The organism is Xanthomonas sp. CFBP 8443 (genome assembly GCF_025666195.1).
Taxonomy (GTDB): domain Bacteria; phylum Pseudomonadota; class Gammaproteobacteria; order Xanthomonadales; family Xanthomonadaceae; genus Xanthomonas_A.
In genome coordinates this window covers 3714031-3771701 of the sequence record NZ_CP102592.1, presented here as the reverse complement: position 1 = coordinate 3771701, position 57671 = coordinate 3714031, and the positions used below count along the sequence as shown (strand labels likewise).

General features: G+C 68.3%; 38 protein-coding genes and 3 pseudogenes (2 of these 41 only partly in view). 25 read left to right on the top strand and 16 right to left on the bottom strand.

The window, feature by feature from the left end:
* A protein-coding gene (gene hrpA / locus NUG20_RS15770; RefSeq protein ID WP_263395379.1) for an ATP-dependent RNA helicase HrpA crosses the window boundary here: on the top strand, positions 1–1341 show its end. 2847 nt of this gene lie to the left of the window's left edge; 1341 of the gene's 4188 nt are visible here — the last part of the coding sequence; its start codon lies beyond the left edge, outside the window; the stop codon is at positions 1339–1341.
* 100 nt (positions 1342–1441) lie between these two features.
* On the opposite strand, the gene NUG20_RS15765 is transcribed toward hrpA, so the two are convergent.
* The 7 genes from NUG20_RS15765 to pqqA form a co-directional block, all read right to left on the bottom strand.
* A complete protein-coding gene (locus tag NUG20_RS15765) occupies positions 1442–3217 on the bottom strand; it encodes a chloride channel protein (RefSeq protein ID WP_263398505.1) in 1776 nt (591 codons plus the stop codon).
* A 16-nt stretch (positions 3218–3233) separates the two neighbouring features.
* Positions 3234–3746, bottom strand: coding sequence for a hypothetical protein (locus NUG20_RS15760; RefSeq protein WP_263395378.1), 513 nt, complete (start codon positions 3744–3746; stop codon positions 3234–3236).
* 152 nt (positions 3747–3898) lie between these two features.
* On the bottom strand, positions 3899–5020 hold the full coding sequence (gene pqqE / locus NUG20_RS15755) for a pyrroloquinoline quinone biosynthesis protein PqqE (protein WP_263395377.1): 1122 nt from the start codon (positions 5018–5020) through the stop codon (positions 3899–3901).
* Entirely contained in the window at positions 5017–5295 is a 279-nt protein-coding gene (gene pqqD / locus NUG20_RS15750; protein ID WP_263395376.1) for a pyrroloquinoline quinone biosynthesis peptide chaperone PqqD, read from the bottom strand. The genes pqqE and pqqD overlap by 4 nt, the downstream gene beginning before the upstream one ends.
* Entirely contained in the window at positions 5292–6038 is a 747-nt protein-coding gene (gene pqqC / locus NUG20_RS15745) for a pyrroloquinoline-quinone synthase PqqC (protein ID WP_263395375.1), read from the bottom strand. The genes pqqD and pqqC overlap by 4 nt, the downstream gene beginning before the upstream one ends.
* Before the next feature lie 25 nt (positions 6039–6063).
* Positions 6064–6963 carry a pyrroloquinoline quinone biosynthesis protein PqqB gene (pqqB, locus tag NUG20_RS15740; RefSeq protein ID WP_263395374.1) on the bottom strand — a complete coding sequence of 300 codons (900 nt, stop codon included), beginning with the start codon at positions 6961–6963 and terminating at the stop codon, positions 6064–6066.
* Positions 6964–7024: 61 nt separating this feature from the next.
* Entirely contained in the window at positions 7025–7105 is an 81-nt protein-coding gene (pqqA, locus tag NUG20_RS15735; protein ID WP_263398504.1) for a pyrroloquinoline quinone precursor peptide PqqA, read from the bottom strand.
* 269 nt (positions 7106–7374) lie between these two features.
* Between pqqA and NUG20_RS15730 the strand changes: the two genes are divergently transcribed.
* Positions 7375–9531 carry a RelA/SpoT family protein gene (locus NUG20_RS15730; RefSeq protein ID WP_263395373.1) on the top strand — a complete coding sequence of 719 codons (2157 nt, stop codon included), beginning with the start codon at positions 7375–7377 and terminating at the stop codon, positions 9529–9531.
* Positions 9532–9761: 230 nt separating this feature from the next.
* Complete coding sequence (locus NUG20_RS15725; protein ID WP_263398503.1) at positions 9762–11174, top strand: hypothetical protein; 1413 nt, start codon at positions 9762–9764, stop codon at positions 11172–11174.
* Between the two features lie 939 nt (positions 11175–12113).
* On the opposite strand, the gene NUG20_RS15720 is transcribed toward NUG20_RS15725, so the two are convergent.
* Positions 12114–14210: a glycosyltransferase gene (locus NUG20_RS15720; RefSeq protein ID WP_263395372.1), complete on the bottom strand. Its 2097-nt coding sequence runs from the start codon at positions 14208–14210 to the stop codon at positions 12114–12116.
* A 93-nt stretch (positions 14211–14303) separates the two neighbouring features.
* On the opposite strand from NUG20_RS15720, the gene mrcB reads away from it, so the two are divergent.
* The 5 genes from mrcB (at position 14304) to NUG20_RS15695 (ending at position 21239) form a co-directional block, all read left to right on the top strand.
* Positions 14304–16748: a penicillin-binding protein 1B gene (mrcB, locus tag NUG20_RS15715; RefSeq protein ID WP_263395371.1), complete on the top strand. Its 2445-nt coding sequence runs from the start codon at positions 14304–14306 to the stop codon at positions 16746–16748.
* Positions 16749–16764: 16 nt separating this feature from the next.
* A complete protein-coding gene (locus NUG20_RS15710; protein WP_263395370.1) occupies positions 16765–17283 on the top strand; it encodes a tetratricopeptide repeat protein in 519 nt (172 codons plus the stop codon).
* 179 nt (positions 17284–17462) lie between these two features.
* Complete coding sequence (locus NUG20_RS15705; protein WP_263395369.1) at positions 17463–19490, top strand: DNA repair helicase YoaA; 2028 nt, start codon at positions 17463–17465, stop codon at positions 19488–19490.
* A 133-nt stretch (positions 19491–19623) separates the two neighbouring features.
* Positions 19624–20325, top strand: a complete 702-nt coding sequence (tsaB, locus tag NUG20_RS15700) for a tRNA (adenosine(37)-N6)-threonylcarbamoyltransferase complex dimerization subunit type 1 TsaB (RefSeq protein ID WP_263395368.1) — start codon at positions 19624–19626, stop codon at positions 20323–20325.
* The gene (locus NUG20_RS15695; protein ID WP_263395367.1) at positions 20322–21239 is read left to right on the top strand and encodes an ADP-ribosylglycohydrolase family protein; all 918 of its coding nucleotides are present in this window, start codon (positions 20322–20324) and stop codon (positions 21237–21239) included. The genes tsaB and NUG20_RS15695 overlap by 4 nt, the downstream gene beginning before the upstream one ends.
* Positions 21240–21296: 57 nt before the next feature.
* Here the strand turns inward: NUG20_RS15695 and NUG20_RS15690 are convergent, their stop codons facing one another.
* From NUG20_RS15690 to gshB, 3 genes are all read right to left on the bottom strand, one after another.
* The gene (locus NUG20_RS15690) at positions 21297–24287 is read right to left on the bottom strand and encodes a TonB-dependent receptor (protein ID WP_263395366.1); all 2991 of its coding nucleotides are present in this window, start codon (positions 24285–24287) and stop codon (positions 21297–21299) included.
* Positions 24288–25248: 961 nt separating this feature from the next.
* A complete protein-coding gene (locus NUG20_RS15685) occupies positions 25249–26130 on the bottom strand; it encodes an energy transducer TonB family protein (protein WP_263395365.1) in 882 nt (293 codons plus the stop codon).
* Positions 26127–27077, bottom strand: coding sequence for a glutathione synthase (gene gshB / locus NUG20_RS15680; RefSeq protein ID WP_263395364.1), 951 nt, complete (start codon positions 27075–27077; stop codon positions 26127–26129). The genes NUG20_RS15685 and gshB overlap by 4 nt, the downstream gene beginning before the upstream one ends.
* 245 nt (positions 27078–27322) lie before the next feature.
* On the opposite strand from gshB, the gene pilG reads away from it, so the two are divergent.
* The 15 genes and pseudogenes from pilG (at position 27323) to NUG20_RS15605 (ending at position 51001) form a co-directional block, all read left to right on the top strand.
* A complete protein-coding gene (gene pilG, locus NUG20_RS15675; protein ID WP_003472648.1) occupies positions 27323–27724 on the top strand; it encodes a twitching motility response regulator PilG in 402 nt (133 codons plus the stop codon).
* 17 nt (positions 27725–27741) lie between these two features.
* On the top strand, positions 27742–28104 hold the full coding sequence (locus tag NUG20_RS15670; protein ID WP_263395363.1) for a response regulator: 363 nt from the start codon (positions 27742–27744) through the stop codon (positions 28102–28104).
* Between the two features lies 1 nt (position 28105).
* Positions 28106–28636: a chemotaxis protein CheW gene (locus tag NUG20_RS15665; RefSeq protein ID WP_263395362.1), complete on the top strand. Its 531-nt coding sequence runs from the start codon at positions 28106–28108 to the stop codon at positions 28634–28636.
* Between the two features lie 40 nt (positions 28637–28676).
* Positions 28677–30713, top strand: coding sequence for a methyl-accepting chemotaxis protein (locus NUG20_RS15660; protein WP_263395361.1), 2037 nt, complete (start codon positions 28677–28679; stop codon positions 30711–30713).
* Between the two features lie 111 nt (positions 30714–30824).
* Entirely contained in the window at positions 30825–38078 is a 7254-nt protein-coding gene (locus NUG20_RS15655; RefSeq protein WP_263395360.1) for an Hpt domain-containing protein, read from the top strand.
* Entirely contained in the window at positions 38065–39429 is a 1365-nt protein-coding gene (locus NUG20_RS15650; protein ID WP_263395359.1) for a chemotaxis protein CheB, read from the top strand. The genes NUG20_RS15655 and NUG20_RS15650 overlap by 14 nt, the downstream gene beginning before the upstream one ends.
* Before the next feature lie 44 nt (positions 39430–39473).
* Positions 39474–39953: a chemotaxis protein CheW gene (locus tag NUG20_RS15645; protein WP_263395358.1), complete on the top strand. Its 480-nt coding sequence runs from the start codon at positions 39474–39476 to the stop codon at positions 39951–39953.
* Positions 39954–40397: 444 nt separating this feature from the next.
* Positions 40398–45068, top strand: a complete 4671-nt coding sequence (locus NUG20_RS15640; RefSeq protein WP_263395357.1) for a DUF4329 domain-containing protein — start codon at positions 40398–40400, stop codon at positions 45066–45068.
* Positions 45059–45445, top strand: coding sequence for a hypothetical protein (locus NUG20_RS15635; RefSeq protein ID WP_263395356.1), 387 nt, complete (start codon positions 45059–45061; stop codon positions 45443–45445). The genes NUG20_RS15640 and NUG20_RS15635 overlap by 10 nt, the downstream gene beginning before the upstream one ends.
* 537 nt (positions 45446–45982) lie before the next feature.
* Positions 45983–47357, top strand: a pseudogene (locus NUG20_RS15630) (RHS repeat-associated core domain-containing protein); the annotation flags it as partial.
* Positions 47308–47835: a tetratricopeptide repeat protein gene (locus tag NUG20_RS15625; RefSeq protein ID WP_263395355.1), complete on the top strand. Its 528-nt coding sequence runs from the start codon at positions 47308–47310 to the stop codon at positions 47833–47835. The pseudogene NUG20_RS15630 and the gene NUG20_RS15625, both read left to right, overlap by 50 nt.
* A gap of 128 nt (positions 47836–47963) precedes the next feature.
* Positions 47964–48252: pseudogene (locus tag NUG20_RS15620) on the top strand (N(4)-(beta-N-acetylglucosaminyl)-L-asparaginase); the annotation flags it as partial.
* Positions 48253–48299: 47 nt separating this feature from the next.
* The gene (locus NUG20_RS15615; protein ID WP_263395354.1) at positions 48300–48875 is read left to right on the top strand and encodes a HEAT repeat domain-containing protein; all 576 of its coding nucleotides are present in this window, start codon (positions 48300–48302) and stop codon (positions 48873–48875) included.
* A gap of 342 nt (positions 48876–49217) precedes the next feature.
* Complete coding sequence (locus NUG20_RS15610; protein ID WP_263395353.1) at positions 49218–50267, top strand: glycosylasparaginase; 1050 nt, start codon at positions 49218–49220, stop codon at positions 50265–50267.
* A 14-nt stretch (positions 50268–50281) separates the two neighbouring features.
* On the top strand, positions 50282–51001 hold the full coding sequence (locus NUG20_RS15605) for a copper homeostasis protein CutC (protein ID WP_263398502.1): 720 nt from the start codon (positions 50282–50284) through the stop codon (positions 50999–51001).
* Positions 51002–51781: 780 nt separating this feature from the next.
* Here the strand turns inward: NUG20_RS15605 and NUG20_RS15600 are convergent.
* Positions 51782–52873 carry a sialidase family protein gene (locus NUG20_RS15600; RefSeq protein ID WP_263395352.1) on the bottom strand — a complete coding sequence of 364 codons (1092 nt, stop codon included), beginning with the start codon at positions 52871–52873 and terminating at the stop codon, positions 51782–51784.
* Here NUG20_RS15600 and NUG20_RS15595 point away from each other — a divergent pair.
* The gene (locus NUG20_RS15595; RefSeq protein ID WP_263395351.1) at positions 52872–53150 is read left to right on the top strand and encodes a hypothetical protein; all 279 of its coding nucleotides are present in this window, start codon (positions 52872–52874) and stop codon (positions 53148–53150) included. The two genes, NUG20_RS15600 and NUG20_RS15595, sit on opposite strands and share 2 nt — an antisense overlap.
* Positions 53151–53158: 8 nt before the next feature.
* Positions 53159–53326, top strand: a pseudogene (locus NUG20_RS15590) (CysB family transcriptional regulator); the annotation flags it as partial.
* 166 nt (positions 53327–53492) lie between these two features.
* Here NUG20_RS15590 and NUG20_RS15585 read toward each other — a convergent pair.
* From NUG20_RS15585 to NUG20_RS15570, 4 genes are all read right to left on the bottom strand, one after another.
* A complete protein-coding gene (locus NUG20_RS15585) occupies positions 53493–53900 on the bottom strand; it encodes a DUF2251 domain-containing protein (protein WP_263395350.1) in 408 nt (135 codons plus the stop codon).
* Between the two features lie 57 nt (positions 53901–53957).
* The gene (locus NUG20_RS15580; protein ID WP_263395349.1) at positions 53958–56687 is read right to left on the bottom strand and encodes a hypothetical protein; all 2730 of its coding nucleotides are present in this window, start codon (positions 56685–56687) and stop codon (positions 53958–53960) included.
* Entirely contained in the window at positions 56684–57118 is a 435-nt protein-coding gene (locus NUG20_RS15575; RefSeq protein WP_263395348.1) for a hypothetical protein, read from the bottom strand. The genes NUG20_RS15580 and NUG20_RS15575 overlap by 4 nt, the downstream gene beginning before the upstream one ends.
* 150 nt (positions 57119–57268) lie before the next feature.
* Positions 57269–57671, bottom strand: partial view of a hypothetical protein gene (locus NUG20_RS15570; RefSeq protein ID WP_263395347.1) — the 3' portion only. It continues 95 nt past the right edge of the window; the window shows 403 of its 498 coding nt (coding positions 96–498); its start codon lies off the right edge, out of view; it ends in the stop codon at positions 57269–57271.

The window sequence follows — 57671 nt, the reverse complement described above, 5'->3', positions numbered from 1 at the left end:
CCGAAGTACTTCGCGCTGGGCGACGCGCGGCTGGCGCTGCACTATAAATTCGAGCCCGGCGCGGCCGACGACGGCGTGACCCTGGAGGTGCCGCTGCACCTGCTCAACGCGCTGGATGCGGCGCGGCTGTCGTGGCTGGCGCCGGGTTTCGTCGCCGACAAGGCCGCGGCGCTGATTCGTAGCCTGCCCAAGGCGCTGCGCCGCAACTACGTGCCCGCGCCGGATTTCGCCCGCGCCTTCTACGAGGCGTTCCCGCAGCCCAGCGCCGACGACATCCGCGGCGAGCTGGCGCGTTTCCTGCAGCGCGCCACCGGCGCGGCGCTGAGTGCGTTGGACTTCGACGAGACCACGCTGGAACCGCATCTGCGCATGAACCTGCGGCTGCGCGACGACGCCGGCAAAGTGCTGGCCGAAGCGCGCGACCTGGAGGCGCTGCGCGCGCGCTTCGGCGACCGCGCCGGGCAGGCGTTCGCGGCCCGCGCCGGACGCGAAATGGCCGCCGACGGGCTGCGCGAATTCCCGTCCGCGCCGATCCCGCTGCAGGTGCCGGGCGAAGCCGGCGTGCCGGCGTATCCGGCGCTGGTCGACGAAGGCGAGGCCGCGGCGCTGCGCATCTTCGCCGACCGCGCGCAGGCCGAGGCCGAACATCCGCGCGGCGTGCGCCGGCTGCTGGAGATCGCGCTGGCGGACAAGGTCAAGCAGGCACGCAAGCAACTGCCGGTGTCGCCGAAGACCGGGCTGCTGTATGCGGCGATCGAGTCGCAGGAGCGGCTGCGCGGCGATTTGGTCGATGCGGCGTTGAATGCATTGCTCGAAGATGGCCTGGACGCGATCCGCGACCCCGGCAGCTTCGCCCAGCGCCGCGATGCCGCCGGCAAGCAGCTGTTCGGCGAGGCGATGGAGCGGCTGAAACTGGCCGAGGCGATCATGGGCGCGGCGGCGGAACTGAAGCCGCAGCTGGAATCGCCGCTGATGGGCTGGGCCAGCGGCAACCTCGACGACCTGCGCGCGCAGCTGGCGGCGCTGGTGCATCCGGGCTTCCTGCGCGAGACGCCGGCGACGGCGCTGGCGCAGTTCCCGCGCTACCTGCGCGCGATGATCCTGCGCGCCGAACGCGCCAAGCGCGACCCGGCGCGCGACCAGGCGCGGATGCTGGAATTGAAGCCGTTCGTCGACGCGCTGGCTGCCGCCGCCGCGGCCGGGCGCAGCGGCGATCCGCAATGGCAGGCGCTGCGCTGGGACCTGGAGGAATTGCGCGTGTCGCTGTTCGCGCAGGAGCTGGGCGCCAAGGCCGGGATCTCGGCGAAGAAGCTGGCGCAGCGGGTGGCTCAGTTGCGGTGATTCGGGATTGGGGATTCGTAAAAGCGCAAAGCGCGCGATCAGACATCCGTAATCGCTTTTACGAATCCCCAATCCCCAATCCCAAATCCCGGCCTCTCACTCAATCATCCACCCGCTCGCCCATCAGCTCGCGCTGGCGCTTGTCCAGCTCCTCGGCGTAGCGCTTGCGCACGAAGCCTTCGGTCAGCACGCCGAGGATCTGGCCGTGTTCGTCGACCACCGCAAGTTCGTCGCTCTGGGTCAGGTCGAACTGGCGCATCGCGGTGACCACGTCGGTGTCGGCGCGCAGCGCCACATCGCGGTTGCCGGCGTAGTCGGCGATCGCCGCGTCGGCATCGACGCCGTCGGCGTAGGCCGCGGCCAGCGTCACCAGGCCGGCGTAGTGGCCGTGTTCGTCCTCCAGCACCACGCGCGTGCCCGAGCCGAGCGGGAAGCGGCGGCGGAACTCGGCCACCGAGGTGGCGGCGGCGAGCGGGTGCACGTCCTTGCGCATCATCCGCCCGGCGCTCAGGTGCTTGACCCAGCCCACGTCGCGCGCGCTCTTGATGGTCTCGCCGCGCAGGTGCAGGCGCCAGGTCGAGAACGAATAGCCGAACACCTGGCGCACGATGGTGTTGGCCACCAGCACCGCCACCATCACCGCGCTGGCCAGCACGAAATCGTGGGTGCCTTCGAGCACCAGCATCGCCATCGTCATCGGCGCGCCGACCACGGCTGCGGCCAATGCGGCCATGCCGGCCAGCGAGGCGGCGGTGCCGTCGACCAGGGCCATGCCGCTGCCCAGGTTCAACAGGCCGGCGAACAGGCCGCCGACCAGCGAGCCCATGAACAGCGAGGCGAAGAACAGGCCGCCGCGGAAGCCGAAGCCGAGCGAGATGCCAGAGGCCAGGCACTTGAGCAGCAACAGCATGCCCAGCCATTGCAGCGAGGTCGGGCTGGTCAGGTCCAGGTGCAGCGCGCCGTGCCCGGAGGAGAGCACCTGTGGGGTGATCAGCGCCAGCGGGATCAGCATCAGGCCGCCGGCTACCGGCCGCGCCCAGCGCGGCAGCGGGCTGCGGTTGACTGCCTGCTCGATCGCCGTGACCAGGCGCATCACCGCCACCGCCAGCAGCGCGCAGATCACGCCGAGCAGCGCGTACAGCGCGTAGTCGCGCGCTTCCAGCGCGGACGCCGCCGAGGCCGGCAGCAGGTACGGCTGCACGCCGGCGGCCTGGGCCACGAACACCGCGCCCAGCGACGCCACCGCGACCGGCGCCAGCGCCGATGGCGAGTACGCGCCGATCACGATCTCGAATGCATAGAACGCGCCGGCCAGCGGCGCGCCGAACGCGGCGGCGATGGCCGCGCCGGCGCCGGCGCCGACCAGGGTGCGGATGTCGGCGCGACGCAGGCGCAGGATCCGCCCCAGGTGCGAGCCGCTGCCCGCGCCCATCTGCGTGTACGCCGCTTCCAGCCCGACCGAAGCGCCGCAGCCGTTGGACAGCAGGGTCTGCGCGGACACGATCAGGTTGTCGCGCATCGACATGCGCCCGCCGTACAGTGCGTTGGCTTCGACCGCATCGATCAGCTGGCGCTTGCGCGCGCGTGCGGCCATGCCGAGCAGGCCGACCAGCAGTCCGCCCAGCGGCAACACCAGCAACTGGCCCAGGCTCAGTTCGGGCAGCGCGCTGAGCCGGGCGTCGGCGTCCAGGCCGTACAACCAGGCCTGCGCGTGGTGCGCCAGGCCGCTCTGCAACAGGGTCAGCAGGCCGGCGATCAGGCCGACCAGCAGCGCCAGCGCGATGAACCAGACGTCGCTGGCGCGGAAGCGCCGGCGCAGCGCGTCGGCCAGGCTGTGCGAGGCGTCGGCCAGGCCCAGCCGCGGGTGCTGGCGCACGTTCACGGCACGCGCCTTACTTGACGCGCCGGACCTTGGCCTGGGTGTTGTAGGTGTCGACCTGCATGTACCACACGCCGGCGATGCCGGGCTTGATCCGCACCTTGGGCGCGCTGCGGTGCACGCTGCTCAGGCTGGCCGATTCGGTCTGCTCCCATTCCTGGCCGTTGGCCAGCACATAGCGGCGGCCCTTGGAGAAGCCGGTGAAGTCGCCGACCAGGGTGCTGACGATCGGCTCCTGGCTGCCGAAGTCGAAGAAGCCGCGGTTCTTCACGATCACTTCCTGGCGGCCTTCTTCCTTGGCCTTCTCCAGCGCCACCGCGGTTTCCTTGGCGACCTTGCCCTGCAGCCAATCGTTCAGCGCGGCCAGTTCCTGTGGCGACAGTTTGTCCAGGCCGGCGGCCTTGAACTCCTGCGCCGACATCTGCGTCTGCAGGTCGCCGGCGACGGTGCGTTGGGCGGCGGCGGGAGCGGCGGACACGGCGAGCGCCGCGCACAGGACCAGGGGAGTGAGGCGCGCAAGCAGCATGGCGGGATCCGGGCAGTGGGATGCGGGCTAGTGTAGTCGCAAGCCGCGCCGCCGGTGCCGGGTGGGTGGCGGCGCGCCGTCGTGCCGGGTTGCGCGCCATCCACGCCGTCGCGGATCGCGGTTGGCGCGGGCGGCGGGCAGGGCCCCAGCGCTCAGCCGGTGCTGGGCTCGGTGGCGGCGTGCGGTCGCGCCGGGCGCCGGTACACGAAGGCCGGCGCCGCGTCGGCCGCCTCGCGCTGGGCCAGCGCCTGCAGGTCGGCATGCTCGGGCGCGCGCTCGCAGACCGGGTCCAGCGTCGCCGCGTCGCCGCTCAGCGCCAGCGCCTGGCAACGGCAGCCGCCCCAGTCGATCTCGCGCTTCGGACAGCCCTGGCAGACCTCCGGCATCCAGGCGGTGCCGCGGAAGCGCACGAACGCCTCGCCGTCCTGCCAGATCGCTGCCAGCGGCCGTTCGCGCAGGTTCTCGAACACCATGTCCGGCAGGGTCTCGGCGGCGTGGCAGGGCAGCACGTCGCCGCGCGGGGAGATGTTGACGAAGCGCTGGCCCCAGCCGCCCATGCACGCCTTGGGCCGGTGCGCGTAGTAGTCGGGGGTGACGAAATCGATCGTCAGGCGCTCGCGCAGGCGCTCGCGCGCCGCGGTCACCGCGACCACGGTGGCGTCGATCTGCGCGCGGCTGGGCATCAGTGCGGCGCGGTTGCGCAGGCCCCAGCCGTAGTACTGGGTGTGCGCCACTTCCAGGCGCTCGGCGCCCAGTTCCAGCGCCAGTTCGATCATCGCCGGCACCCGTTCGGCGTTGTGGCGGTGGATCACCGCGTTGATCGTCAGCGGCAGGCCGAGCGCGGTGACCGCGGCGGCGAACGCGCGCTTCTTGGCCAGGCTGTCGCGGTAGCCGGCGATGCGGTCGGCGCCGGCGGCATCGGCGTCCTGCACGCTCAGTTGCACGTGCTCCAGCCCGGCGTCGGCGAGTTGCGCCAGCATCGGCGCGCCGCCGGCCACGCCGGAGGTGATCAGGTTGCTGTACAGGCCCAGCGCGCGCGCATGCGCGACCAGGTCGGGCAGGTCCTTGCGCAGCATCGGCTCGCCGCCAGAGAAATGCGCCTGCAGCACGCCCATCGCCGCGGCCTGGTCCAGCGCCGAGCGCCAGCCGGCGGTGTCCATCTCCTCGCGCAGCGCGGCCAGCGCGATCGGGTTGGAGCAGTACGGGCAGGCCAGCGGGCAGCGGTGGGTCAGCTCCAGCAGCAGCGACAGCGGCGGCGGCACGGTCGCGTTCATGCGCGCAGCAGGCGTTTGTCGTGCAGCTGCGCGGCCAGCTCGAGCACGTCGCGCTCGACCTCGGCCGGGTCAGCGTCGAATTCCGCGGCCAGTTCGGCCGCGATCGCCGCGAGGCTGCGTACGCCGTCGCAGCGCGACACGATCGCATGCGCGATCTCGTCCAGTTCGATCACCCGTTCCGGCGCCAGCAGCACCCACTGCGCGCGGGCGCGATCGTGCTGCAGGCGCACGCCGGCGGCCAGCCGCGGGCAGCTGGCCGGCGCCAGCGTGCTCATGCCACCGCCTGCGCCGGCGCGGCGGCGAACGCCTCCGGCCAAGCCACGCCGGGTTGCACATAGGCGAAATGCAGCGCGTCCAGCTGCGACCACAGCACGCCGCACTTGAAGCGCAGCGCGTCCTGCACCAGTTGCTGCTTCTCGACCGTGTCGGCGTGGCGCTTGACGTAGTCCAGGGCGAAGTCCGAATCGCGCGGCGCCTCGTGCAGGCGGTGCTCGAAATACGCCAGCGCCTCGCGCGAGACGAAATCGTAGTGCTGCAGCATGCCGGCGACGCGGCGGCCGATGATGCCCGGCGCGAACAGTTCGGTCAGCGACGAGGCGATCGCCTCGAGCAGGCTCTTCTCGCGCACGAAGTGCAGGTAGGCCTGCACCGCGAAGCGGGTGCCGGGCAGCAGGGCGCGGCCGGACTGCACCAGTTCGCGGTCCAGGCCCAGCGCGTCGGTCAGGTGCAGCCAGCGCGCGATGCCGCCTTCGCCGTCGGCGCTGCCGTCGTGGTCGACGATGCGCTGGCGCCAGATCCGGCGCAGCGCCGGATCGTCCATCCGCGCCAGGATCGCCGCGTCCTTCAGCGGGATGCAGCGCTGGTATTCGTAGCGGTTCAGCGCCCAGGCCTGGACCTGGCCGCGGTCGAGCCGGCCGCTGTGCAGCAGCGCGTGGAACGGGTGCTGGTCGTGGTACAGGCGCGCGCCGATCGCGCGCAGCTCCGCTTCCAACTGGTCGGGGCTGAGCAAGGCGCTCACGGATGGATGCTCACAGGTGGATGGCTCACAGCGCGATGTCCATGCCGTCGTGGGCGACGTCCCAGCCGTGCGCGGCCACCGCTGCGCGTTCGGCCGAGCCGGCGTCGAGGATCGGGTTGGTGGTGTTGATGTGGATGAAGACCTTGCGCGTTACGTCCAGGTCGGCGAACGCGCGCAGGGTGCCGGCCTCGCCGTCGATGCTGAGATGGCCCATGCGCTGGCCGGTCTTGGCGCTGACCCCGAGCTGCACCAGTTCGTCGTCGCGCCACAGGGTGCCGTCGAAGAACACCAGTTCGGCGCCGCGCAGGCGCGCGCGCAGCGCGTCGGTCATCGCCGCGCAGCCGGGGATGTAGTGCAGGCGATGGTGGCCGTCGTCGATGGTCAGGCCCAGGGTTTCCTCGTCGGAGCCGGCCAGGTCGCCGCTGTGGCGGCTCTCCATGAACAACGGCACCTTGCCCGGCACCGCGAACGGGGTCACCTGCAGGCCGAGCAGCGACAGCGGCGTGTCCAGGGCGAAGGCATGGCGCTGCACGTAGGCCGGGTGCAGCGCGTCGAAGATCGGATTCTGCGCCAGCAGGTCGAGCACGCGGCCGCTGGCATGCAGGTCGAAGCGCTGGCTCTCGCGCATCGACAGCAGGCCGGCGATATGGTCGATCTCGCCGCTGGTCAGCAGCACGGCCTCGATCGGGGAATGGCGCAGGTCGCGTTGCGGCCACAGTGCCGGGGTCGCCAGCAGTTGCTGGCGGAAATCGGGGGAGGCGTTGATCAACAGCCAGCGCTGGTTGTCGGCGCTGACCGCGATGCTGGCCTGGGTGCGACGTTGGGCACCCGCAAGCTGTTGCCATGCCCGCAGGCTCGCGGGCGTATGGCAGTTCCATTGCGGGTGCCCCCCGCCGGCCGCCGATCCCAATACGATGAGGTGCATCCGGTCTCCGTCTACGGCGCCTGGCCGGTCACATCGTTTCGGGAAAGGGGCTAACGCGCGATCAAAGCTCGCCGGATGCGTAGCAGTTGATCTCCGCGCCGACGCAGATCTCGCGGATCACTGGCTTGTTCCACTGCTTCATGGGCATTCCTCTTCAGAGTGGGACGACAGGGCGACGACGGCGGCATCCGCCTGCGGCGGGGCGACGGCGTCGACTTCGAGAATAGGCCTGCCCCTCGCCGTGGATGTGAAAATTCCGGTAAGGCAGGCCAAGTCGCAAGCGCATCACACTGAGCTTGCGGTGCGTATGCGCAACGGACGCCACGGCGGCCGGCAGCGCCGCGTGCAATTGTGGGAAAGCGCGCAAGCGCGCTAGTGTAGGCGGCACTGTTTCGCCACGAATGCCCGTCCTTGAACCACTCTTCCCATCCCGGCCTGGAGGCGCTGCTGCAGCGCCCGGCGGCGGCTGTCCTGGCGCCCGCGCTGCGCGAGGCGCTGCTGCAGGCCTGGCACGCGCAGCCGGAGCAGGTCGCACGCGCGCCGTGGCCGGTGCTGGCCGACACCCTGGACGCGCTGGCGCTGCTGTCCGCCGACGAGGCGGCGCTGCTGGCCGCGTTGTTGTTCGATCTGCCCGGCTTGCGTGCGCACCTGGCGCAGTTGCCGGTGGCGCCGCCGGCGCGGGCGCAGGCGGTGGCCGGCCTGCTCGACGGGCAGGATGCGGCCGACCAGGTGTGGGCGCTGCATGCCGGGCGCGAGGCCGGGCGCAACAGCGAGGGCCTGCGCCGGCTGCTGCTGTCGATCGTGCAGGACCTGCGCGTGGTGCCGATCCTGCTGGCGCGGCAGCTGGCGAAGATGCGCGATGCCGACAAGCTGCCCGAGGCGCAGCGCCGCGCGCTGGCGCAGCTGACCCGCGACATCCACGCACCGCTGGCCAACCGGCTGGGCATCTGGCAGCTGAAATGGGAACTGGAGGACCTGGCGTTCCGCCACCTGGAGCCGGACACCTATCGGCGCATCGCGCGCGAAGTGGACGAGAGCCGGGTGGCGCGCGAGCGCTACATCGAGGCGGTCAAGAAGCTCCTGTCCAAGGCGCTGGGCGAGCAGGGCCTGCGCGCGGAAATCAGCGGCCGGCCCAAGCACATCTACAGCATCTGGCGGAAGATGCAGAAGAAGCGGCTGGCCTTCGACCAACTGTACGACCTGCGCGCGGTGCGGGTGATGGTCGACGACGTCGCCGCCTGCTACGCCGCGCTGGGCGTGGTGCATGCGTTGTGGGCGCCAGTGCCCAGCGAGTTCGACGACTACATCGCCCGGCCCAAGGCCAACGACTACCGCTCGCTGCACACCGCGGTGGTCGGTCCGGAAGGGCGCACGATCGAGGTGCAGATCCGCACCCACGACATGCATGCGCAGGCCGAGCTGGGCGTGGCCGCGCATTGGAAATACAAGGAAGGCGGCAAGGGCGCGGAGAAGGCCTTCGACCGCAAGATCACCTGGATGCGGCAGCTGCTGGAGCAGTCGCAGGACGGCGAGCAGGGCGGGCTGGCCGGCGCGCTCGATGCCGAACTGGTCGAGGACCGGGTCTACGCGCTGACCCCGATGGGCGAGGTGATCGACCTGCCGCAGGGCGCCACGCCGCTGGATTTCGCCTACCACGTGCACACCATGGTCGGGCATCGCTGCCGCGGCGCCAAGGTCAACAACCGCATCGTGCCGCTGACCCACAAGCTGCGCAGCGGCGACCGCGTGGAGATCCTCACCGGCAAGGAGGCCGAGCCGCGCCGCGACTGGCTGCTGCCGGCCAACGGCTACCTGGCCAGCGGCCGCTCGCGCGACAAGGTGCGCGCCTGGTTCCACAAGCTCGACCGCGCGCGCAACGTGCAGGCCGGCAAGGACCTGCTCGAGCGCGAGCTCAAGCGCCTGGGCCTGCAGCATGCCGACCTGCTGCCGGCGGCGAAGAAATTCCATGCCGACAGCATCGAAGAGCTGTACATCCAGGTCGCGCTGGGCGACGTCGGCCCCAGCCAGGTCGGCCGCGCCCTGCACGAGGCCGAGCGCGCCGCGGCGCAGCCGGCGGCGCCGGCGCTGCCGCGACCGACCGCACGCCGCAGCGGACTGGCCAAGTCCAAGTTCACCGTGCAGGGCGTGGGCAACCTGCTGGTGCAGCTGGCGCGCTGCTGCCAGCCGGTGGCCGGCGAACCGATCGCCGGCTACCTGACCCGCACCCGTGGCGTCACCGTGCATCGTGTCGATTGCGCCGCCTTCGCCCGGCTCGCCGCCGGCAGCCCGCAGCGGGTGCTGCCGGTGGAGTGGGGCCAGGCCGGCGGCGGCTACGAGGTCGACGTGCTGGTGCGGGCGATGGACCGACGCTGGCTGCTCAAGGACATCACCAACCTGATCGCGCAGGAGGACGCCCACGTGCTGGAGATCAACAGCGACAACGTGCGCGACAGCGGCCGCGCGCAGCTGCGCCTGCGGCTGAAGGTGGGCGACTACGGCCAGCTGTCGACCCTGCTCGGCAAGCTCGACGCGCTGCCCGGCGTGGACGAGGCACGGCGCCTGGGTTGAGGGCGGGCGGCGAGCAGGGGCGACTGGGCCCGGTGCCGGATCCGCAATGCCGTGTTGGCGCGCAGGACTCACCGCAACAGGCCTTCGTCATGCGCGCGCGTTAAGCTTGCGCGGTGAGCAAGCCGCCAGATCAGATCAAGGACGAACGCCGGCGCCCGCAGCGACGGGTGCCGCTGTGGCGCGATCGCCGTGTCTGGCGTTGGGCGCTGGCGGCGCTGCTGCTGGTGGCGATGACCCTGGTGGTGTTCCGCCGCCCGCTGGCCGATCTGCTGTGGCCGGAGACGCGCATCCAGCAGCTGCTCGACCAGGGCCATGCCGCGTTGCGCGCCGGCCGCCTCAGCGTGGCCGACGGCAGCGGCGCGCGCGAGCGGTTCGAGGCCGCGCTGGCGCTGGATGGCGATCGCCTGCAGGCGCGTGCCGGGTTGGCCGCGACCGGCCGCGCCGCGCTCGGCCAGGCGCGTGCGGCACTGGCGGCGGGACGCTATGCGCAGGTGCGCTCGGCGCTGGCGCTGGCGCGCGCGCTGCAGGTGCCGCGCGCCGAGGCCGACCGCATCGAGGCCGCGCTGCGCCAGCGCGAGGCCGCGCATGCCGGACTCGACCAACTGCTGCAACGCGCGGCGCAGGCGCGCGGCGAGGGGCGCCTGGACGGCGCGCCCGATGCGGCGCTGCCGCTGTACCGGCAGGTGCTGGAGTTCGCGCCGGAACGCACCGAAGCGCTGGAAGGTCGTGAGGATGCGTTGTCGGAGCTGCTGCAACGGGCGCAGGCGGCGCTGGCGCGTGGTGACGTGCCGGCGGCCGCGACGCTGGTCGCCAGCGCGCGCGACTACGACCCCGGGCATGTCGATCTACCCGCGGCGCAGGCGGCGCTGAACCGGGCACTGGAAGCGCTGCAGCGCGAGGCCGAACTGGCCTTGCGCCGGCAGCGCCTGGACGCGGCGGCGCGCGCCTTCGCCAAGCTGCGCGCCGCCGCGCCGGACGCTGCCGGCGTGGGCGACGGCGAGGAACGCGTGGCCGCCGCATACGCGGCGCAGGCCATGCGTGCCGCCGCCGATTTCCGTTTTGCCGAGGCCGAGCGGGCCTTGCAGAAGGGGCAGGCGTTGGCGCCCGACAGCCGCGCGCTCGCCGATGCGCGGCAGGCGTTGGCGCGCGCACGGCAGAGCCAGGCCACGCTGCAGTCGCGGCTCTCGCCAGCCGAGCGCGCACGCCGCCTGCAGGCGTTGCTGGCGGCGTTGCAGGCCGCCGAAGCGCGCGGCGACTGGCTGACCCCACCTGGCGCCAGCGCCTACGACACGCTGCTGGCGGCGCAGGTGCTGGCGCCGCGCGATGCGCGCGTGCGCAGCGCCGAGCAGCGCGTGCTGGCGGCGCTGCGGCAGTGCTTCGACGACGAACTGCGCGGCAACCGGGTGCTGGCGGCGAGCGCGTGCTACGACGCGTGGCGGGCGCTGGCGCCGGGCGGCAACGGCGTGGCCGCGGCGCGGCGACGGCTGGCGCAGCGCTGGCTCGCGGTCGGCGACGAACGCTTGAGCGCTGGCGATGCCGAGTTCGCACGCGAGGCACTGCGCCGCGCCCGCGCGATCGATCCGGGTACGCCGGAGCTGGCGGCATTCGCACAGCGCTTGCGGAGTTTGTCGCCTGGGCGCTGAGCGTCTTGCGCAGAGAATCCGATTGCTGCAGGAGGGATGTTGGACCCTTGGGATTCGTTCCGATGGTTGGCGAAGCGCACCGTTCCGCCGCTGTTTCGCCCCGGGCGATGGTGCGAGACCGCCCGGAATCGCTTCTGCTGGCTGCTGGTACGTTGCAGGCTCAAGTCAGGGCAGTGGCCGATGCCGTGGTAGTTCCGAACTTCGCTCGTCGCGACTGAAGTCGCTCCCACAAGAGGGGCTCGCGGCCAGCGTGCTGGGTGCACTGTAGGAGGGGCTCAAGTCAGGGCAGTGGCCGACGCCGTGGCAGTTCCGAACTTCGCTCGTCGCGACTGAAGTCGCTCCCACAAGAGGGGCTCGCGGCCAGCGTGCTGGGTGCACTGCAGGAGGGGCTCAGCCCCGGCAGTGGTCGACGCCGTGGCAGTTCCGAACTTCGCTCGTCGCGACTGAAGCCGCTCCCACAAGAGGCTCGCGGCCAGCGCGCTGGGTGCACTGCAGGAGGGGCTCAAGTCAGGGCAGTGGCCGACGCCGTGGCAGTTCCGAACTTCGCTCGTCGCGACTGAAGTCGCTCCCACAAGAGGCTCGCGGCCAACGCGCTGGGTGCACCTGTAAGAGGGGCTCAGCCCCGGCAGTGGTCGCAGCTGTCGTAGTTTCCGGCTTCGTTCGTCGCGGCTGAAGCCGCTCCTGCACGGGCTTGCGGCGAGCTTGCCGGATGCACTGTAAAAGGGCTTTAGCCCTGACAGTAGGCGAGGCCTTGGTAGTTTCCGACTTCGCTCGTCGCGGCTGAAGCCGCTCCTACAGGGACTTGCGGCGAGCTTGCCGGGTGCACTGTGGGAGGGGCTTCAGCCCCGACGCGATACGGCTGGGCGGCGATCGGTCATTCGGGCCGCTCCGAGCCGCTGCATCTGCGCTGCCGGCAGCGGCCGCCAACGCCGCAACGTCCTAGTCGAGAAACACCTGTCGCACCGTGGCGCGTGCCGCATCCAGCGAGAAGTGGGTAGCGATGTTGCGCAGGCCATTGCCCGCCAGCGTGTTCCACAGCGTCTCGTCGGTGTACAGCTGCGCCAGTGCAGCGACGAACTGCGGCGCGGTCTCGGCGATCAGCACGTCCTCGCCGTGGCGCAGGTGCATGCCTTCCACCGCGCACGGGGTGGCCACCACCGGCTGGCCGTGGGCCATGCTCAGGTTGACCTTGCCCTTGACCCCGGCACCGAAACGCAGCGGCGCCACCGCGATGCGGATGTCGTCCATGTAGGGGACGATGTCCGGCACGTGGCCGAGCAGCTCCACCCCGGGCGTGGCCGTGCCGAGGCGGCGGATGTCCTCGGGCATATCGGCGCCGATGCAGTGGAAGCGCAGTTCCGGCAGCAGCGCGCGCAGCGGCGGAAACACCTCCTGCAGGAACCAGCGCATCGCGTCGACGTTGGGCGCATGGCGGAAGCCGCCGACGAACACCAGGTCGCGGCGCTGCGCCCACGGCAGGCCCGGCCCGGCGACCTCGTGCAGGTTGGAGATCAGCGCGGTGCGCACCTGCGGCGCTTCGCGCTGCAACTGCGCGCGTTCGACCTCGCTGACCAGCACGGTGACATCGACCTGGGCCATCACCTCCAGTTCGCGCGCGCGGGTGCGTTCGGCCTCGCGCAGCAGGCGTGCGTCGCCGGCCAGCTCGGCGCCGCGGCGCTCGCGCAGGTAGTGCAGGTCGACGGTGTCGAACAGCCGCCGCGCCTGCGGCGCGAAGCGGCGCAGCAGCGGCAGGCAGGCGTGGGCGACGTGGTGGCGCACCAGCAGCACGGCGTGGAAGCGCGCGCCATGCTCCTGCAGGAATCCGCTCAGGCTCTTCAGGTACGGCGCGTACCACACCTCCACGCCGAGCCGCTGCAGCGCCTCGCTGTGGCGGCTGGCGTATTCGCGGCCGCTGGGCACCAGCACCACGTGCGCGCCTTCCTGCAGCAGCAGGCGGATCAGGTTGAGCTGGCGCAGCGAGGCCGAGTCGCGGTCCGGTTGCGGCAGCGCCTCGTCGATGATCAGTACCTGGCGCTGGTGCCGGTGCAACAGCGCCGGTGTCGGCGTGGTACCTGGCGCCGGCTGCTGCGCCAGCACGCTGGCCCATTTGTCGGCGAACACGGCGCGGTTGCGCACCTGATACGCCTTGATTCCGCTACCGGTGTCGGTGCCGTTGCTGGTGCCTTCGTCGTGCACCACCTGGCTCGCCGGCTGCAGCAGGGTGCGCAGTCCGGCGTTGCGCACGGCGAAGGCGAGGTCGGTGTCTTCGTAGTAGGCCGGCATGTAGCGCGTGTCGAAGCCGCCCAGCGCCAGGAAGCGTGCGCGTTCGATCGCCAGCGCCGCGCCGGCGCCGTAGTCGATGGCGCGCAGGTAGGCGTAGCGCGGATCGTCCGGCGATTCGAAGCGGCCGTAGCTCCAGGCGCTGCCGTCGGCGAAGACCACGCCGCCGGCTTCCTGCAGGCGCCCGTCCGGGTACAGCAGTTGCGCGGTGACCAGGCCGGCCTGCGGCACCTGCGCGAAGGTGTCCAGCAGGGCGTCCAGCCAGCCCGGCTGCGGCACCGTGTCGTTGTTGAGGAACACCAGGTACTTGCCGCGCGCGCGCGCCGCGCCGTCGTTGCAGGTGGCGATGAAGCCGCCGTTCTGGCTGCGCACGTGGTAGTGCAGGCCCTGGATCTGCGGTAGCCACTGCACGGTCTCGTCGCTGCTGCCGTCGTCGATCACCAGGATCTCGCAGGCCGCCGCCGGCGGGTGCGCGGCCAGCGCGCGCAGGCAGGCCAGGGTGTGCGCGATGTGGTTGTAGACCGGGATCACGATGCTCGCCAGCGGCGCGTCGCTGGCCGGCACCGCGAATGGCGCGAACGGCCGCGGCGCGACCGCGAACAGCGCGCGCCGCGGCGGCGGCAACGGCTGCGCATGCACGCGCAGGCGCTGCCAGGTGCTGCGCCAGCCGCGCGTGCGCAGGCTGGCCAGGCCGCGCCGGAGCAGGCCGGTCAGGCGGTTCAGGGCGTAGCGCAGGTTCGCCCAGGACATCGACATCCGTTGCAACTCCAGCTTAAACAAAAGGGGACCCGCGCCGCGCTGCCTGCTGGCCTGCGCTAGACTCGCCGGAATTTACATTCTCGCATCCCCGTGCCACGACGCTACGACGACAACGACACCGACGATCAGGACACCGACGATCTCGACAGCGGCGCCTCGCCCTGGCGCCGGCGCCTGCTCACCTGGGGGCTGGCCGCAGCCGCGCTGGGCCTGGGCTTCCTGATCCCGTACACGGTCTATCTGAACAAGCAGGTGACGCAGCGCTTCGGCGAACTGCGCTGGCAGATTCCGACCCGGGTCTACGCACGGCCGCTGGCGCTGGCGCCGGACACGGCGATGGACGCGCAGACGCTGAAGACCGAACTGGACGCGGCCAGCTACCGCGAGGACGCCGGCGCGCAGCGCCCCGGCAGCTATCAGCAGGACGGCAACCGCTTCGTCATCGCCAGCCGCGGCTACGTCGACGTGGACGGCCGGGTCGCGCCCAAGCGGGTGGAAGTGAGCCTGTCCGGCGGCCGCGTGGCGGCGCTGCGCGATGCGCAGACGCGCAAGTCGCTGACCACCGCACGGCTGGATCCGGCGCGCATCGCCACCTTGTACGGGCAGAAGCAGGAAGAGCGGCGGCTGGTGCGTGTTGACGAAGTGCCCGAGCTGCTGGTCACCGGCCTGCAGGCGGTGGAAGACCGCGACTTCAACTACCACCACGGCATCGACCTCAGCGGCATGGTGCGCGCGGCGTGGGTGATGGTGCGCTCCGGCGGCAAGAGCCGGCAGGGCGCCAGCACCCTGACCCAGCAGCTGGCGCGCAGCGGCCTGCTCGGCATCGGCAAGGAGCAGACGCTCACCCGCAAGTTCAACGAGATCCTGTACGCGCTGATCATGGAGGCGCGCTACGACAAGCGCACCATCCTGGAGGCCTATCTGAACCAGGTGTACCTGGGCCAGCGCGGCAGCCAGGCGATCCACGGCGTGGCCTCGGGCGCGGAATTCTGGTTCGGGCGCGAGCTGGACGCATTGCCGCCGGAACAGGTGGCGCTGCTGATCGGCCTGGTCAAGGGACCGTCCTACTACGACCCGCGCCGTTATCCCGAGCGCGCGCTGGACCGGCGCAATTTCGTGCTCGGCAAGTTGCGCCAGAGCGAACTGATCGACGAGCCCACCTACCGCCAGGCGCTGGCCGCGCCGCTGGGCGTGCCGGCCAATCCGGGGCTGGTCGCGGCCAACCGCTTCCCGGCGTACGTGGACCTGGTGCGCCGCCAGCTGGCGCGCGACTACCCGGAAAGCGCGCTGCAGGGCGCCGGGCTGAGCGTGCTGACCGGCATGTCGCCGTCGGCGCAGGCCTATGCCGAAGGCGCGGTGACCCGCACCCTCAAATCGCTGGAGACCAACAAGAAGCGGCCGCCGCTGCAGGCCGGCCTGGTGCTGACCGATACCCACAACGGCGACGTGCTGGCGGTGGTCGGCAGCCGCGACGTGTCGCAGCCCGGCTTCAACCGCGCGATCGAGGCGCAGCGCCAGGTCGGCTCGCTGCTCAAGCCGTTCGTGTACCTGCTGGCGCTGGCGCAGCCGGACCGCTATTCGCTGGCCAGTTGGGTCGACGATTCGCCGGTGACGGTGCAGCTCAGCCGCGGCAAGCGCTGGACCCCGGGCAATTCGGACAACCGCAGCCACGGCACGGTGCGCCTGGTCGATGCGCTGGCGCATTCGTACAACCAGGCCACGGTGCGGATCGGCATGCAGGTCGGGCCGGAGCGGGTGGCGCAGCTGGTCAAGGTGCTGGCCGGGCTCGAGGCCGAGGTCAATCCCTCGCTGATCCTGGGCGCGACCGACCAGAGCCCGTACGCGATGACCCAGCTGTACCAGTTCCTGGCCTCCGGCGGCGAGATCCAGCCGCTGCACGCGGTGCGCGGCGTGCTCGATCCGCAGGGCAAGCTGCTCAAGCGTTACGACAAGGCGCCGGCGCCGGCGCAGGAAGGCGATTCGGTCGCCGCCAACCTGGTCGGGCTGGCGCTGCAGCAGGTGGTCAGCAACGGCACCGCGCGGCAGCTGCTCGGCGACGGCCTGGGCAAGCTATCCCCTGCGGGCAAGACCGGCACCAGCAACGATGGGGTGGACAGCTGGTATGCCGGCTACACCGGCGATCACCTGGCGGTGATCTGGATCGGCAACGACCAGAACAAGCAGACCGGCCTGTACGGCGCCACCGGCGCGATGCGGGTGTGGTCGGGCATCTTCGCGCGGCTGCCGAGTTCGCCGCTGAAGGTGCAGGGCAAGGGCATCGACTGGCAGTGGATGGACCCGGCCGGCAGCAACAGCACCGACCCCGGCTGCCCCGGCGCGCGCCAGTTCCCGTTCGTGGTCGGCTTCGCCCCGGCGTACGCGCCATGCGCGCCGCCGCAGGTGCTGCCCGAGGAAGCGCAACCGGCCGACGGCGAGAGCCAGGGCCAGGGCGGCGGCTGGCGCAGCTGGTTCGGCCTGGACAAGAAGAAGGAAACGCCGCCCGCCGACGCGGCGTCCACACCGCCAGCGCAATGATCCACGGATGCCTGCCATGACCCGATACGCCCCCGCCATCGCCGCCCTCAGCCTGCTGCTGGCCTCCTGCGTCAGCGCGCCGCCTCCGCCGCCCCCGCCGCCGGTGGACACCACCACGCCGGCACAGCGCGTCGCCGCGATCGAAGCCAGCGGCGGCGTCGACGACACCGAACTGAGCGTGCAACCGCTGCGCGATCCGCAGGTCGAGGACCTGCGCGACGGCGCCAAGCGCAAGCGCGCGGCCGGCGACCTTGCCGGCGCCGCGGCGGCACTGGACCAGGCCCTGCAACTGGTGCCGGAAGACCCGGCGCTGCTGCAGGACCGCGCCGAGCTGGCCTTGCTGCTGAAGGACGACGCGCAGGCCGAGGCCTTCGCCAAGCGCGCCATCGACCTGGGCTCGCAGACCGGCCCGCTGTGCCGCCGGCACTGGGCCACGATCGAGCAATCGCGGCTGGCGCGCGGGCAGAAGGAGAACGCGGCGTCCGCGCATGCGCAGATCGAACGCTGCACGGTGGCGGGTGTGAAGCGGTACTGATTGAGAGCCGGGATTGGGGATTCGGGATTGGAGATTCGGTAAAAGCCGCGGCTGACCAGTTGTTGCGGATGAGCCGTATCGCTGTGGTGCCCTCTATCTTCGGCGCGCACGCGTAGTTAGCGAACCGACGCGCCGCTTTTGCCGAATCCCCAATCCCGAATCCCCAATCCCGCCCCCCAATGTCCCTCAGCCACGCCAGCACCGAAGCGCTCAGCGAAGGCGGTGCGCTTGCCCGCCAGCTCGATGCGTTCGTGCCGCGCGCGGCGCAGTTGCGCTTGACCGCGGCCATCGCCGAGGCGTTCGAGCAGCGCGACGTGCTGCTGGCCGAGGCCGGGACCGGCACCGGCAAGACCTACGCGTACCTGGTGCCGGCGCTGCTGTCGGGATTGAAGACCATCGTCTCCACCGGCACCCGCGCGCTGCAGGACCAGCTCTACCACCGCGACCTGCCGCGGGTGCGCGCGGCGCTGGGCGTGGGCCTCAACAGCGCGCTGCTGAAGGGCCGCGCCAACTATCTGTGCAAGTACCGGCTGGAGCAGGCCAAGGGCGAGCCGCGCTTCACCGCGCGCGAGCAGATCGCGCAGTTCCAGCGCATCGTCGCCTGGGGCGGGCGCACCCGTTTCGGCGACATCGCCGAACTGGAGGCGCTGCCCGACGATTCGCCGCTGCTGCCGATGGTCACCTCGACGATGGACAACTGCCTCGGCACCGAATGCCCGTTCTGGAGCGAGTGCTTCGTGGTGCAGGCGCGGCAGCGCGCGCAGGCCGCCGATGTGGTGGTGGTCAACCACCATCTGCTGCTGGCCGACCTGGCGCTGAAGCAGGAGGGTTTCGGCGAGATCTTGCCCGGCGCGCAGGCCTTCGTCATCGACGAGGCGCACCAGCTGCCGGAACTGGCGGCGAACTTCTTCGGCGAGAGCTTCGGCATGCGCCCGCTGCAGGAGCTGGCGCGCGACTGCCTGGCCGAGAGCCGCCACGTCGCCGGCGCGCTGGCCAGCCTGCAGGCGCCGGTGCAGGCGCTGGAACAGGCCCTGCGCGAACTGCGCGCGGCGATGGAAGGGCTGCCCACCCGCGGCACGCAATGGCGCTTGCTGGCCAAGCCGCAGGTGCGCGACGGCTTCGACGCGCTGCTGGCGGAACTGGCGCGGCTGCAGGAGAGCCTGGCGGTGCTGCGCGAGGCCTCGCCCGGTTTCGATGCCTGCGCCGCGCGCGCGCAGGAGATGCGCGCACGGCTGGGCCACTGGCTCGGCGACGATGCGCCGATCCCGGATTTTGAGGCCGAGCCGGCGCCGCCGTCCAACGACGTGCTGTGGTACGAACTGAGCGCGCGCGGCTTCCGCTGCCAGCGCACGCCGCTGGACGTGTCCGGCCCGCTGCGCATGCATCGCGAGAAATCGCACGCGGCCTGGGTGTTCACCTCGGCGACGCTGGCGGTGAAGGGCGATTTCGAGCACATCGCCACCCGCCTGGGGCTGAGCGATCCGATGACCTTGCTGCAGCCCAGTCCGTTCGACTGGGCGCGGCAGGCGCTGTGCTACCTGCCGGCGCTGCCGGACCCGAACGCGCGCGGCTTCGGCACCGCGCTGATCGCCGCGCTGCATCCGGTGTTGCAGGCCTCCCAGGGCCGTGCCTTCCTGCTGTTCGCCTCGCACCGCGCGCTGCGCGAGGCCGCCGAGGCGCTGCGCGACGGGCCGTGGCCGCTGTTCGTGCAGGGCGAGGCGCCGCGTGCGACCTTGCTGCAACGCTTCCGCGAGTCCGGCAACGGCGTGCTGCTCGGCTCGGCCAGCTTCCGCGAAGGCGTGGACGTGGTCGGCGATGCGCTGAGCGTGGTGGTGATCGACAAGCTGCCGTTCGCCGCGCCGGACGATCCGGTGTTCGAAGCGCGGCTGGACGCGATCCGCCGCGACGGCGGCAACCCGTTCCGCGACGAACAGCTGCCGCAGGCGGTGATCGCGCTGAAGCAGGGCGTGGGCCGGCTGATCCGCAGCGAGACCGACCGCGGCGTGCTGGTGCTGTGCGACCCGCGGCTGCTGTCCAAGTCCTACGGCCGCACCTTCCTGGAGTCGCTGCCGCCGTTCGCGCGGACCCGCGATGTGGAGGAGGTGAGGGCGTTTTTTGCCTCGGGACTCGGGACTGGGGACTCGGGACTCGAAGCGTCGGGACTCGGGACCGGGGACTCGGGACTCGAAGAAGCGGAGGCGCGCTGATGTTCGCTCGCCGCCACGGCCTTCGGTCTGGGAGCCTCCGGATGTGCGCTCGTCCAGGTGCCGATGAGGCGATGGATGCTAGGCTTTCCGCCTTTCCGGGTCCCCAGTCCCGAGTCCCCAGTCCCGGCCCGCAATGAACATCCTCGCCTTCGAAACCGCCACAGAAGCCCTGTCCGTCGCCGTGCACGTCGATGGCGCGGTGCTCGAGCGCTTCGAACTCGCGCCGCGCCGGCATGCCGAGCTGGCGCTGCCGTGGGCCGAGCAGTTGCTGGCCGAGGCCGGTATCGCCCGCGGCCAGCTCGATGCGATCGCCTTCGGCCGCGGCCCTGGCGCGTTCACCGGCGTGCGCTTGGCGATCGCGCTGGCGCAGGGCATCGCGCTGGCGCTGGACCTGCCGGTGCTGCCGGTGTCCACCTTGCACGCGCTGGCCTTGCGCGCGCCGGCCGACGCACCGCGCGTGCTGGCCGCGATCGATGCGCGCATGGGCGAAATCTATGCGGCGACCTTCGTGCGCGACGCCGACGGCCTGCACGCGCTGACGCCGGAGCAGGTGCTGGTGCCGGACGCGTTCGTGCTGCCCGATGCGGACGCGCACTGGCATGGCGTCGGCACCGGGCTGGCGGCGATCGACGGTGCGTTGCAGCGGCGCCTGGGCGCGCAGCTGCGCAGCGTCGATGCGCAGGCGCTGCCGCATGCCGCCGACGTGCTGACCCTGGCGCTGGCCGCCTATGCGCGCGGCGAAGCGATCGCCCCGGAACGCGCCGAACCGGCCTACCTGCGCGACAACGTCGCGCTGACCCTGGCCGAGCAGCAGGCGCAGCGCGCCGCGCGATGAGCACGGCCGAAGACGAGCGCGCACGTTTCCGCGGCTGCCTGCTGGGCCTGGCCGTTGGCGATGCGCTGGGGACGACGCTGGAATTCAAGGCGCCCGGCAGCTTCGCCCCGATCGACGACATGATCGGCGGCGGTCCGTTCGATCTGCAGCCGGGGCAGTGGACCGACGACACCTCGATGGCGCTGTGCCTGGCGCACAGCCTGCTGTACCGCGAAGGCTTCGACTCCGCGGACCAGATGAACCGCTATTGCAACTGGTACCGCCATGGCTACCTCAGCAGCACCGGCGCCTGCTTCGACATCGGCAACACCGTGCGCCAGGCGCTGGAGCGCTACCTGGAAGGGGAAGGGGCCTTCAGCGGCAGCGACGATCCGCGCTCGGCCGGCAACGGCTCGCTGATGCGGCTGGCGCCGGTGGCGATGTACTACGCGCATCGCCCCGAAGTGCTGGCCGAACGCGCGGCGGACAGTTCGCGCACCACGCATGCCGCCGCCGAGGCGCTGGATGCGTGCCGGCTGTTTGCCTTGCAGTTGCGCGCCGCGCTTGTTGGCGGCAATCGGACGCAGGTGCTGCACGCGCAGGATGTGGCGTTGGAGACGCCGGCGCTGCGCGCACTGGCGGTGCGCGACCACGCTACGGTGCCGGCGGCGCACATCCGCGGCACTGGTTATGTGGTCGACGCCCTGTCGGCGGCGCTGTGGTGTTTCGCGACGACCGACAGTTTCGCCGATGCGGTCTTGCGCGCAGCCAATCTCGGCGACGACGCCGATACCACCGCGGCGATCTGCGGGCAGCTGGCCGGCGCCTTCTACGGCATCGACAGGATCCCCGCCGCCTGGCGCGCGCGCGTGCAGGATGCGGCGGAGATCGTCGCGCTGGCCGATCGCCTGCACCAGGCCAGCGTCGCGGAATAACAGCGGGCAGGGAAGCCGGCCGTCCCTGGCCGGCGCCCCCGCACACCGCCAGCGCGGTCAGTAGTCGTAGCTGACGCTCAACCGCAGCGAGCGCGGCGCCTGGCGCAGCAATGCCGCGCCATATACCGGATCGCTGTTGCCCGGGTCCGTTTCCGAATACGGATACTTCCACAGCGTGGCCTGGCCGTTGAAGGCGTTGAACACGTCCAGGTTGAAGGCCAGCTTGTGGTCCGCATACGCCGGCCGCCACGACACGCCCAGATCGAGCTGCTTCAGCCACGGCAGCCGGCCCTGGCTGCCCGGAGGCGCCGCTTCGCCCTGGTAATAGTGGTAGGCGATGCCGTAGCCGGACGGATCGCTCTGGTCGGCGCCGTACGAGCCGAGCGCACTGAACGGCGTGCCGGACATCAGCTTGAGGTTGGCCGACACCAGCCATTCGGGCGTGAACTGGTAGTAGCCGTAGAACTTGAACTGGTGGGTGTGGTCGTTGCTCTGCGGGCCGTTGGTATGTTCCATCAGCTGCGCGTAGTCCCAGGCCTGGGTGGTGGAGACGGCGGTCTGGCCGATGCCCGACAGCAGCTGGCCCTCGGTGGTGCCGTAGCTGCGCGACCAGGTGTAGTCGACGCGGCCGTACCAGCGCTGGTCGAACGGGTGCTCCAGCGACAGGTTGAGCCCGTAGTAGTTGCGCTTGAACTTGGGAAAGCCGAGTTCGGCATTGCTCAGCGGCACGCTGACGTAGTTGCCCGAGGTGTCGACCAGGGTGAAGGTGTTGGACTTGCCCGGATTGATCAGCCAGCAGCTGACCGGGTTGCTGGCCAGGGTCACCGCGTGCCCTTGCGCCGCCGCGGCGGCGAACACGGTGTCGCTGTCGCAGTAGTCGTCCACGCCGCTGCGCAGCACGCGGTAGGTGGCCTTGGCGCCGTAGACCCAGTCGTCGCCCCAGGCCTTGGTGAAGCCGAGGATGAACTCGTCCTGGAACGAGGGCTTGATGCCCTGCGTGGCCACGGTCTTCGGATCGGGCAGGATGCCGTAGTTGTTGTTGGAGGAGACCGCGTCGGAGATCTGGGTCAGGTCGGTCGGGTAGCCGTTGCCGTCGATGCCGCCGTAGGTGTAGTAGGTCGAGGTCGCCAGGGTCGCGCCGGCGGCATTGAATGCCGGATTTAGCGGCAGCGCCAGGTAGTAGCGGCCGGCGTTGCCGTACACCTTGAAGCGCGCGTCGCCGTCGACGTCCCAGCTGAAGCCCAGGCGCGGCGCCCACTGCCCGCTGGTCTGCTTGATGTAGGCGTCGCCATCGCGGTTGTAGTTGGTGAACTGGTCCAGGCGCAGGCCAAGGCTGAGCAGGAAGCGCTCGCTCACCTGCCAGTTGTCCTCGATGTACTGCGCACGCTGCACCGCGCGCACCGAGGCCAGGGCGCTATAGACGTATTGGCGCACGTAGTAGCCGTCCTCGCCGTTGGCGTAGCCGCCGGTGGCCGGCACGCCGAGGCCGGTGTTGATCGGCACGTTCGGGTTGGACTGGCCGTAGATCCACTGGTAGCCATCGGCCGATGCCACCGAGCCGCGGTTGAGCGCGCGCGCGTTCTGGTTGTCGATGCCGATGGTGATGCTGTGTTCGCCGATGACGTAATTCAGGTCCAGGCGCAGGTTGTCGGTGCGGTTGCCGCGGTCCGGATCGACCAGCAGCGCGGTGGTCTGTGCGTTGGTGATCGGGGTGCCGCCGGTGTAGGCCGGGTTCTGGAACGCGGCGTCGTCGACGTAGGTCAGCGCGCCGCTGTAGTTGGGGTTGCCGACGTAGTCGTCGGTGCGCTGCTTGCCGTACTGGGCGCTGAAGGTCAGGCGGTCGGTGAGATAGCCGGTGTACTTGGCGGTCCACAGGTCGCCGCCGGTCTTGGTGGTGTCGGCGCTGCCGCGGCGCGCGCCGATGTCGTAGCCGCTGTAGTCGTAGTAGCTGCCGCGGGTGATGTAGCGGCTGGAGGCGCCGGTGATCTCCAGCAACTGGTTGTCGCTGATGTTCCAGTCGAGCTTGGCGTACCAGCTCGGGCGCCGGTAGTCGTAGTCGTAGTAGCCGGTGTTGTTCTCCCGGGAACCGTAGAACCTGTCGCCGTCCTGGCGTTGCAGTTCGTAGGAACCGAAGAAGAACAGCTTGTCCTGGATCAGCGGGCCGCCCGCATACACGCTCTGCGTGCTGAGCGTGGCGCTGCTCTTGCTGTCCGGCCGGTACAGGGTGCCGTCGCCGGGCGCGTAGACGTCCTTCTGCGAAGTGCGCAGGCCGTCCGGTTCCCAGGTCGCCTGGCCGCCGAAATGCCATTCGTTGCTGCCGCGCTTGCCGACCGCGTTGATCACGCCGCCGTCGGAGCGGCCGTACTTGGCGCTGTAGCCGCCGGTGTAGACCTCCAACTGGTCGATGCTGCCGTAGGGCAGGGTCAGCCCGCCCAGTCCGCGCAGCGGGTCGGTGGTGTTGAAGCCGTTGATGTAATAGGCGTTCTCGGCGGCCGACGAGCCGCCGAAGCTGAGCAGCTGCGCGCCGGTCGGGCCGATGTAGGTGCCGCTGCCGCTGTTGCCGGACACGCCGGGCGCCAGCTGCGCGATCGCCTCGGCCGAGCGCCCCAGCGGCAGCCGCTGCAGCTGTTCGGCATTGATCACGGTGCGCGAGTCGACGCTGCTGACGTCGATCGCCGCGGCGGCGCGGTCGGCGCTGACGTTGACCCCGGTCAGGCTGGTGACCGCGGCGAAGGAGACATCGGTGACCGCGCCGACGGTCAGGCCCACGCCTTCGCGGCTGCCGAGCACGGCGTCGTCGGCGCCCTTGGCGACGATGGTGTAGGTGCCCAGCGGCAACTGGCCGATGCTGTAGCGGCCGCGCGCATCGACCGCGACTTCGCGGCTGAGGCCGCTGTCGCTGCGCACCTGCACGCGTTGCGCGTTGGCCGGCGCCTGCCCGGCGACGGCGCCGGTGGTGGACTGGGCCAGGGCGGGCGGCGCGGCGAGGGCAGCGCCCAGCGCCAGCGCGAGCAGGGCGGGCCTGCGGAGAAGGGAAAGCTTTTTCATGGAGGAGGCGGCTCGGGTGGTGGGGGCGGGGACGCACCCACGCCGGCCTCCGGTCCACTCATCCTTGGGTGATGCGGTGCGCGCGGTAACGTTCCCGCCCCCATTAACCTTAATGCGATGCCTATTCAGAAATGCCGCGTGGTTATGTCGGCGGCACCAATCGTTATCTCTGCCGTTGCTGTGGCGCCTGCCGACACACGGCGCGCCCTGCGTCTCCCTTCTCCCTGCGGGAGAAGGTGCCCCGCAGGGGCGGATGAGGGTACGGGCGGAGCCTTGGGAAGTTCGGTTGCATCAGGTGGTCGGTGCCGACCTACCCTCACCCCAACCCCTCTCCCAGCGGGAGAGGGGCTCGATCGTCCCTTCTCCCTGCGGGAGAAGGTGCCCCGCAGGGGCGGATGAGGGTACGGGCGAAGCCTTGGAAGTTCGCTTGCATCAGGCGATCGGTGCCGACGTACCCTCACCCCAACCCCTCTCCCGGTGGGAGAGGGGCTCGACTTGTCCTTCTCCCGTCGGGAGAAGGTGCCCCGAAGGGGCGGATGAGGGTACGGGCGAAGCCTTGGGAAGTTCGGTTGCATCAGGTGGTCGGTGCCGACGTACCCTCACCCCAACCCCTCTCCCGGTGGGAGAGGGGCTCGACTTGTCCTTCTCCCGTCGGGAGAAGGTGCCCCGAAGGGGCGGATGAGGGTACGGGGGAAGGCTGGGAAGTTCGGTTGCGTCAGGCGATCGGTGCCGACGTACCCTCACCCCAACCCCTCTCCTGGCGGGAGAGGGGCTCGATCTGTTCCTTCTCCCGTCGGGAGAAGGTGCCCCGAAGGGGCGGATGAGGGTACGGGCGAAGCCTGGAAATGTTCGGTGCCGCCAGGCGGTCCGTGGCGGCCGTACCCTCACCCCAACCCCTCTCCCGGTGGGAGAGGGGCTTGTCGCAGTCTCGGCGCGTGCGCGTCCGATGCGAAGCGCGCGCTCAACGATCGTCGCGCAGCGTGCCGCCGGGCAGGAACACCCAGGTGCGGGTCACCTGCAGGATGTCGATGTTGTCTTCGGTGTGCGGCAGCGGTGGGAACGGTTGCGCCAGCTGCACCACCCGCAGCGCCGCGGCATCGAGCATCGGCACGCCGCTGGAGCGCAGCACGCGGCTGCTCTCGATGCTGCCGTCGCGGCGGACCCCGACGCTGATCACCACCTGGCCGCCCAGCCGCTGCCGTCGCGCTTCGTCGGGATAGTTGAGGTTGCCGACGCGCTCGGCACGGTCGACCCAGGCGCGCAGGTAGTTGGCATAGGCGTACTCGCGGGTGCTGGCGGACACGAACTTGCGGTTCGGGCGCTTGGCGTACTGCTCCGAGCGCAGGTGCACCTCGGCGGCCAGGCGCGCCATCTCCGCGTCGCGCTGCTCGCGTTGCGCGTCCACCGGCTGGGTCGGGGCGTCGGTGCGCGGCTGGGTCTGCGGCGCCGGCAGCGGCTGTTCGCCACGCGCGCTGCTGACCACGCGCGGGGTCGGCTCCGGCGCCGCCGCCGCGGTCTGCGCGCGCAGCGCCTGCGGCGCCAGGCCGTCGTGCTGCTGCGGCACCACCCCGGGCTGGCTGTCGCGCGGGCGTTGGGGGGTGTCGTGGTCGCCGCCGCCCTGCTGGTTGGCCTGGGCCAGGAAGTCGGCCTGCTTGGGCGTCAGTGGGGTGCTGGTCTGGCTGAAGATCACGTCCAGGGTCGGCACCAGCGGCGCGTCGTCGTCGATCGCGAAGCCGACCCCCAGGATCAGCAGGCCGTGCACGATCAACGACAGCACCAGCGTGGCGCTGAGCCGTTCGCGCTCGCCGATGCGCGGCGCGGGCGTCGCGGCGGCCGCGCTCATCGCGCCGGGTAGGCCTCGATCGCGTCGAACAGCAGCCCGGCGATGTTCAGCCCGTACTGCGCGTCCAGTTCGCGCACGCAGGTGGGGCTGGTGACGTTGACCTCGGTCAGGTAGTCGCCGATCACGTCCAGGCCGACGAAGCGCATGCCGCGGCGCTGCATCTCCGGGCCGACCTGGCCGGCGATCCAGCGGTCGCGCTCGCTCAGCGGGCGGCCTTCGCCGCGGCCGCCGGCGGCCAGGTTGCCGCGGAACTCGTCGCCCTGCGGGATCCGCGCCAGGCAGTAGTCCACCGGCACCCCGTCGACCAGCAGGATGCGCTTGTCGCCGGCGCTGATGTCGGGAATGAAGCGCTGCGCCAGGGCCAGCTTGCGGCCGCCGTCGGTCAGCGTCTCCAGGATCACGTTGAGGTTGGGGTCGCCGGTGCCGCTGCGGAAGATCGAACGCCCGCCCATCCCGTCCAGCGGCTTCAGCACCGCCTGGCCGTGCTCGAGCACGAACGCCTTCAGCGCCGCCGCGTCGCGGCTGACCAGGGTCGGCGGGCAGCATTGCGGGAACAGCAGCGCGGCCAGCTTCTCGTTGAAGTCGCGCAGGCCCTGCGGGTCGTTGATGACCTGGGCGCCGGCGCGCTGTGCCACGCTCAGCACATGGGTGTCGTACAGGAATTCCGAGTCGAACGGCGGGTCCTTGCGCATCAGCACCACCTGGCCGGTGCCGAACGCCAGCTCGGCGAACGCGCCCAGCTCGAACCAGCCGGCCTTGTCGTCGCGCACCTGCAGCGGCGCGGCCTGCGCCAGCGCGCGGCCCTCGCGCAGCGACAGCCCGCCGGGGCGCACGTAGTGCAGCCGGTGGCCGCGGCGCTGCGCTTCCAGCAACATCGCGAAGGTAGTGTCTTTGGCAATCTTGATGCTGGCGATGGGATCCATCACCACGATGACATCGAACGACATGGCGGCACCTGGGGGACTGAGCGAGAAGATGGTAGCGGGTCGGCGCCGGGCGCGCGCAAGGTCACCGCCGCCGGGCCGCGCAGCACCCTGCGGCGGCAGCCAAACTGTGACATAGTTGGCTCCGGAAAGTGGTCCAACGCAGCGCCGTGGCGACGGCCTTGACAGTCTGAGCGGGTCTTGGGATACATGTCGTTTCGCAGCGACGTCGGATCCGATGAAGCGTCGCGCGCCTGGGGGGCAAGTGAATGAGTGAAAACACGACTGCGGGTGGGGAACTCGCAGGACTGAGAGTCATGGTGATCGATGACTCGAAGACGATCCGCCGTACCGCCGAAACGCTGTTGAAGCGCGAGGGGTGCGAGGTGGTCACCGCCACCGATGGGTTCGAGGCCTTGGCCAAGATCGCCGATCAGCAGCCGCAGATCATCTTCGTGGACATCATGATGCCGCGGCTGGACGGCTATCAGACCTGCGCGCTGATCAAGGGCAACCAGCTGTTCAAGGCGACGCCGGTGATCATGCTGTCCTCCAAGGACGGCCTGTTCGACAAGGCGCGCGGGCGCATCGTCGGTTCCGAGCAGTACCTCACCAAACCCTTCACACGCGAAGAACTGCTGGGCGCGATCCGTACGTACGTCAACGCCTGACCAGGGGGAAAGGCACCATGGCTCGAATCTTGTTGATCGAGGACTCACCGACCGACCGGGCGGTGTTTACGCAATGGCTGGAAAAGGCCGGGCACGAGGTGCTCGCCACCGACAACGCCGAGGACGGGCTGAAGATCGTCCGCGAGCAGGCGCCCAGCCTGGTGCTGATGGACGTGGTGCTGCCGGGGATGAGCGGCTTCCAGGCCACCCGCGCGCTGTCGCGCGACGAGGCCACCCGGCACATCCCGGTGCTGATCATCAGCACCAAGAGCATGGAGACCGACAAGGTCTGGGGCATGCGCCAGGGCGCCACCGACTACATCGTCAAGCCGCCGCGCGAAGACGACCTGATCGCCCGCATCAACCAATTGGTCGGCTGACGTGCGTTCGCCCTTCGACATCCTCGAGGCCTACGAGCGGCGCAGCCTGGCGCACGCGGTGCAGATGCCCGAGCGCGAGTTCGACGAGAACATCTGGCGCGGGGTCGGCTTCCGCGTCGGCAACCGCCATCTGGTGTCCGATTTCCGCGAGGTGGTGGAAATCGTGCGCATGCCGCCGATCACCCCGGTGCCGGGCGCACAGCCGTGGCTGCTGGGCGTGGGCAACCTGCGCGGCAACCTGTTCCCGGTGGTCGATTTGAAGCAGTTCATGGAAGGCCAGCGCACCTCGCTGCTGGAAGGCCAGCGCGTGCTGATCATGCGCCAGAGCGGCGGCGACGTGGCGCTGACCATCGACGAACTGTTCGGCCAGCGCAGCTTCGCCGAGTCGCAGGCGGTGGAACCCGGCGAGCTGGCCCAGGGCCGCTACGCGCACTTCGTCGACCGCGCGTTCCGCGGCGACAGCAACGACTGGGGCGTGTTCTCGCTGTCGCTGCTGTCGCGTACACCCGAATTCCGTCAAGCCGCCGCCTGAGCGCGCGGCCTGCCTTCGCATCGAAGATCGAGGTCGAATCATGAGTACTGCAGCGGACGCCCCCAAGGCCAACAAGCTTGGCAGCATGGGGACGAGTTTCTGGCTGGGCCTGCTGGCACTGTCGCTGATCGTGTTCGGCGCCAACACCGGCGTGGCCACCTGGCAGGGCAATCGCCTGGCCGGCGCCAGCACCGGCGCGGCCGACCTGCAGGTGCTGTCGCAGCAGCTGGCCAACCAGGGCCGCGACGCGGTGTCCGGCAACGCCGCCACCTACAAGCAGTTCAAGCAGACCAAGGCGCGGGTGGAGAGCACGGTCGCCGAGCTCAATGCGCGCTATGCCAACGAGACCGGCATCGCCGGCCCGCTGGCCGAACTCAACCGCACCTGGACCCCGCTGGGCAAGAACGCGCAGCAGGTGGTGGACAGCGAGCCGGCGGTGCTGGCGCTGGCCGGCAACGCCGAACGCTTCGTCGGCGGCGTGCCGCAGCTGCAGGCGCAGCTCAACGAGGTGGTGCGCGCGATGACCGTCGGCGGCGCCCCCGCCGCGCAGATCTACAACACCCTGCAGCAGGTGGTGGTGGCCGGCACCATGGCCCGCCGCGTCACCGAAATGCGCGCCGGCGGCAGCGGCGCGGCCAGCGCCGGCGACGCGCTGGCGCGCGACTCGGTGGTGTTCGGGCAGATGCTCGAAGGCCTGCGCAACGGCAACGAGGAACTGGGCATCGCGCCGGTGCGCAACGCCGCCGCGCTGGGCGCGCTGGAGCAGTCGCAGGCGCAGTGGGCGGAAATGAAGAAGGACCTGGACGCGCTGCTGGCCAGCTCGCGCAGCCTGTTCGCCGCGCAGTCCTCGGCCGCGGCGCTGACCGCCGGCTCGGACAAGATGCTCGACGACAGCAAGAAGCTGTTCGACGCGTTCTCCGCGTTCGGCTCGGTGCGCGACACCCGCCTGTTCCCGAATTTCTGGCTGGGCGTGGTGTCCGGCCTGCTGGCGCTGCTGTCGATCATCGGCTTCGTCTGGACCTCGGTGCGCAGCCGCACCCGCGACCAGGAAATCCGCTACCAGACCCAGGTCGAATACAACAGCCGCAACCAGCAGGCGATCATGCGCCTGCTCGACGAAATCAGCTCGCTCGGCGAAGGCGACCTGACCGTCAAGGCCTCGGTCACCGAGGACATGACCGGCGCCATCGCCGACGCGATCAACTACGCGGTCGACGAGCTGCGCCACCTGGTCACCACCATCAACGACACCTCGGCCAAGGTCGCCATCTCCACCGAGGAAACCCAGGCCACCGCGCTGCAGCTGGCCGAGGCCGCCGGCCACCAGGCCGAGCAGATCGGTTCGGCGTCCGAGCGCATCAACGAAATCGCCGCCAGCATCGAACAGGTCTCGCGCAACTCCAGCGAGTCGGCCGAGGTGGCGCAGCGCTCGGTGGTGATCGCCGCCGAGGGCGCCGGCGTGGTCCGCGAGACCATCCAGGGCATGGACCAGATCCGCGACCAGATCCAGGAAACCTCCAAGCGCATCAAGCGCCTGGGCGAATCGACCCAGGAGATCGGCTCGATCGTCGAACTGATCAACGACATTTCCGAGCAGACCAACATCCTGGCGCTCAACGCCGCGGTGCAGGCCGCCTCGGCGGGCGAGGCCGGCCGCGGTTTCGCGCTGGTCGCCGACGAAGTGCAGCGCCTGGCCGAACGCACCTCCGGCGCCACGCGCCGCATCGAAGGCCTGGTGCAGACGATTCAGGCCGATACCAACGAAGCGGTCAGCTCGATGGAGCAGACCACCTCCGAAGTGGTGTCCGGCGCGCGCCTGGCCGAGGACGCCGGCACCGCGCTGACCGAGATCGAGCGCGTCTCCAACGCCTTGAACAACCTCATCAAGAACATCTCCATCGCCGCGCACCAGCAGTCCGCGGCGGCGACGGACATCACCCAGACGATGGACGTGATCCGTCGCATCACCGGCCAGACCTCGCAAGGCGCCGGCCAGACCGCCGACTCGATCGGGCGCCTGGCGGAACTGGCAGCGGACCTGCGGCGCTCGGTCGCCGACTTCAAGCTGCCAGCGTGAGCGGATCGGAACAGGGTGGAAGGAAGCGCACATGACGTACCGTGAAAAATCCCTGCACTCCGCTGCCGCGCCGACGCCGCGCGGCGCGTGGCCGTCCGCCGGGGCGCTGCGATGAGCGCGCTGCGCGATGCGATGAGCCACGCCGCCCTGGGCTGGGTCAAGCCGGAGCTGGACGAGACTCTGCGCCAGGTACGCGGTGAGATCGAATACTTCGTCGAAGATCCGGCCGACACCAGCCGCATGCGCTTCTGCGCCGGCTACCTGCACCAGGTGCAGGGCACCTTGCGCATGGTCGAGCTGTACGCGCCGGCGATGGTCGCCGAGGAACTGGAACTGCTGGCCATCGCCGTGCAGAACGGCCAGGTGCCCGATCGCGACGAGGCCTGCGCGACGCTGATGCGCGGCACCGTGCTGCTGCCCGACTACCTGGAGCGCCTGCAGGACGGCCATCGCGACATCCCGATCGTGCTGCTGCCGCTGCTCAACGAGATCCGCGCCTCGCGCGGCGAGCCGGGCCTGAGCGAAGGCGCACTGTTCGCGCTGTCGCCGGATGCCAGCGCGGTCACCGAGGCCGAACTGGACCACGCCCGCGGCAGCCTCAGCGGCCGCAACCGCGAACTGCTCGACACCGTCGGCACCGCGATCAAGGAAGAACTGCTGCGGGTCAAGGACGCGCTCGACCTGCACCTGCGCACCGGCGGCGACGTCGCCGCGTTGCAGACCCAGGTGGACGAACTCGGCAACGTCGCCGACACCCTCGGGGTGATGGGCCTGGGCGTGGCCCGCGGCGTGGTGGTGCAGCAGCGCGATTCGCTGCGCAGCATCGTCGAGGGCGAGCGCGAGGCCGACGAAGGCGTGTTGCTGGATATCGCTGGCGCGCTGCTGTACGTGGACGCCTCGCTGGACGACCAGGTCGCCTATCTCGGCGCCAGCGCCGGCATCCACGACGATGCCAGCGCCGCCGAGGCGCGGCGCACGGTGGAGGTGCTGGCGCACGAGGCGATCGCCAATTTCGCCGCGGCGCGCGAGCATTTCGTCGCCTTCATCGAGACCAACTGGGAACACGAGCGCCTGGGCGACGTGCCGCGCCTGCTCGGCGAGGTCGCCGGTGCGCTGCGCATGCTGGAACTGCCGCAGCCGGCCGATTACCTGGAAGGCGTGCGCCGCTACGTCGCCGTCGAACTGATCGGCAAGCGCCGCGTGCCCAGCGGGCGCCAGCTCGACACGCTGGCCGATGCGATGGCCAGCCTGGAGTACTACCTGGAAGCGCTGCGCGAGCGCCGCCCGGGTCGCGAGGAAATCCTCGACATCACCCGCACCAGCCTGGAAACGCTGCGCTACTGGCCGCTGCCGAGCGACGCGCCGGCGCCGCAGGGCGTGGTGCCGATCGCAGCCGATGCGTCGCCGCTCGCGCCGATGCCCGAGTTGGGCCTTGCATCGACCGATGCCATTGCCGAAGCGCCGCGCGCGGTGTCCGCACCGCCGCCGGTGCCGTCCTGGGATCTGGCACCGGCCACGGACGCGCCGGTCGCCGCCAGCCTGCCGCCGCCGCTGCCTGGCGAGGTGCCGCAGGCGCCGCAGTGGACGCTGGACGAAGCCGCCGATGTCGCAGGGAACGCTGCGGCCGCCGAGACCATCGGCGGCGTCGCCGACGAAGGCATGCCGTCCGACGCGGACGTGAGCGCTGCGGACAGCGACGGCAGCTCCATCGTCGCGCCGGCGTCGACCAGTTTCGATCCGGTCGCCGCCGAGCAGGACGAATGGTCGGCGGCCTCCGCGCCGCTGCACATCAGCGTCGACACGCTGGCGTTGGAAGGCGATGCGTTCCGTCCGGAGACGGATGTATCGTCCGACCAGCCCGCCGCGCCTGTGGCCGACGCCACGGCGCCGGCCGGCTACGGCTTCGACCCGGTGGCCGCCGAGTACGCCGAATCCGAACCCGCGGCCGACGACGCCAGCCTGGTCATCGTCGACACGCCCGCCCCTGCATTCAGCGGCAGCGCCGACGACGATGTGCTGGTGATCGAGCTGGAGGATGCGCCCGCCTTCGCCGACGCACCGCTGGCCGCATCCGACGACGTCCACAGCATCGCCTGGAGCGACGCGCCGGCGAGCCTGGCCGACGACGACAGCGATGTCGCCGCCGAACACGACACGCCCACCATCGACCTGTCGGCGAGCGATACCGTGTTCTCGACCGAGGCCGAGGCAGAGGCCGCCAGCGACACAACGCCGCACCCATACGCAGGAGAGGCGGAGCAGGCCGACGCCGAACCGAGCCCATTCGTCGACCTGACCTGGCCGGAGCCGACCCCGGAGCCGGAAGCGCCGGCGCCCGGCGTGCACAAGGCCAGCATCCAGCCGATCGAACTGGACGACGCGTCGGCGGCGTTCCTCGCCGAGCTCGACGCTGCCGCCGCGCAGTTCGACGTCGCCGCAGCGACCACGGCCGGCGCCGCCGGTGCATCCGCCGCCGATGAACACCCGCAATCGGCCACCGACGCGGTGCAGGCCGCTGCGCCCGCCACCATCGACGGCGGTTTCGTGGACGACGGTGGCGAGATCGACGCCGACATCCGCGAAGTGTTCCTCGAGGAATTCGACGAGGAACTGGTCAACCTCGGCAACCTGCTGCCGGCATGGCGCGCCTCGCCCGGCCACATGGAAAGCCTGCGCCCGATCCGCCGCGTGTTCCACACCCTGAAGGGCAGTGGCCGGCTGGTCGGCGCGCGCGTGCTCGGCGAGTTCAGTTGGAAGATCGAGAGCATGCTCAACCGCGTGCTCGACGGCACCCGCGCGGCCAGTCCAGCGGTAGTGACGATGGTCGAACTGGCCTACGACGTCTTGCCGCAACTCAATGCCGCGCTGCGCGGGCATGGCGTCATCCATGCCGATCTGGACGCGATACAGGCGGTCGCCGAGCGCATCGCCGCCGGCGAGGATGCCTACTACTTCGCCGCCGCGCCGACGCCGGCCGCCGCCGCGCCACGCGCCGGCACCCCGGCCTCGGTGGACAGCGTGCTGCGCGAGATCCTCGAGGCCGAGGTCGGCACCCACCTGGAAACGGTCCGCGACTGGCTGCAGCATGCGCCGCAGCCGGCCACCGAAGCGCTGCTGCGCGCAGTGCACACGATGAGCGGCGCGTTCGCGATGACCGACGTGCCGGAGATCACCGAGGTCACCGGCCCGGCGGAGAGCTACGTCAAGCGCCTGCTGGCCGCCGACATGCTGCCCAGCGCCGACGGCGTCCGCGCGCTCGACGATGCCGCGCACGCGATCGCCGGCACCATCGAGGAACTGCAGGCGCCGTCGCCGGTGATCCCGCCGTTCACCGAACTGGCGCAGCGCCTGCAGGCGCTGGTCGCCACGTTGCCGGAAGCGCAGTGGCCCGTGGTCGCGCACGACGAGGACGACGAAGACGCGGCGCCGGCGCACGCCGACGCGGCGCTGGACCCGACCTTGCTGCAGGCGGTGGAACTCACCGCCGCCGACGACCTGTCGGCCTACCTGGGCGACGCCAGGCATCTCGATGCGGCCGGCACGGACGCGGAGCGTGCGCCTGTCGCCGACGCCGACGCCGATGCATCCGCGGCGCAGGCCGATGCGCCACTGGCATGGCCGCCGACGTCCGACGATACCGACGTGCCCGCGCCGAGCGACGCCTCTGCCGAAGACCTTGCCTCGGCGACGCCTGTTTCCGACGACACCAACGCGTCGTTCGGCGAGCGAGACGACGCCACCGTCGCCGACGTTGCGCCGGCCGATGGCGACGCGGAGGAATCGAACGCGATCGCCGCGCCGCCGGCCGACAGCGGCAGCGCGCCTGCCGCGATCGACGCCGACGAACAGGCGCTGCTGGCCCAGGACGGCAAGCTCGATGAACTGACCGTCGACGCGCCGCTGGCCGACGAGCGCGTGCCGGCGGACAGCGAGCTGCCGCCGCCGGAAGGCGCGATCGAACCGCAGGAGCAGGACGCGACCGCCGACGACACCACGGTGCATGACGCATCGCTTCATGGCGAGCGCCCGGGCGAATCGGACCAGGACACGCACGACCAGGATCAGGACCAGGACGCACGTGCCGAGCACGAGCACGACCAGGAACGCGATCCGCAGGGCTATGCGTTCAGCGCCGAGTCCGCGCAGCCGTCCACGCATTGGCACGGCACCGAACCCGCCTCGGCGAACGACGATGCCGAACCGCAGGCGGCCGACGACGCTGCGGCGCATGCCGATGCTGACGTCGATGCCGATGTCGCGTCGCATGTCGAGAGCGACATGGAGGCCGCAGCCGGTTCGTTCCCGGACGGCGCTGCCGACGAGACCGATCGCCACGCCGCGCAGGCCGACGCCGATGCGCATCCGGCCGATGCGGGCGATCACGTGCAGGCCACGGATGCTGGCGCTGGGTTGCACGCGCAGGACGACGCGGACGCTGCAGCCGAATCGCAGCCGGACGCCGCAGCCGGCGATGTCGATAGCGATGCCGCACGAGCCGACATCCAGGCATATCCGGCCGATGCCGCTGCGACCGACGAGGGCGGCCACACGTTGGCGCCGCACGCCGATGCCGCCACGCCCGATGTCGCCGACGCCGCTCCTGTCGCAACGGCCCACGCCGAAGCGACGCATCCCACCGACACACACGACGCGGCAACGCACGATGCCGTGCACGAAGGCGATGCCGGCCTAGACGCACCGTCGGATGCCGATGACGCGCACATCGACCAGACGCAGCCGACCGACCTGTCCGACGCCGAGCATCCGACGGACGTCGAGCCTGCAGACGCAGAAGCGCCGGAAGCCATCGAACACCCGACGGACGCCGATCGCGAACTTGCACTTGCAGACACCGCCGTCCAAGCCGACGCCGCAACCAGCGACGAACACCACGCGCCCGCCGACGCAGCCGACGCAGCATCGTTCGCCGAAGCCGCCCACCACGACGCCGCGCCGGCCGACCTGGCCGCCGTCGACATGGGGCCGCTGGACTTCGCCGACCTGGATCGCGAACTCGTCGATATCTTCGTCGAGGAAGGCAAGGACCTGCTCGACCATTGCGATCGCCTGATCGCCGAGCTGCGCGCCGCGCCGCAGGACCGCGATGCGCTCGCCGGCCTGCAGCGCGACCTGCATACGCTCAAGGGCGGCGCGCGCATGGCCGGGGTCAATCCGATCGGCGACCTCGGCCACGGCATCGAATCGCTGCTGGAGGCGGTGGCGGCCAACCGCACCGAACTCGATCGCAGCGACGTGCAGCTGCTCGAGCGCGGCTTCGACCGCCTGCACCAGTTGCTCACCCTCACCGGCAACCACCGCGCGGTGGCGATGCCGATCGACCTGATCGGCCGCTTCGACGCGCGCACCCACGGCCGCAGCGTGCCGGCCGATGCCGATGCTAGCGTCGACGTCCATGCCGACGATGCCGACGTGGCGGCGATGATCCAGGCCGCGGTCGATCCGGAATCGGTGCCCGCACCGGAACCGGCGCCGTTGTCGGCGCCGCTGCCGGTGGACGGCGCGCTCGACGAGGAGTCGATGATCGCGCGGCCGATGCAGGAACAGGTGCGCGTGCGCGCCGACCTGCTCGATCGCCTGGTCAACCACGCCGGCGAAGTGGCGATCTACCGTTCGCGGCTGGAACAGCAGCTCGGCGCGTTCCGTGGCGCGATGTCCGAACTCGACCGCACCAACGCGCGTCTGCGCGACCAGCTGCGCCGCCTCGACCTGGAAACCGAAGCGCAGATCGTTGCCCGCTACCAGCGCGAGCAGGACCAGACCGAACAGAGCTTCGATCCGCTGGAACTGGACCGCTTCTCCACGCTGCAACAGCTCAGCCGCGCGCTGAACGAATCGGCGGCCGACCTGGGTGGCCTGCAAGGCGTGCTCGACGACCTGGCGCGGCAGTACGACGGCCTGCTGCAACAGCAGTCGCGGGTCAGCTCGGAACTGCAGGACGGGCTGATGCGCGCGCGCATGGTGCCGTTCGACGGACTGGTGCCGCGGCTGCGCCGCGTGGTGCGCCAGGCCGCCAGCGAAACCGGCAAGCAGGTGCACCTGACCCTGGAAGGCACCCACGGCGAACTCGACCGCAACGTGCTCGACCGCATGATCGCGCCGCTGGAGCACATGCTGCGCAACTCGGTCGCGCACGGCCTGGAAACGCCGGAGCAACGCCGCGCCGCCGGCAAGCTGGAGGAGGGCAGCATCGCCATCCGCCTGCGCCGCGAAGGTTCGGAAATCGTGCTGGAAGTGGCCGACGACGGCGCCGGCCTCAACCGCGACGCGATCCGCCACCGCGCCGAACAGCGCGGGCTGATCGCGATCGGCGCCGCGCTGTCCGAGGAAGAACTGGATTCGCTGATTTTCGCCCCCGGCTTCAGCACCTACGACCAGGTCAGCCAGCTGGCCGGCCGCGGCGTGGGCATGGACGTGGTGCGCAACGAAGTGCGTCAGCTCGGCGGCTCGGTGGACATCCACTCGGTGTGGGGCCAGGGCGTCACCTTCACCCTGCGCCTGCCGCAGACGCTGGCGGTCACCCAGGCGGTGTTCGTGCAGATCGGCGAGACCACCTTCGCCGTGCCGGTGGCCTCGGTCAGCGGCATCGGCCGCATCAGCCGCGAGCGTTTCGAGGCGGCCGACGGCGGCTACCACTACAGCGGCGAGGAATTCGCGCTGCACGACCTCGGCTCGCTGGTCGGCCAGGCCCCGGCACGCGCTGAAGGCCAGGTGCAGGTGCCGCTGCTGCTGGTACGCGCCGGCGACCTGCGCGCGGCGGTGGCGATCGACCAAGTACTCGGCAACCGCGAAATCGTGGTCAAGCCGGTCGGCCTGCAGATTGCCTCGGTGCCCGGCATCTACGGCGCCACCATCACCGGCGATGGCCGCGTGGTGGTGATCCTGGACGTCGCCCCGCTGGTGCGCCGCTACTTGGCGCAGCCGGCAAGGCCGGTGGTGGAAGCGGCACCGACCGAACAGCGGCGCGTGCCGCTGGTGATGGTGGTCGACGACTCGCTGACCATGCGCAAGGTCACCGGCCGCGTGCTGGAACGCCACAACTTCGACGTGATCGCCGCGCGCGACGGCATCGAGGCGCTGGAGCGCCTCGAAGAGCGCGTTCCCGACCTGATGCTGCTGGATATCGAGATGCCGCGCATGGATGGCTACGAACTGGCGACCGCGATGCGCGCCGACCCCCGCTACAAAGCGGTGCCGATCGTGATGATCACCTCGCGCAGCGGCGACAAGCACCGCCAGCGCGCCTTCGAGATCGGCGTGCAGCGCTATCTCGGCAAGCCTTACCAAGAGTTGGATCTGATGCGCAACGTGTACGACCTGCTGGGGATTGCCCGTGTTCGCGAATGACGGCGAAGGCAACGGCACCCCGGTCGCGCTGCTGGCGCGCCCCGGCCAGGCGCGCGAGCGCCTGCGCGAGGCGCTGCACCAGGTCGGCGCGGCGATCGTGCTCGAGGACGACCCGGGCGCGATCGACGCGCAGACCCTGGCCGATGCCGCGCCCAGCGCCGTGCTGATCGCGCTGGAACCGGCGATCGAGGACGCGCTGGAACGGCTCGACGCGGCACTGGACCTGCCCGGCCTCACCGTGATCTTCGACGAGGCCGAACTGGCCGCGCGCCGCGAAGGCTGGGAAGCGCAGCGCTGGGCGCGGCACCTGGCGGCCAAGCTGCAAGGCCACCAGGACGTGCTGCCGCCGGGACGCGAGAACGACACCGGCCTGCAGCCCGAACCCGGCCTGCCGGCCACGCCGGCGCAATTGCACGAAGGCGCGCCGATCGGCTTCCACGTCGAGGAGGCGGCCAGCTTCGCCACCACCGTACCCGGCGACAGCTTCTACACTTGGCAACCGCCCGCCGATGCCGCGCCCGGATTCGAGGACCTGCAGTTCTCGCGCGATCAGATCGCCGCCGGCGACGCGGCCGCGCCCGTCACGACGCCAGAGCCGGAGAGCGCGGTTGCCGTAGCCGCCGCCGCGCCTGTCAGCACGCCGCCGCCGTTGCCGGCCAGCGCCTGGTCGCTGGTGGACGACGACGCACCGCTGGTCGTGCAGGCGCGCGCGCCGCTGAGCCAGATGCAGATTTCCACCGAAGGCCTGTCGCTGGTCGCGCTGGATTCGGAGGCGGACGCCGCCACCGATCCCGCCGCTGCCGCCTCCACGGCAGTGGCCATCGCGCAGGGCGCGGTGCTGGTGATGGCCGGCATCGGCGGCCCCGATGCCATCCGCCGTCTGCTCGCCGCATTGCCGTCGGACTTCCCGCAGCCGCTGCTGGTGCAACTGCGCCTGGACGGCGGCCGCTACGGCAATCTGGTCAAGCAGATCGCGCGCGTGTCCGCGCTGCCGGTACTGCTGGCCGAAGCCGGCGCGCCGGTCGCCGCCGGCAACGTCTACATCCTGCCCGACGACGTCGGCGTGCGCAGCGGCGAAGGCCCTGGCCTGCGCTTCGTCGCCCAAGAGGCCGGCGCCTCGGTGGTCGGCGGCTTGCCGGCCGCGCACAGCGCCGTGCTGCTGCTCAGCGGCAGCGACCCGCACCAGGTCGACGACGTGCTGGCCCTGGCCGCGCAAGGCGCCTGGGTCGCCGGCCAGACCGGCGACGGCTGCTACGACCCGGCCGCCGGCGCGCAACTGACCGGCCGCGGCCATCCCGGCGGCGACCCCGTGCAGCTGGCGCAAGCCCTGTCCGCGCGATGGGGCGGCTGAGCCGCCGCCCGCGCGTTTTTCCCGGTTCCAGGACGACGTAACCCATGAGCAGCAGCTACGCCAGCAACGACGAAATCCGCGGTGTCCTGATCCAGGCCGGCAGCGAGCGCGTCCTGCTGCCCAACGCCACCGTCGCCGAAGTGATGTCGCGCATCCCGGTCGAACCGCTGCCCGACGCCCCGCACTGGCTGCTCGGCCAGATCGCCTGGTACGGCTGGAAAGTGCCGCTGTTCTCCTTCGCCCGCCTGACCGGCCTGGGCAGCGAGACCGTCGCCTCCAACAACAAGATCGTCGTACTGAAGGCGCTGGGCGGCAATCCCGAGTTGCCGTATTTCGCCTTGCTGACCCAGTCCTTTCCGCAACTGATCTCGGTCCCGCGCGACGGTTTGCTCGCCGACGCTTCCGAGGAAACCTTGCCTGCTGGCGTGCATATGCGTGTGCTGCTGGGCGAGCAGAGCGCGCTGCTGCCGGATATGGAGGCGATCGAGGGGATGATTGGGGAGCGGTTTTCGGCGGCGCTCTAGCTTGATGCTGTTTTCACTTGATGCTGTTTTTCAACGGTCTCCAGCTTGACCTGAATATGTAACGAAGCTGTCCGATGGTGTGCATTCTCCGGACAACGCTGGATGCGGTAGTCGGATCAGATACTTTCGGTTGTCATTCGTCTTGCCTTTGTCTAGTATCTCCCGCTAATGATGACAAGGATTGTCGTATGCGAAACGTGTGTCTACCGTTTTTTGCGCTGCCTCTCTTAAGGATGAGTTGGTCTTGTTCTGTTAAGGGCAGGCCGAATCGTGATTTCTATCCATATCCTGATCGGCTTGCGCCCTGCCACCTGCGCCTGCGCGGGCAGCAGGTGCTGGGAGCAGATCGATCGCACCGATTAGCCCCGACGGGCATCCAGACGGGCGCTGCCGTCGGCAGCGTTTGATTCCATTGGATTGATTGATTTCTTGCAAGGACTCGCAATGATCACGTCGCATCGTAACCAAAAAGAGATCGGTACCGAGCGCTTCGCGCTTTTGATGGCGATGCTCTGCCTTTTCTTGGTTTCCCCGCTTGTATCCGCTCAAGAAAAGAAGCAGCAATTTCTTGTGCGCGATGCGCAAGGAGCGTCCCACGGCGTCTACGACACCCAGGCGCAGGCAGAGGCCGCGATCAAGGCGATTCCTGGACCGCAGAACATGGAGGATGCTTATCAGTACGTCGACACTATCAAGGATCAGATAGTCCGTGAAGACGGAAAGATGTTGATCACCTACTGGATGGGGCGCACCGAAGCCAAAGATGAGGAGTGGACATATAGTGCGTGGGGGCTTGCCAGATACCCGACGGAAGAGCAGGCCGTTGTTGCTCTTATCCAAGACATCAACACATCAAGTCCCAGCTGTGGTTCGGCGTCCGTCGCTCCGGCAGGAGCGTGGACGGCGTTGAGTGGCCCGTATCCAGAGTACGACATAGGTATCGAAGGTCAGAGCAGGCAATATAGCGTTCAGACTTTTTATGATGACTGCAGCGACACCGAAGAGTACATCACATTCATGGACCGCACGCGACGTTCAGAGTGTCCTAAGCCCTACGCGGCATGGCACATCAGCGACCAAGCCTGCACGAATAAAGAGATCTTCGCGACCATCGAAGTCACCACCCTGCAGTGCGAGGGGCAGCCAGACGGCAGTCAGAACAGCGGCGGCAACTCCGGCATGGTCGGCAACCCCTGCGACGTCAAGACCGGCGAGAAATTCCAGGCCGAGCAGGATTTCGATCTGGGCTGGGTCGCCCTGACGCGTTACTACCATTCGGGCATTGCACTGAACACTGGAGGGTTCGGGCCAGGCTGGACCTTCTCGCACAGCCTGCATCTGACGGTCCAGGGCGATGCGCTGGGCCTGGTGGAGGGCAGCGGTTACGCCGTGCCGTTCCGCAAAGTGGGCTCGGATTATCGTGCAGCCAATGCCTCCGGCGAGCGCATCATCGCCAATGGCGATCAATGGGTACTGTATCGCCAGGACGCCCTCTACACCTTCGACGCCCAGGGCAAGCTGATCTCGCGTATGGCGGAGGACGGTAGCGGGCTGTTGTACGGCTACAACGCGCGCGGCCGCTTGCAGAGCATCACCTCGCTGCAGGGCCGCTCCATCGAATTGGTGTACGCCGACGACAGCGACGACGCGCTGATCGCAGGCGTCGTCTCTGGCGGCGTACAGCTCGCCAGCTACGGCTACGATCAACAGCGTTTGGTCACCGTGACCTATGCCGATGGCAATGGCCGGACTTATCACTACGAGGATGCACGCTTCCCACGCCACCTGACTGGCGTGACTACCGAAGACGGGCAGCGGTTCAGCACCTTCGCCTACGACGAGGCCGGTCGCGCGATCTCCAGCCAGCACGCCGGCGGCATCGACGGCGTCACCCTCACGTATTCGTCTACCGGCACCACCGTCACCGACGCGCTGGGCGACACGGCCGATTACACGATGACCAATGCCGGTGGCGCATCGCCGAAGGTCGGCGCCGTGGCCAGGAACGACGGCACGCTGCAGTACGGCTACAACGACCAGGCCAGCGACTTCCGCCGACGGCTGAGCAGCGTGATCGATCGGCGTGGGGTCGAGACCGGGCACAGCTACGTCGAGGCGACCGAGAATGGCGTTGAGGTGAACATCCACACCGTCCGCGATGCCATCGGGCAACCGCAGGAGCGCACGACGACGACGCGCACGGCCGCCGCCAGCAATCGCGTGCTGTCGGTGCAGAGCGGCGGGCGTACCCTTTCCTACACCTATAACGGCCGACTGCAACCGGTGCAGATGTCGACCAGCGGCACGACCTCCAGCGAACAGCGCACGCTGACGTACAGCTACTGCGAAGCGTCCGACGTGGCCGCGACCGACAGTACCTGTCCGATCCTGGGCCTGCTCAAGGCAGTCGATGGCGCCCGCACCGACGTCGACGACACCACCCGCTATACCTATTACCCCAGCGACGACAGCGCCTGCACCGCGGCACCGGCCACCTGTGCGCACCACAAGGGTGACCTGTGGAAGATCAGCAATGCCCTTGGTCGGACCACCGAGTACTTGGCCTATGACGGCGCTGGTCGCGTGCTGTCGGTGAAGGACGCCAATGGCCTCGTCACCGACTACACCTACCACCCACGGGGCTGGCTCACCGCCAGCAAGGTGCGCGGTAGCGACGACAGCAGCGAGAGCGACGACCACATCACCCTGATCGACTACTGGCCGACCGGGCTGGTCAAGCAGGTGACACAGCCCGATGGCGCGTTCACCCGCTTCACCTACGATCCGGCGCACCGCCTGACTGATATTGCCGACAACACCGGCAACACCCTGCACTACACGCTGGACAATGCCGGCAACCGGGTCAAGGAAGACACCAAGGATGCGTCCGGCACACTCAAGCGCACGCTGTCACGGATCTACAATCAACTCGGCCAGCTTTCCACTCAGGCCACCGCCAGCGGCGACCCGACCGACTTCGGCTACGACGCCAACGGCAACACCAAGACCGTGACCGACGCGCTCGGCCACGTCACCCAGAACGACTACGACCCGCTCAACCGCCTGGCCCGCACGCTGCAGGACGTGGGCGGTATCGCGGCCGAGACCAAGTTGAGCTACGACGCGCTCGACAACCTGACCAAGGTCACCGATCCAAAGGGCCTGGACACCACCTATGTCTACAACGGCCTTGGCGACCTGACCACGCTGACCAGCCCGGATACCGGCACGACGACCTACACATATGACAGCGCCGGCAACCGTGCCAGCCAGACCGATGCGCGCAACGTCACCACCACTTACAGCTACGACGCCCTGAACCGGCTGATCCAAGTCGCTTATCCGACCAGCAGCCTCAACGTCACCTACACCTACGACGTGAGCCAGACCGTCTGCGCCAGCGGCGAAACCTACGCGGTCGGCCGTCTGACCCGCATGCAGGACGGTAGCGGCACCACCGACTACTGCTACGACCGCTTCGGCGATCTGGTGCGCAAGGTGCAGACCACCAATGGCAAGGTGTTCGTGCTGCGCTACGCCTATACCAAGGCAGGCCAGCTGAGCCGGCTAACCTATCCCGACGGCGCGGCGGTGGACTACGTCCGCAATGCCCAGGGCCAGACGACCGAGGTCGGCGTGACCCCGGCCGGCGGCACACGACAGGTGCTGCTGGGCGATGCCACTTACTACCCGTTCGGCCCGGTGGCGAACTGGTCCTATGGCAACGGCCGTCCGATGCAGCGCCTGCTGGATCAGGACTACCGTCCGCTGGCGGTCAGCGACACCCGCAGCGATGGCTTGAGTACCGGCTTCGCCTTCGACCCGGCCGGCAATCTCAGCGCCCTGACCGCCGCGGGCAATACCGCTCCGGTGGTCAGCCTGGACTACGACGCGCTGGGCCGATTGACCGCCTTCAAGGACGGCCCGACGGGCGCGGTGATCGACGGCTACAGCTACGACGCCACCGGCAACCGGCTTAGCGCCAAGGTCAACACCACCACGCAGAGCTACACCTATCCGACCACCAGCCACCGCCTCGGCGCGGTCGCCGGCATCGCGCGCACCTACGACGCGATAGGCAATACGCTGTCGATCGGTGGCACGGCGCGGGAATTCGTGTACGACACCAACGGCCGCATGGCCCAGGCCAAGCGTGCGGGCGCGGCGGTGATGAACTACCAGTACAACGGACGCGGCGAGCAGGTCCGCAAGTTCCTGGGCACGGCCGGTACTTACACGCTGTACGACGAAACCGGGCACTGGCTGGGCGACTACGACTCCACTGGCCAAGCACTGCAACAAGCGATCTGGCTGGACGATCTGCCGGTCGGCGTGCTGGCGAGCAATGGTCTGCACTACGTGCAACCAGATCACCTGGGCACTCCGCGTGCAGTGATCGATCCGGTCCGCGACGTCGCGATCTGGAAATGGGACTTGAAGGGCGAAGCTTTCGGTAACACTCCGCCGAATCAGGACCCGGACAGCGACGGCACGGCCTTTGTGTTCGACATGCGCTTCCCTGGCCAACGCTACGATGCGGCGACAGGGTTCAATCAGAACTACTTCCGGGACTACGACCCTGGCATTGGTCGGTATTCGCAGAGTGATCCAATTGGGTTAAATGGCGGGATTAACACGTACTCCTACGTCGGAGGGAATTCTGTAAACCGAACTGATCCGTTAGGACTAGCGCCTGGTGACTGCTATCCAACGAAGGACAAAGCTGGAGCCAATGCGATTAACGACATAAATTACACATCGATCAGAGAAGGTGCTGAGTACGCAGGCAGGATTTATCGCAACCCTAATGGGACGTTTTCATATACTTCCCCTAGCCGGGGTAGCATGGCGGGATCCAGCCCAGGACCTGTCGGGCCGAATAGCGTTGGTGATTATCACACTCATGGCGCTAATGACCCGGGATACGACAACGAAAATTTTTCAAATCCCGACATCACGGGAATTACCGCGGACAATGCTGCGGCTCAAAATGGTAATATTGGGTATCTCGGAACTCCGGCAGGGAAAATAAAAAAATATGATCCAAATACCGGAAATACTACTGTTTTGCCATACCCGAAACCAAATAACGGCGACGCTTGCACATGTCGATAATTCAAGGGCTAGATATGTCTAAAATTAACCCCGGCATCATTCGAAATATTTGTACGATTGCAATCAGCCTTGCCGTAGGAGGTGCTGCTGCGAGTGACAATAGAGGTTCCTTACCTCCCAAAATCTTTCTTGCCGGGGAAGCCGCATATCAAGAATTTTCGAAGAGCATCGTTGGTCAAGCTGATGGTTCTTCCGAATTGTCGATTTATTTTTCAGACATAGAAAATTATCAAATTACCATGCATGGTGAAAAAGACAGCTATGTTGTAACATTCTTGCCAAAGCCGTATAAAGGACAGCTTTTGCGTGGAGGCGGTGCGCAATACAAAATAGCCAAGGCCGATCTACACGTGATTGATGTGGTTAGATACAAATGAAGTCAGCACCGGACTTAGCCGCCGCTCGATCCGCGCCCATCGAAAAGCAATCCTAGTACAGAAGTTCTGGCCCACAAAATTCGGCTTGCGCTCCCGATCCGCCCGTGCAAGGCGAATCGTGCTCTGCCCTATATGGCGCATCGCTTGGCACCGAATACTTCCACGGAATATACGCCCGCATGCATAGGCATGTATCAAGCGCGCCTGCTCCATTCGGCCTCTCCCGGCCAAAGCTACGATGCCACCGGAAATCGGCTCAGCGGCAAGGTCGACACCACGACGCAGACCTATACCTATCCGGCCACCAATCACCGCCTCAGCGCAGTGGTGATGAACTGCCAATACAACGGGCGCGGCGAGCAGGTCCGCAAGTTCCTGGGTACCGCCAGCACCTACACGCTGTACGACGAAACCGGGCACTGGCTGGGCGACTACGATAACAACGGCGCCGCGCTGCAGCAGGCCATCTGGCTGGATGACCTGCCGGTCGGCATGCTGGCGGGCAACAGCCTGCATTACATGCAGCCAGATCACCTGACTACGTGCGCCAGTGGCGAGACCTACGCGGTCGGCCGTCTGACCCGCATGCAGGACGGCAGCGGCATCACCGACTACTGCTACGACCGCTTCGGCGACCTGGTACACAAGGTGCAGACCACCAATGGCAAGGTGTTCGTATTGCGCTACGCCTACACCAAAGCCGGTCAGCTGAGCCAGCTGACCTATCCCGATGGCGCGGCGGTGGACTACGTGCGCAACGCCCAAGGCCAGACCACGGAGGTGGGTGTGACCCCGGCCGGCGGCACGCGGCAAGTACTGTTGGGCAATGCCACCTACTACCCGTTCGGCCCGGTGGCCAGCTGGTCCTACGGCAACGGCCGCCCGATGCAGCGCGTGCTGGACCAGGACTACCATCCGCTGGCGGTCAGCGACACCCGCAGCGACGGCCTGAGCACCGGCTTCGCCTTCGATCCGGCCGGTAACCTCAGTGCCCTGACCGCCGCGGGCAACACCGCTCCGGTGGTCAGCCTGAACTACGACGCGCTGGGCCGGCTGACCGCGTTCAAGGACGGTCCCACTGGCACGGTGATCGACGGCTACAGCTACGACGCCACCGGCAACCGGCGACCTGCCGGTCGGCCTGCTGGCGAGCAACGGCCTGCATTACGTGCAGCCGGACCACCTGGGCACCCCCCGCGCAGTGATCGATCCGGTCCGCGATGTCGCGATCTGGACGTGGGACCTGAAGGGCGAAGCCTTCGGCAATACCCCACCGGACCAAGACCCGGACAAGGACGGCGCGGCACTCGTGTTCGACATGCGCTTCCCGGGGCAGCGCTACGATGCAGCATCGGGGTTCAATCAGAACTACTTCCGAGACTATGACGCCGGCATTGGGCGGTACATGCAAAGTGACCCAATTGGGCTTGATGGTGGACCTTCAACATACAGCTACGTTGAGCATGCACCACTCGGCTATGTGGATCCAGCAGGGCTCGATCGCGTTATTGTGGTTCCTTGGTGGTGGCCTCCTGCAATTCCATTTCCAGGTAGTGAGAGGGTGCCAGAGGGCTATTATTCAAGCTCGGATCCTTGGGATCGAGCGACTGCCGCGGACGGCACAACCGCGCGTGATTGGGGGCGAACAGTTGGGCGTGCTGGGCGGAATGGAAGTTGGTGTGTGATGAAATGCAAGGCTGAAGAAAATGGTTCGTCAGGCCGAGGTCGAACTCAGGAGGGTTGTCAATGTCCCGATTTTATTTACGGGCTTGGCGTGGGTTCCAATGATGCGCAGGCTTGGAACAATGCATGGGATGCTGCGAATATGAATACACCTGTCGGTTGCATGAAGAAGCATTGCAATGGCCTTGCCGGAAGTTGTAGAGGTTGGAAGGGTGGAAAAAGAAAATGACTTTGTTGATGTGAACATATCGAGCTTAAAAGAACTTGCTGAGAGCGGAGACGCTTCCGCTCAGTCGACTCTTGCTACTTCCTATGCCATTGGGGATGGAGTCGAGGCTAATCTTGTACTGGCTAGATATTGGTATTCGAAGGCTGCCGAGCAAGGTGATGCGGATGCTTCCTTTAATCTTGCGTCGATGGTTTTGCTTGGCGAGGGCGGAGCTAAGTCTAGTCGTAAGGCTGGGTCATTGATGCGAAAGGCTTCTTGTTTTGGATCCAGCGATGCCAGTATTTGGATTGGCGAGACCGCGATGCGGAACGGTCAGGGTGATGTTGCAATCACGTACTTTACACGTGCCTTGGCACAAGGGGATTTGCGTGGGGCTCGTGGAATTTCTCTGTTGCTAGCTGATAGCCAATTTGGACCTGTCAAAAAGTGGGGCTCCTTAATTTCTGAAGAGTTAAAAAGGTCGGGTGTCGTGATCTAGGTTTCCTAGGCGGTAGCTGAGAGTGATCCGCTGACAAGCGAGGCGCTCAATCTCGTCCTACTCTACCGCACGATGTGAGGCTCGGCGTGCGTCGCCCGAGCACTCTTCCACCGCCGGAGTTTTCCCCTATGCCCCAACGCCGCCACGTCCTGAAGACCGCAGTCTTCGGCGCCGTCGCCACGGCTCTGGTCACCGCGCTTCCGCACGTATGGGCCGCGTCTAGTAAGCGGGTTACGCCGCTGCCGCGCGGCGCGGCGTGTGATCTCGACTTGGGGCTTCGGGATCGCGGCGACCAGGCGGCGTGACAGGTGCTGTCGCAGGGCGTGGCGGCGCTGGATACGGTGGAAGCCTGGGTGCGGGTTCCGGAGGCCGCTCCCCAATAATCTGACGGTAGGGCTGGGCGGCTATCCCGATCGTGGTAAGGGCTTGAATAAAATTCGTCGTATTTGCTGGGGGGCAGGCTGATGACTACTCTAATTAGTATAGTCGGGAAGTCATTTGATGAGCTAATGGGGCTTTTTTTCTGCGAAATCCTTGATGATGACGATTTCTATGATGTCGTCGCTGCTGAGTTGGCTAAGGACTACCGACATGCGTTGGAAAGTGTTCTGGGTAGTCTCTCCAGTAAACGTCTGCGCGCAGGTATCTGTGGCTTGGGGATAGCTTCTTCTATTGAGAGTGAGCCGACGATCAAAAGCTTCCTCCATCATGATGAGGCGTTGGTTGTCGCCGCTGCTATTGATGGCTTGAGGCGGATCGGTTCGGCGGAATGGCCGATCATTTCATCGCAACTGCACCATGCTTCTCCCTACGTCCGGGGCGCGGCGCTCAGATATGCAAAAGAAGCGCTCGGTAAGGACGCACTGCCGCTGCTGCTGACGGGCCTGGATGACAAGGATCCAATTGTTCGAGAAAACGCGATTGATGAACTGGACGGGCTTATCTCCGCTGATGACGCTTATCTGATAACGCCTTACCTGGACGATCCGGCTGCCCATGTAAGGCAGGCAGCTCAGACGCTGTTGGATTCCATTCGCTAGTCTCGGCGCTTGGCTACTTTGGGAGTTGTCGTGTTCGCCTTTCTAGGACATGGCAACCGCCCCATCTGAGTGGCATGCGTTTGCGACCGATGCCTCGCCAGCTTCCGTGGCGGATCCTGCTGATGACCTCCCGCCCGCTGCAGATCTTGCTGAGCAGCGGCTATGTAGGCGTGTGCTATCGCGGTGGCCGCTGGCGGGCCGTGTCGACGCGTTGGTCTTGGCCTCAGCTGGCGCCGTCGTCACAGCCCCCCATTCAATCCACTCCCACTCTGCCGCATGATGCAAGGCTAGCCGCGTGCGATCTTCTCGCTGCGCCCTTCCTTCCCGCGCCGGAGCCACCCAATGCACGAACGCCGCCACTTCCTGAAGACCGCCGCCTTCGGCGCCCTCGCCACCGGCCTGGCCGCCGCGTTGCCGCGCGCGTGGGCGAGCTCCAAGGGCAGCGTCGCGCCGCTGCCGCGTGGTGCGGCGCGGGTGATCTCGACCTGGGACTTCGGGATCGCGGCGAACCAGGCGGCGTGGCAGGTGCTGTCGCGCGGTGGCGCGGCGTTGGATGCGGTGGAGGCCGGGGTGAAGGTGCCGGAGGCCGATCCGAACAATCCCACCGTGGGGCTGGGCGGCTATCCCGACCGCGATGGGCGGGTCACGCTCGATGCCTGCATCATGGACCACACCGGCGGCTGCGGGTCGGTCGCGGCGCTGGAGGACATCGTGCATGCGATCTCGGTGGCGCGGCGGGTGATGGAGAAGACGCCGCACGTGATGCTGGTCGGCGACGGGGCGCTGCAGTTCGCGCTGGCGCAAGGCTTCGAGCGCACCAAGTTGCTGACGCCGTCTTCGGAGAAGGTGTGGAAGGAGTGGCTGAAGACCTCCAAGTACGCGCCGGAAGCGAACATCGAGAACCGCGCGTACCAGAAGGGCACGCTGCCTGGCGGCAAGGACAACCACGACACCATCGGCATGCTGGCGCTGGACGCGCACGGCAATCTGTCAGGGGCCTGCACCACCAGCGGCATGGCGTGGAAGATGCACGGGCGGGTCGGCGACAGTCCGATCATCGGCGCCGGGTTGTATGTCGACAACGAGGTCGGCGGTGCCACGTCCACCGGCGTCGGCGAAGAGGTGATCCGCAATGTCGGCAGTTTCGCGGTGGTGGAGATGATGCGCCAGGGCAAGAGCCCGGCCGAGGCCTGCCGCGAGGTGGTGATGCGCATCGTGCGGCGCAAGCCGCAGCTGACCCGCGATCTGCAGGTCGGGTTCCTGGCGATGAACAAGCGCGGCGAGGTCGGTGCGTTCGCGATCCAGCCCGGTTTCAGCTACGCGGTCTGCGATGCGCAGCAACAGGATCTGTTGCTGCCTGGACAGAGCCATTTCGCGGAGCCGGCCGCATGAGCGAGGTGGTGAAGATGGGGCTGGAGGTGGCCGCCGATTCGACCGGCTCGGCGCTGGCGGCGCAGGCTGGCGGGGCGATGCGGGTGGAATTGTGCGGCGGCCTGGACGGCGGCGGGCTGACGCCGTCGTTCGGCACGCTGGCGGTGTTGCGCGATCAATTGCGCATTCCGCTGTATGTGCTGATCCGTCCGCGGGTCGGCGATTTCGTGTTCGACGAAGCGGAAGTGGAGGCGATGCGCCGCGACGTGGAGCAGTGCGTGCGCCTGGGCTGCGACGGGGTGGTGCTGGGTGCGCTGGATCCGGCCGGTGAGGTCGACATGGCGACGATGCGAGTGCTGGTCGCGGCGGCGGGATCGCTCGGCGTCACGTTCCATCGCGCCATCGACGTCAGCGCCGATCCGCGGCGGGCGCTGGAGGATGCGATCGCGTTGGGGTGCGAGCGGGTGCTGACGTCCGGCGCGCGCGAGACGGCGGAGGAGGGCGCAGCGCTGATCGCGGCGTTGGTGCAGCAGGCGGGTGCGCGTTTGAGCGTGATGCCCGGGTCGGGGGTGTCCGATACCAATCTGGCGCGATTGCGGGCGCTGACCGGTGCGCGCGAGTTTCATGGTTCGGCGCGCGGGCCGCTGGCATCGCGGGCGCTGGCGCCGCATCCGCATGTGCGCAGCCTGGGCGGCGATCGCATGCAGACCGATGTGGAGCGGGTGCGGCGGATGGTGGCGCTGTTGCCGGAGTAGGGGCGCTGGTGGTTTGTGCGTGGGTGATCGGACCGCAGCGACGGTATGGGGTGGAGCGATCTTGGTTGCCGCCGATGATGCGGATTGCGGTCAGTGTCCGCGACATTGCAGAAGGAGCTTCGGCCTCTGCATGTCACCAGATCGATGGTTGGTGGCAGGCTCCGTTCGTCGCGACTGAAGTCGCTCCCACAGGGGGCTTGCGGTCGGGCTTCCTTGGGCACTGTGGGAGGGCGCCAGCCCCGCCGGTTGCCGAAGTTTGCTGCTTCGTCGTGGTGTGTGTCGCGGTTGAAACCGCTCCTACAAGGAGCTTGCAGTTAGCTGGCTGGGCGCACTGTGGGAGGGACTTCAGTCCCGGCGCTGCCGAAGTCCGCGATCGCGTCGTGGTCTGTGTCGTGGTTGAAACCGCTCCTACAAGGAGGCTTGCGGTTAGTTGGTTCGGTGCACTGTGGGAGGGACTTCAGTCCCGACGCTGCCGAACTACGCTATCGCGTTGTGGTCTGTGTCGCGGTTGGAACCGCTCCTACAAAGGGGCATGCGGTTAGTCGGCTGGCGTGCACTGTGGGAGGGACTTCAGTCCCGACGCTGCCGAAGCCCGCGATCGCCGGGGTCTGTGTCGCGGTTGAAACCGCTCCTACAGGGGAAAGTCCGCGCTGCTTTCGCTGATAGCTGCGGCGCCGGATCGCTCATTCGCGCACGGCGCGAATGCCGCTTCGCGCAGCCCCATGCGCGGTGACGCCGCCGACATCGCCAAGGCGCCTCATGCCGGCGCGCGATCTCATCTCATTGCTTGCCATCAAGCTTCGCTGCAGCAGCAAGCAGCCGCTTCGGATCCAGCACCACGTGCTTAATGCGTGTCCGTTTCCAGGTGTAGCTGATGTGCACCAGGCCATCGCGGGTCTGGATCACCGCCGGATAGGAGAATTCGTCCTTGGCGCTGTCTTCCAGCGTCAGGACGCGGGTCCAGTGGGTGCCGTCGTCGGACAGGGCCACCGCCAGCGTGCCGCGGCCGTCCCACCAGTCCTTGCCCGCTTCGGTGGGGTTGTAGACCAGCAGCGAGCGGCCGTCGGCCAGCACCACGGCATCGGTGCCGGAGTTGGGGTTGGCCAGGTCGAGCAAGGTCATCGGTTCCCAACTGCGGCCGTGGTCGCGCGACCAGGTGCTGAACACGTGGTTCTGCTGGCTGCGGCCGATCGCCTGCACGCGGCCGTCGGCATGCACCAGCACGCTGGGCTGGATCGCGCCGATCCGCGCCGGGTCGTTCAGTGCCGGGCCGCGGGTCCAGTGCGCGCCGTCGTCGTCGGACCACTCCATGTGCGCGACCCAGCCGGCATCCTCGCTGCTGCTGGGGCTGAGGATGCGCCCCGTCGCCAGTTGCACCGGTTTGTTCTTGATCGGGCCGAGGATGCCCTCGGGCAGGCGCTCGGGCGCGGACCAGTGCGCGCCGCCATCGGCGGAGGTGATCTGCATGCCCCACCAGCGCTTCGGGTCGGGGCCGATCTTGTAGAACAGCCGCAGCGGTCCGCGCGCCGGCTGGAACAGCACCGGGTTCCATGCCGGCAGCGGGGCGCCCTGCGGCTGCGCGCCATCGGCCACGCGCTGCGCCGGCTGCCAGCCCCGGGCGTTGCGGCGTGCGACCCAGATGCCGACGTCGTCGGCGCCTTCGTGGCGCCCGCCGAACCACGCGGCGAGCAGGCCGTCACGGGTTTCCAGCAGGGTCGAGGCATGGCATTGCGCGGTCGGCGCCTCGGCATTGACGAATTCGCTGTAGACGATGGGCGAGGGCGGGGCCGACGACGGCGCGGCCGGCGCAGGGGCGGCCATCGCGCGGACGGCGAACAGCGACAGCAGCGGGAACAGCAAGGAACGCAGCATGGTGGTCCTGTCCTGGCCGGGTTTTGACGATACCTCTCTATTATCAATTAAATACCACATGCCGCGGTTGGCGCGAGCAACCGGCTGCCCGATGACCGGGGTGGAAGTGTTCCGCGACGGCGCCTGGGCACCGGTGGCGCAGGCGATCGGGCGCATGGAGGTCGATCACTTCCCGGCAATCAGCGCCTCGCGCATGAGCCTGATCTTGTCCGGCGCGGATGCAGCGCAGATCCGCGAGTTCCAACTGTTCGACATGGGCGCTGCCGCTACGCGCTGAACCTGCCCATCCGCACCTACGCCGCCAACCAGCGCCGCGAGAGCCAGGGCCAGCTGACCCTGACCACCACCAACAGCCACGCGCGCTTCGTGCTGCCGCCGGCGGTGGCGCAGATCAAGCCCTATCCGCAGGTCAACGTGCACCTGCAGCAGGCGGCCGAGAGCGCGGCGCTGGACCACAGTTGCAACATGCACAGCCCGCGCCCGGTCATCCGGGCGCGGGCTTGTTCGTGTGGCGGTGGGCCTGGTTCGAGGCTCGGGTGCGATGAGCGAGCTTGGCGCCGTTGTCCGTGCAGCCGCCCCCGGTGGGTTGATCCCCGATCGGCCGGCTACTGGAAGCGCATCACGCGAACAACTCCACGGCGGCATCGCTCCACGCATGGCCGTGCACACCCCACGGGCTGTCTTCCGCAGCCGGCGGGAACCCGGTGCGGCAGTAACCGCGCTTTGCCTCGAAATCGAACACCGCATGCGGATAGCCGTTGATCAGCAGCACCACCTTCCTGCTGTCCTGGGACCAGCCGATCTGCACTTCGGAAGGTGTTTCTTTGTCGGCGACGTCGGCAGCGTTGTAGATGTGCAGGGCGTCCTGGATGGGGTTGTCGTGCGCCGACGTGTCGAGCGCATAGAAATAGCCGGTGTCGCCATCGTCTTCGAAGACGGCAACGAAGGCGTCCTGCGGCGCTTGCGCCTCGACGACCAGGGCGGTGCCGACGATCAGTTCGCTTTCGGCAGTGACGGTGATGGGCATGTTGGTTCGCGCTCGGATGCTGGATAAAACGCGCCGCTGCTCGGCGCGGCGTGGTCGTCAGACGGTCGGTCCGCCACGACCAAGGCTGTCCTGATGTCGCTGCGTCGCGTCCTGCGCAAGCTGCTGCTCCTGCGCTCGGTTGAAGGCCAGCGATTGCTGCGACGTTTCCTGCAGCGGGGGCGCAGGTTCGTTGGTATTGACCGACACCCTGAATCCCGGCGTGGTCCCGGTCACCCACAGCGTGTCGCCCGCCATCCGCACGCCACCGATGGTGCTGGCGTCCGTCATGCCCTCCTGTTTGCTCAGCAGCATGGCGCGGGCCACGTGATCGTCCGAGACCTGTGGCGGCGTATCGCTACGGAGCTTCGCGAAGAGCGCCTGATCGTGCGGGGGAAGTTGCCCTAAGGCCGGTGCCTGTTTGTCGGGGTGCTCGGCAGCGGCGGCCGTCGTTGAGCCGCCCGCCGGCAGGGAGGCATGCGGTTTGGGTTCCGCTGGTTTGGACTCGCCCTTGATCGCCGGGCTCTGGCCGTCCAGCGCCGGTTGTTGCGCCTGCTTGATCTCTGCGGCGGTCGTGATGGCCTTGGGCACCATCTTGCTGTCGGACAGCAAGCCGTCGCGGCCATCGTCCATCATCGTCACGATCGCGCTGTTCGGGCCCGGACGGCCGGTCTTGGGATCGGGCTGCAGCATCAGGGAGTACGGCTTGCCGGCATCCAGGCCGTCGTGGGCGTGCGTGCGGGCGACGGCGGCCGTGGCGGCGTCGATCTCCGCGTCGGTTCGCGCGATCCCGGCGCCGGCATAGGCGCCGGCCACCATGCCGCGCATCGTCGTGGCTTTCGGCAGCGTCGGATTGGCCTGCGCTTCGGCCGCCATGGCCGCGTACTCCTGCAACCCGGCCTGCTGGCTGCGGTGCACTTCGTTCAATTCGTCGCGGACGTTGCCCTGGGCCTGGTTGGTGCCGTAGATCATGCCCGGCGTCGCCCACTCGCCATTGGCGCCGCGGGTGTAGGTGTGGCCATCGGACGCCTGCAGGGAGTCCGTCTGCGCGCTGGCGTGCTTCACTGCGGCCGGCATGTCGCCGTGCTGGTGCCAGCCGAACTGGTTGTAGGCCACTTCGTAGCGGCCAGCGATCGCGGCCGGCGTGTTGGCCGCGTTCTGGGCGATGATCAGCTTCGAGGCCTGGTCCAGCTCGGCCGCGCGTTGCGGGGTGGCGATTTCGGCATGGGTGACCTTCATGCCGTGCTCGATGTATTGGTCGACGACCGTCCGCGACCAGCCATGGGTCTGCGGATCACGGACCCAGTTTCCTTCCCCGTCCAGGCTGCGGGCTTCGCCTTTGCCGGATGGGATGGAATAGGGATTCTGCGGCTGCGACAGATTCGCCAGTCCCAATTCGTAGGACGCGTTGGCGGACTTGTAGTTCAGTTGGTTGGCCAGCACGTCTCCGGCCACATATCTGACCTTGCTGTAGGTGGCGCTTCCGCTGTCCGGCGATGCCGTGGTGGTCGTGGCCTTGATCTGTTGCGTCTCGGCCACCCGCGACCAGGTGCCTTTCGCATCGTTGGGATCGCGGCTCCATTCGTTGCCGTCCCGGTCCTTCTGGGTGAAAACGCTATCGATGTCCTTCTGTTGCGCCCATTTCTCGCCAAGGAAGGCACCGCCGACGCCGCCAGCCACGCCGCCGATCGCCGACGTGACGAGCGCGCCCGGACCGCTTGGCGAGCCGCCCGCCAGGCCGTAGCCGGCACCGGCCAGGAAGCCGACCGCGATACCGCCGCCGATACCGCCGACATTGCGGCCGATGAAATGGGTCTTGGCCGACTCCGCCCCTGTCGTATTGCCTTGCGCCTCCAGCTTCACCACTTGATGGCCGGTGGTGGAGAAGTCGTACGCCAGCGCGGCCACCGCGATCACGGTCCCGCCTTTCGCCAGCATGCCGGGGCGCAGGCCCTTGGACGCCGCCACCGCTTCACCGGTGATGGCCGCTTCTCCCACCGACGCCGCAGGTGCACTGAATCCGGTGGGCGCACGGGTCAAGCCCGCGTTTGCCAGTTCGGCAGCGGGCGGGAACTTGGCGGCATCTGCGCCGAGGGTCGCGGCAGCCTCCTGCGACAGCGAGACCTTGGTGACCTTCGCTCCCACGTTGTCTGGCGACACGAAGATGCCCTTGGGCGCCGCCTCGATGAACTGCGCCTGCACCTTGGGCAGCACGGCATCGGCGCCACCTTGGGCGTAGAGCGTTTTCAGTTCACTTACCGGCTGCCCGCCCAGGGTTCTGACGTTGGGGTTCTCCAGCACGGCGGGCAGTTCCACCTTGCCGAAAACCCGCTCTACGTTGGCGTTGGTGGCGACCACTTTGATGTCGCCGCGCAGCGAACCCGCGAACTCGTTGGAGGCTTCGCCCCAAAGGGAGCCTTCCAACGAAGTTGCACTCTTGGCAACAGCCTTGGGGTTGCCATATAGAAAATCTTCAGTAGAAAGCTTGGCCTGATCGAGGCCCTGGCCCTGTCCTTTGAATATGCGCGTTGCCGTGTCTTTGATGGCTGCTACGGTTTCCTTGTCGCCAAGAAATTGTGCTCGTGGCGTGTTGTTGATGATGGGCTCGCCCGTCTTGCTCGCAAGTTCCTTGGCGATCACCTCAGACGATACGGTGCCGACCGGGCGGCTATAGAGGATGCCTCCTTCGCCTACGGCTTTGGCGGGGTATTGACGCGCGATCGCCTGGATTTCCTCCAGTGATTGAGCTTTTCTGATTTGCTCGATCTGTTTGGAATAGTCGTCGCTCATGCCGTGGCTCCGTCATCCGTGACTAGAATCCATCCATTCCTGAAGAGGATCTGGCCCATGAAATGGGCGTCCGGATACTCGTTTAGAACGGATGGCCTATTCGAAAAGTGGATGCCGGCAGCGATCAGTTGAGCAATCAGTGCCTGAATGGTGCTTGCTTCTGCTGAAGTGAAGACCCGGCATGAGCCTAGCATCGGCATTCCGATGTCGCCGTCGCGGCCATATCCGAATGACACTATTTCAATGTTGTAGTCATTGCCGTTGGGTAGAAATGCATCTCGAATTTCACCGAAGTACTCTTCGCCACCTACCTCGACGGCGAACGTCTCATGACCCTGTTCATCCATGATGCCGCGCACGCCGCCTGAGAATCTGGCGCGGCCCTCCGGGAATTGCACCCAATCGAAGGTGGAGTGGTTGGATAAGTCCATGCCTAGTTTTCCATGTTGGGTCATCGGAAATTACAACCTTGCAAGCGGGCTTCCAGTTGCCAGGTCCCGATCAGGCGGTTCGCTTGGTGCCCGACCTGCGAAGCCCTACTCTACGACTCGGTGATAGCTTCTGCCATCACAGCGGTGATTTCAAGAAAGACGCCGATGGTCGGGATCTGAGGTGGTTCCACCATCCGCGACTAGAACCCAGCCATCCCTGAAGCTGACCTGGCCCATGAAGTGGGCGCTTGGATACTCCGTCAACAGAGACGGTCTATCCGAAAATTGAGTGCCGGCAGCGATCAATTGAGCGATCAGTGCCTGAATGGTGTTGATTTGAGCTTGCGAGAAGATCTGACATCCACCAAGCATCGGCATTCCTAGACATCTTTCGCTGCCGTAGCCGAACGAGACCACTTCAATGTTGTAGTCATTGTTGTTGGGCAAGAAGGCTCTGTCGATTTCTCCAAAGAACTCGTTGCCATCTACCTCGACAGCGAACGTCTCGTGCCCGAGCTCGTCAACGCCGCGGACCAAGCCGAAAAATCTGGCA

Coding starts and splice junctions, on each gene's coding strand:
- pilG (WP_003472648.1), top strand. CDS start 27,323: ATGAGTGAAAACACGACTGCGGGTGGGGAACTCGCAGGACTGAGAGTC.
- NUG20_RS15720 (WP_263395372.1), bottom strand. CDS start 14,210: ATGTCGATGTCCTGGGCGAACCTGCGCTACGCCCTGAACCGCCTGACC.
- NUG20_RS15655 (WP_263395360.1), top strand. CDS start 30,825: ATGAGCGCGCTGCGCGATGCGATGAGCCACGCCGCCCTGGGCTGGGTC.
- pqqA (WP_263398504.1), bottom strand. CDS start 7,105: ATGAAGCAGTGGAACAAGCCAGTGATCCGCGAGATCTGCGTCGGCGCG.
- tsaB (WP_263395368.1), top strand. CDS start 19,624: ATGAACATCCTCGCCTTCGAAACCGCCACAGAAGCCCTGTCCGTCGCC.
- NUG20_RS15725 (WP_263398503.1), top strand. CDS start 9,762: ATGACCCTGGTGGTGTTCCGCCGCCCGCTGGCCGATCTGCTGTGGCCG.
- NUG20_RS15595 (WP_263395351.1), top strand. CDS start 52,872: ATGGTGGTCCTGTCCTGGCCGGGTTTTGACGATACCTCTCTATTATCA.
- NUG20_RS15585 (WP_263395350.1), bottom strand. CDS start 53,900: ATGCCCATCACCGTCACTGCCGAAAGCGAACTGATCGTCGGCACCGCC.
- NUG20_RS15645 (WP_263395358.1), top strand. CDS start 39,474: ATGAGCAGCAGCTACGCCAGCAACGACGAAATCCGCGGTGTCCTGATC.
- pqqE (WP_263395377.1), bottom strand. CDS start 5,020: ATGAACGCGACCGTGCCGCCGCCGCTGTCGCTGCTGCTGGAGCTGACC.
- NUG20_RS15710 (WP_263395370.1), top strand. CDS start 16,765: ATGACCCGATACGCCCCCGCCATCGCCGCCCTCAGCCTGCTGCTGGCC.
- NUG20_RS15610 (WP_263395353.1), top strand. CDS start 49,218: ATGCACGAACGCCGCCACTTCCTGAAGACCGCCGCCTTCGGCGCCCTC.
- NUG20_RS15640 (WP_263395357.1), top strand. CDS start 40,398: ATGATCACGTCGCATCGTAACCAAAAAGAGATCGGTACCGAGCGCTTC.
- NUG20_RS15625 (WP_263395355.1), top strand. CDS start 47,308: ATGGCCTTGCCGGAAGTTGTAGAGGTTGGAAGGGTGGAAAAAGAAAAT.
- NUG20_RS15660 (WP_263395361.1), top strand. CDS start 28,677: ATGAGTACTGCAGCGGACGCCCCCAAGGCCAACAAGCTTGGCAGCATG.
- NUG20_RS15600 (WP_263395352.1), bottom strand. CDS start 52,873: ATGCTGCGTTCCTTGCTGTTCCCGCTGCTGTCGCTGTTCGCCGTCCGC.
- NUG20_RS15760 (WP_263395378.1), bottom strand. CDS start 3,746: ATGCTGCTTGCGCGCCTCACTCCCCTGGTCCTGTGCGCGGCGCTCGCC.
- NUG20_RS15670 (WP_263395363.1), top strand. CDS start 27,742: ATGGCTCGAATCTTGTTGATCGAGGACTCACCGACCGACCGGGCGGTG.
- pqqB (WP_263395374.1), bottom strand. CDS start 6,963: ATGCACCTCATCGTATTGGGATCGGCGGCCGGCGGGGGGCACCCGCAA.
- gshB (WP_263395364.1), bottom strand. CDS start 27,077: ATGTCGTTCGATGTCATCGTGGTGATGGATCCCATCGCCAGCATCAAG.
- NUG20_RS15575 (WP_263395348.1), bottom strand. CDS start 57,118: ATGGACTTATCCAACCACTCCACCTTCGATTGGGTGCAATTCCCGGAG.
- NUG20_RS15685 (WP_263395365.1), bottom strand. CDS start 26,130: ATGAGCGCGGCCGCCGCGACGCCCGCGCCGCGCATCGGCGAGCGCGAA.
- NUG20_RS15705 (WP_263395369.1), top strand. CDS start 17,463: ATGTCCCTCAGCCACGCCAGCACCGAAGCGCTCAGCGAAGGCGGTGCG.
- NUG20_RS15580 (WP_263395349.1), bottom strand. CDS start 56,687: ATGAGCGACGACTATTCCAAACAGATCGAGCAAATCAGAAAAGCTCAA.
- pqqD (WP_263395376.1), bottom strand. CDS start 5,295: ATGAGCACGCTGGCGCCGGCCAGCTGCCCGCGGCTGGCCGCCGGCGTG.
- NUG20_RS15605 (WP_263398502.1), top strand. CDS start 50,282: ATGGGGCTGGAGGTGGCCGCCGATTCGACCGGCTCGGCGCTGGCGGCG.
- NUG20_RS15695 (WP_263395367.1), top strand. CDS start 20,322: ATGAGCACGGCCGAAGACGAGCGCGCACGTTTCCGCGGCTGCCTGCTG.
- NUG20_RS15615 (WP_263395354.1), top strand. CDS start 48,300: ATGACTACTCTAATTAGTATAGTCGGGAAGTCATTTGATGAGCTAATG.
- NUG20_RS15690 (WP_263395366.1), bottom strand. CDS start 24,287: ATGAAAAAGCTTTCCCTTCTCCGCAGGCCCGCCCTGCTCGCGCTGGCG.
- NUG20_RS15635 (WP_263395356.1), top strand. CDS start 45,059: ATGTCGATAATTCAAGGGCTAGATATGTCTAAAATTAACCCCGGCATC.